At 40.5% G+C, this 57,671-nt stretch carries 46 protein-coding genes (2 of these 46 cut by a window edge); 36 read left to right on the top strand and 10 right to left on the bottom strand.

The window, feature by feature from the left end:
- Together BLV53_RS06265 and BLV53_RS06270 are read left to right on the top strand one after the other, a co-directional pair.
- Positions 1 to 185, top strand: the 3' end of a protein-coding gene (locus tag BLV53_RS06265; protein WP_090298703.1) for an MATE family efflux transporter. Its footprint begins 1,177 nt before the window's first position; the window shows 185 of its 1,362 coding nt (coding positions 1,178-1,362); the start codon falls outside the window, past its left edge; the stop codon is at positions 183 to 185.
- An 85-nt stretch (positions 186 to 270) separates the two neighbouring features.
- Entirely contained in the window at positions 271 to 2,028 is a 1,758-nt protein-coding gene (locus BLV53_RS06270) for a glycoside hydrolase family 2 protein (protein ID WP_090298706.1), read from the top strand.
- Here the strand turns inward: BLV53_RS06270 and BLV53_RS06275 are convergent.
- Both BLV53_RS06275 and BLV53_RS06280 read right to left on the bottom strand, forming a co-directional pair.
- Complete coding sequence (locus BLV53_RS06275) at positions 1,994 to 2,449, bottom strand: threonine/serine exporter family protein (RefSeq protein WP_090298709.1); 456 nt, start codon at positions 2,447 to 2,449, stop codon at positions 1,994 to 1,996. The genes BLV53_RS06270 and BLV53_RS06275 overlap by 35 nt on opposite strands.
- On the bottom strand, positions 2,449 to 3,225 hold the full coding sequence (locus BLV53_RS06280; RefSeq protein ID WP_090298712.1) for a threonine/serine exporter family protein: 777 nt from the start codon (positions 3,223 to 3,225) through the stop codon (positions 2,449 to 2,451). Before BLV53_RS06280 ends, BLV53_RS06275 begins: the two co-directional genes overlap by 1 nt.
- 357 nt (positions 3,226 to 3,582) lie before the next feature.
- Here BLV53_RS06280 and BLV53_RS06285 point away from each other — a divergent pair, with 357 nt between their 5' ends.
- The 3 genes from BLV53_RS06285 to BLV53_RS06295 all read left to right on the top strand — a co-directional run bounded on the left by BLV53_RS06285 (position 3,583) and on the right by BLV53_RS06295 (position 6,046).
- Positions 3,583 to 4,458 (top strand): Mrp/NBP35 family ATP-binding protein, encoded by an 876-nt coding sequence (locus tag BLV53_RS06285; protein ID WP_090298714.1) that lies wholly within the window; start codon positions 3,583 to 3,585, stop codon positions 4,456 to 4,458.
- Positions 4,459 to 4,630: 172 nt separating this feature from the next.
- Positions 4,631 to 5,152 (top strand): peptidylprolyl isomerase, encoded by a 522-nt coding sequence (locus BLV53_RS06290; protein ID WP_090298718.1) that lies wholly within the window; start codon positions 4,631 to 4,633, stop codon positions 5,150 to 5,152.
- Positions 5,153 to 5,257: 105 nt separating this feature from the next.
- Entirely contained in the window at positions 5,258 to 6,046 is a 789-nt protein-coding gene (locus BLV53_RS06295; protein WP_090298721.1) for a hypothetical protein, read from the top strand.
- Here the strand turns inward: BLV53_RS06295 and BLV53_RS06300 are convergent.
- Positions 6,006 to 7,283 (bottom strand): HlyC/CorC family transporter, encoded by a 1,278-nt coding sequence (locus tag BLV53_RS06300; RefSeq protein ID WP_090298724.1) that lies wholly within the window; start codon positions 7,281 to 7,283, stop codon positions 6,006 to 6,008. The two genes, BLV53_RS06295 and BLV53_RS06300, sit on opposite strands and share 41 nt — an antisense overlap.
- Positions 7,284 to 7,421: 138 nt before the next feature.
- Here BLV53_RS06300 and BLV53_RS06305 point away from each other — a divergent pair, with 138 nt between their 5' ends.
- From BLV53_RS06305 to BLV53_RS06395, 19 genes are all read left to right on the top strand, one after another.
- Entirely contained in the window at positions 7,422 to 8,351 is a 930-nt protein-coding gene (locus BLV53_RS06305) for a tetratricopeptide repeat protein (protein WP_170830768.1), read from the top strand.
- A 345-nt stretch (positions 8,352 to 8,696) separates the two neighbouring features.
- Positions 8,697 to 11,099 (top strand): ribonucleoside triphosphate reductase, encoded by a 2,403-nt coding sequence (locus tag BLV53_RS06310; protein WP_090298729.1) that lies wholly within the window; start codon positions 8,697 to 8,699, stop codon positions 11,097 to 11,099.
- Between the two features lie 270 nt (positions 11,100 to 11,369).
- Positions 11,370 to 12,422 (top strand): ABC transporter substrate-binding protein, encoded by a 1,053-nt coding sequence (locus tag BLV53_RS06315; RefSeq protein ID WP_090298732.1) that lies wholly within the window; start codon positions 11,370 to 11,372, stop codon positions 12,420 to 12,422.
- 17 nt (positions 12,423 to 12,439) lie between these two features.
- On the top strand, positions 12,440 to 13,393 hold the full coding sequence (locus BLV53_RS06320) for an ABC transporter permease (protein ID WP_090298735.1): 954 nt from the start codon (positions 12,440 to 12,442) through the stop codon (positions 13,391 to 13,393).
- Complete coding sequence (locus BLV53_RS06325; protein WP_090298738.1) at positions 13,386 to 14,186, top strand: ABC transporter ATP-binding protein; 801 nt, start codon at positions 13,386 to 13,388, stop codon at positions 14,184 to 14,186. Before BLV53_RS06320 ends, BLV53_RS06325 begins: the two co-directional genes overlap by 8 nt.
- Positions 14,187 to 14,269: 83 nt before the next feature.
- Entirely contained in the window at positions 14,270 to 15,592 is a 1,323-nt protein-coding gene (locus BLV53_RS06330; RefSeq protein ID WP_090298742.1) for an aspartate kinase, read from the top strand.
- A 120-nt stretch (positions 15,593 to 15,712) separates the two neighbouring features.
- Positions 15,713 to 16,171 (top strand): DUF4190 domain-containing protein, encoded by a 459-nt coding sequence (locus BLV53_RS06335; RefSeq protein ID WP_090298745.1) that lies wholly within the window; start codon positions 15,713 to 15,715, stop codon positions 16,169 to 16,171.
- Positions 16,172 to 16,281: 110 nt separating this feature from the next.
- Positions 16,282 to 19,440 (top strand): isoleucine--tRNA ligase, encoded by a 3,159-nt coding sequence (gene ileS, locus BLV53_RS06340; protein WP_090298747.1) that lies wholly within the window; start codon positions 16,282 to 16,284, stop codon positions 19,438 to 19,440.
- A 185-nt stretch (positions 19,441 to 19,625) separates the two neighbouring features.
- Positions 19,626 to 22,079, top strand: coding sequence for a glycogen/starch/alpha-glucan phosphorylase (locus tag BLV53_RS06345; RefSeq protein ID WP_090298750.1), 2,454 nt, complete (start codon positions 19,626 to 19,628; stop codon positions 22,077 to 22,079).
- 15 nt (positions 22,080 to 22,094) lie between these two features.
- Positions 22,095 to 22,982: a CPBP family intramembrane glutamic endopeptidase gene (locus BLV53_RS06350; RefSeq protein WP_090298752.1), complete on the top strand. Its 888-nt coding sequence runs from the start codon at positions 22,095 to 22,097 to the stop codon at positions 22,980 to 22,982.
- Between the two features lie 192 nt (positions 22,983 to 23,174).
- Positions 23,175 to 24,299 carry a hypothetical protein gene (locus BLV53_RS06355; RefSeq protein WP_090298754.1) on the top strand — a complete coding sequence of 375 codons (1,125 nt, stop codon included), beginning with the start codon at positions 23,175 to 23,177 and terminating at the stop codon, positions 24,297 to 24,299.
- A gap of 42 nt (positions 24,300 to 24,341) precedes the next feature.
- Positions 24,342 to 25,388 (top strand): sugar ABC transporter substrate-binding protein, encoded by a 1,047-nt coding sequence (locus tag BLV53_RS06360; RefSeq protein WP_090298756.1) that lies wholly within the window; start codon positions 24,342 to 24,344, stop codon positions 25,386 to 25,388.
- A complete protein-coding gene (locus BLV53_RS06365; protein ID WP_242879039.1) occupies positions 25,381 to 26,853 on the top strand; it encodes a histidine kinase in 1,473 nt (490 codons plus the stop codon). Before BLV53_RS06360 ends, BLV53_RS06365 begins: the two co-directional genes overlap by 8 nt.
- Positions 26,854 to 26,921: 68 nt before the next feature.
- The gene (locus BLV53_RS06370; protein WP_090298759.1) at positions 26,922 to 28,514 is read left to right on the top strand and encodes a response regulator; all 1,593 of its coding nucleotides are present in this window, start codon (positions 26,922 to 26,924) and stop codon (positions 28,512 to 28,514) included.
- A gap of 5 nt (positions 28,515 to 28,519) precedes the next feature.
- Positions 28,520 to 29,554: a sugar ABC transporter substrate-binding protein gene (locus BLV53_RS06375; RefSeq protein WP_090298764.1), complete on the top strand. Its 1,035-nt coding sequence runs from the start codon at positions 28,520 to 28,522 to the stop codon at positions 29,552 to 29,554.
- Between the two features lie 358 nt (positions 29,555 to 29,912).
- Positions 29,913 to 31,046 (top strand): multiple monosaccharide ABC transporter substrate-binding protein, encoded by a 1,134-nt coding sequence (gene chvE, locus BLV53_RS06380; RefSeq protein ID WP_090298766.1) that lies wholly within the window; start codon positions 29,913 to 29,915, stop codon positions 31,044 to 31,046.
- Positions 31,047 to 31,273: 227 nt separating this feature from the next.
- The gene (mmsA, locus tag BLV53_RS06385) at positions 31,274 to 32,779 is read left to right on the top strand and encodes a multiple monosaccharide ABC transporter ATP-binding protein (RefSeq protein WP_442960179.1); all 1,506 of its coding nucleotides are present in this window, start codon (positions 31,274 to 31,276) and stop codon (positions 32,777 to 32,779) included.
- Positions 32,780 to 32,793: 14 nt separating this feature from the next.
- Positions 32,794 to 33,963 (top strand): multiple monosaccharide ABC transporter permease, encoded by a 1,170-nt coding sequence (gene mmsB, locus BLV53_RS06390; protein WP_090298775.1) that lies wholly within the window; start codon positions 32,794 to 32,796, stop codon positions 33,961 to 33,963.
- Positions 33,964 to 33,980: 17 nt separating this feature from the next.
- The gene (locus tag BLV53_RS06395; RefSeq protein WP_278335379.1) at positions 33,981 to 35,162 is read left to right on the top strand and encodes an ABC transporter permease subunit; all 1,182 of its coding nucleotides are present in this window, start codon (positions 33,981 to 33,983) and stop codon (positions 35,160 to 35,162) included.
- Positions 35,163 to 35,236: 74 nt separating this feature from the next.
- Here the strand turns inward: BLV53_RS06395 and BLV53_RS06400 are convergent, their stop codons facing one another.
- The 5 genes from BLV53_RS06400 to BLV53_RS06425 form a co-directional block, all read right to left on the bottom strand.
- The gene (locus tag BLV53_RS06400) at positions 35,237 to 36,523 is read right to left on the bottom strand and encodes an ABC transporter permease (protein WP_090298778.1); all 1,287 of its coding nucleotides are present in this window, start codon (positions 36,521 to 36,523) and stop codon (positions 35,237 to 35,239) included.
- Positions 36,517 to 37,275 (bottom strand): ABC transporter ATP-binding protein, encoded by a 759-nt coding sequence (locus BLV53_RS06405; protein WP_090298781.1) that lies wholly within the window; start codon positions 37,273 to 37,275, stop codon positions 36,517 to 36,519. Before BLV53_RS06405 ends, BLV53_RS06400 begins: the two co-directional genes overlap by 7 nt.
- 12 nt (positions 37,276 to 37,287) lie before the next feature.
- On the bottom strand, positions 37,288 to 38,874 hold the full coding sequence (locus BLV53_RS06410; protein ID WP_090298784.1) for an efflux RND transporter periplasmic adaptor subunit: 1,587 nt from the start codon (positions 38,872 to 38,874) through the stop codon (positions 37,288 to 37,290).
- A 307-nt stretch (positions 38,875 to 39,181) separates the two neighbouring features.
- Positions 39,182 to 40,591, bottom strand: a complete 1,410-nt coding sequence (locus BLV53_RS06420; protein ID WP_090298791.1) for a glycosyltransferase family 39 protein — start codon at positions 40,589 to 40,591, stop codon at positions 39,182 to 39,184.
- Positions 40,592 to 40,832: 241 nt separating this feature from the next.
- Positions 40,833 to 42,050, bottom strand: coding sequence for a 6-phosphofructokinase (locus BLV53_RS06425; protein ID WP_090298794.1), 1,218 nt, complete (start codon positions 42,048 to 42,050; stop codon positions 40,833 to 40,835).
- 90 nt (positions 42,051 to 42,140) lie between these two features.
- Between BLV53_RS06425 and BLV53_RS06430 the strand changes: the two genes are divergently transcribed.
- Positions 42,141 to 42,545 carry a hypothetical protein gene (locus BLV53_RS06430; protein ID WP_090298797.1) on the top strand — a complete coding sequence of 135 codons (405 nt, stop codon included), beginning with the start codon at positions 42,141 to 42,143 and terminating at the stop codon, positions 42,543 to 42,545.
- Here BLV53_RS06430 and BLV53_RS06435 read toward each other — a convergent pair.
- The gene (locus BLV53_RS06435; protein WP_090298801.1) at positions 42,542 to 42,826 is read right to left on the bottom strand and encodes a hypothetical protein; all 285 of its coding nucleotides are present in this window, start codon (positions 42,824 to 42,826) and stop codon (positions 42,542 to 42,544) included. The genes BLV53_RS06430 and BLV53_RS06435 overlap by 4 nt on opposite strands.
- Before the next feature lie 229 nt (positions 42,827 to 43,055).
- Here BLV53_RS06435 and BLV53_RS06440 point away from each other — a divergent pair, with 229 nt between their 5' ends.
- The 11 genes from BLV53_RS06440 (at position 43,056) to BLV53_RS06490 (ending at position 57,481) form a co-directional block, all read left to right on the top strand.
- Entirely contained in the window at positions 43,056 to 44,543 is a 1,488-nt protein-coding gene (locus tag BLV53_RS06440) for a glycoside hydrolase family 5 protein (RefSeq protein ID WP_170830769.1), read from the top strand.
- A 12-nt stretch (positions 44,544 to 44,555) separates the two neighbouring features.
- Positions 44,556 to 46,349, top strand: coding sequence for an aminopeptidase P family protein (locus BLV53_RS06445; protein WP_090298806.1), 1,794 nt, complete (start codon positions 44,556 to 44,558; stop codon positions 46,347 to 46,349).
- 35 nt (positions 46,350 to 46,384) lie between these two features.
- The gene (gene polA, locus BLV53_RS06450) at positions 46,385 to 49,090 is read left to right on the top strand and encodes a DNA polymerase I (protein ID WP_090298808.1); all 2,706 of its coding nucleotides are present in this window, start codon (positions 46,385 to 46,387) and stop codon (positions 49,088 to 49,090) included.
- Between the two features lie 152 nt (positions 49,091 to 49,242).
- Complete coding sequence (locus BLV53_RS06455; protein WP_170830770.1) at positions 49,243 to 50,055, top strand: DUF975 family protein; 813 nt, start codon at positions 49,243 to 49,245, stop codon at positions 50,053 to 50,055.
- Between the two features lie 3 nt (positions 50,056 to 50,058).
- Positions 50,059 to 50,682, top strand: coding sequence for a dephospho-CoA kinase (coaE, locus tag BLV53_RS06460; RefSeq protein ID WP_090298812.1), 624 nt, complete (start codon positions 50,059 to 50,061; stop codon positions 50,680 to 50,682).
- 45 nt (positions 50,683 to 50,727) lie between these two features.
- Positions 50,728 to 52,821: a cell division FtsA domain-containing protein gene (locus tag BLV53_RS06465; RefSeq protein ID WP_090298814.1), complete on the top strand. Its 2,094-nt coding sequence runs from the start codon at positions 50,728 to 50,730 to the stop codon at positions 52,819 to 52,821.
- A 199-nt stretch (positions 52,822 to 53,020) separates the two neighbouring features.
- Positions 53,021 to 53,821 carry an MBL fold metallo-hydrolase gene (locus BLV53_RS06470; protein ID WP_090298816.1) on the top strand — a complete coding sequence of 267 codons (801 nt, stop codon included), beginning with the start codon at positions 53,021 to 53,023 and terminating at the stop codon, positions 53,819 to 53,821.
- A gap of 16 nt (positions 53,822 to 53,837) precedes the next feature.
- Positions 53,838 to 54,113 (top strand): ACT domain-containing protein, encoded by a 276-nt coding sequence (locus BLV53_RS06475; protein ID WP_090298817.1) that lies wholly within the window; start codon positions 53,838 to 53,840, stop codon positions 54,111 to 54,113.
- Between the two features lie 53 nt (positions 54,114 to 54,166).
- Complete coding sequence (locus BLV53_RS06480; RefSeq protein WP_090298818.1) at positions 54,167 to 55,531, top strand: PFL family protein; 1,365 nt, start codon at positions 54,167 to 54,169, stop codon at positions 55,529 to 55,531.
- Between the two features lie 105 nt (positions 55,532 to 55,636).
- Entirely contained in the window at positions 55,637 to 56,269 is a 633-nt protein-coding gene (locus BLV53_RS06485; RefSeq protein ID WP_090298819.1) for a precorrin-2 dehydrogenase/sirohydrochlorin ferrochelatase family protein, read from the top strand.
- Positions 56,270 to 56,446: 177 nt separating this feature from the next.
- Positions 56,447 to 57,481 carry a S66 family peptidase gene (locus BLV53_RS06490; RefSeq protein WP_090298820.1) on the top strand — a complete coding sequence of 345 codons (1,035 nt, stop codon included), beginning with the start codon at positions 56,447 to 56,449 and terminating at the stop codon, positions 57,479 to 57,481.
- A gap of 59 nt (positions 57,482 to 57,540) precedes the next feature.
- On the opposite strand, the gene BLV53_RS06495 is transcribed toward BLV53_RS06490, so the two are convergent.
- Positions 57,541 to 57,671 carry the 3' end of a hypothetical protein gene (locus BLV53_RS06495; RefSeq protein WP_090298821.1) on the bottom strand. It continues 226 nt past the right edge of the window, so only the last 131 of its 357 coding nucleotides appear in the window; its start codon lies off the right edge, out of view; it ends in the stop codon at positions 57,541 to 57,543.

Genomic DNA, 57,671 nt, shown 5'->3' on the forward strand with positions numbered 1-57,671 from the left:
TAATTGGAGCATGTGCTTCCAGATTGATTTGGATAGCTACATATTTTCATACACATCATACTCAGGATGTTTTATTCTTTTCATATCCGGGAAGCTGGTTGTTGACATTGTCTGTGCATAGCATATGCCTAATAATTATTTACCGTAAATGGGTTAAAAAGAAGGAAAGTGAAATAAGGATTTAATATAATTGGGGTTATTATGTAAGATTATTCGTGGACGACAGGCGACAAGAATGTCTGACTTATATATAGGCGGGGAGGTTTTTACATGTATTGGAAGGAAATGTTATCTGCTATTTCTAAACCAGATAAAAATGCAGCAAGGTACGAACTGTCTACAGATTTCAAGTATACAGGTCTGCTGGAATATCCTAGACCACAGTTGCAACGTGAATCTTATATAAATCTTAATGGTAAGTGGGATTATCGTATCATCAGCGGAAAAGGTCAGGTGGTATCTTCTGGACCTATTGAAGTTCCATTTTCTCCAGAGACTGCTCTTTCAGGAACAGACAGACATGTGCTGCTGTCTGATGAAACCTTGGAATATACAAAGCATTTTTCTATTGATAGCATCAAAAAATCGAAGCGCTTAATTATTCATTTTGGTGCTGTAGATCAGGTTGCTCATGTGTTTTTAAATGGAATTAATATTGGTATGCATGAAGGTGGCTATACCTCCTTTAGTTTTGACATTTCAGATTTCGTTGTTGAAGGTGACAATGAGCTTAAGGTAAAGGTTAGAGATTACACAGATAAAATTGGCTATGCCAGAGGCAAGCAATCAATAGAGCCTAGTGGAATGTGGTATAGTGCTCAAAGTGGAATTTGGCAGACTGTCTGGATGGAATGGGTTCCAAATGCCTATGTTATGAGCTTTCGAATGACACCAGACATTGATAAGAATTGTCTTAATATTATTTTTAAGGTTTCAGAGGTACGAGGACAGCTGAAAATTACTTCATCTAATCAGGATTTAATAAAAACTGTTAAAGTCGAACAAATCAAGGATGACAAGCTTTATGTCAATGTAAAGTTAAAAAAATATAAACTTTGGACTCCTGAAGAGCCTAATATATATTTTATCAATGTTGAATACGGCAAGGATACATTCTCGTCTTATTTTGCAATGAGGAAATTCGATGTAGAAATGGATGAAAATGGTATTCCAAGGCTTACCTTGAACCATGTGCCTACATTTATGCATGGAGTGCTAGATCAGGGATATTATCCAGAGAGCCTGATGACACCTCCTAGTGACGATGCAATGATTTTTGACATCGAAACCATAAAAAGCCTTGGTTTTAATACCATCAGAAAACACTGCAAGATAGAGCCGCTACGATGGTATTTCCACTGCGACAGACTTGGAATGATTGTATGGCAGGACATAGTAAATGGCGGTACAAAATATGACATGAACATGATATGTCATATACCAACGGTGGTTAGGCCATTTGGAAATGCTCACGATAAAAATAAGCTTTTCCTTAGATTTACAGGGCGCAATACTGATAAATCAAAAGAAATCTGGTACAAGGAATGCAAGGAGACCATAGAACAGCTTCAAAGTATTCCTTGCATAGGGCAATGGTGCCTTTTTAATGAAGGATGGGGGCAGTTTGATGCTAATACATGTCTGGAATATGCGAAAAAGATAGACAGTAGCAGACCTTATGATGCAGCGTCTGGTTGGTTTCACGAGGATTGTGGTGATGTATTCTCAGAGCACATTTATTTTGAGGATTTAAGGGTGAAAAAACATTTTTCTAGACCTTATGTTATTTCGGAATACGCAGGATTTTCGCTTAAAGTGGGAAATCATGTAAAAAGAGATGTGCTTTATGGATACAAGAAATATGAGCATGGCAAGGATTTGCAGGATGCTTTTGATGATGTAGTAGAAAAAATAAAGTCCCTGGAAGCTGAGGGGCTTTCAGGGGCTATATTTACTCAGGCTACTGATATTGAGGATGAGGTGAATGGCCTGATTACTTATGATCGTAAGGTGCAAAAGCTCTATTAAACCAGCTTTGTGGGAAGGCCATTCCAAGGATGATTCCCATTACAATTGCGCCAGCTGTTTTTATAGTTTCAAGACCATATTGGCTGAAGTGAGCCATATCATTCATAATTAAATAATATGATGTGTAGTAGATTCCCGCGCCGGGTACCAAAGGAAAGATTCCAGAAATCAGGTAAACGGTGACGGGATTCTTTCTTTTGGCAGCAAGCGTTCTGGAAAATACAGTCAAAACAAATGAGCCAACAACATTTCCAAGAGTAGGAGCTCCAAGGAGTGTACTTATTATTGAATAAAAAATCCAACCTAGAGCACCAGAAATACCGCAGTAGAACAGTTCTTTTCTAGGTGCTGAAAATACTATAGCGAAAGCCACCGTGGCAAGCATACTTACAATAAATTCTATAATAAAATTGATATACATTAGACTAACGCACCTCCACCTATGATTTGGACGATGGTAATGACAATACCAACACCAACAGCAATACAAAAAGCGGTAAGAAGTGCATCAATCAGGCGGATTGATCCAGAAAGATAATCACCGTTGATGAAATCTCTGATACTATTAGTGAGAGGAATACCAGGAACCAGTGGCATTATGCTTCCTATTATTATCTTGTCAGAATGAATAGGAATACCTATGCCGGCCATTGAAAAAGCTAAAATTGCAATAAAGATACTAGCCAAAACATTTGTAACTGTCTTAGAGTTGGCCATTTTAGCTTCAAAATATAAAAATACTCGAAGCAAGCATCCCACTACTGTGGCCATAATTCCATCTAAAGGAGTGCCTCCAAACAGATAAGCGAAGCCTCCACATCCGATTCCTGTTGCAAGAATCATAACTGGAAGATTGTAGCCTGGCAGTTTTTTGCATTTTTCTAGTTGTTTAGTCGCATCATCAATGGAGATATTTTTTGCACAAACCTCACGGCAGAGGCTGTTCAGTGCTGCTATGCGGCCTAGATGCATCGGATACATAGGTACATGTCTAATCATTGAACTGGCGTTGACTGTAGTTTCATCTGCACTGGCAAATATACCATTGCTTAACACATATACATCGCAATCGGTGATATCATATGCATTAAGAATTGCCAGGACAGAGTCCTCAACTCTATAGACTTCGGCACCGTTTCTTAAAAGAATATCTCCCAATTCAACGGCGAAAGATAAGATTTTTTTTGTGTCTGTCATAAATAATTCCTTACTTAATTTTTCTACAGAATGATTATGTAATAAATGAAAAGATTTTTCAACCATGGTGGATAAAGTGGATAAATGTGGATAACTTTGTGGGTATTTTTTTAAGTAGTCTGAATAATGTGGTAGTTATGTGAAAAAAGATGAAGTTATCCTCAACCTTATTAACATGCATGTTGATAATGTGGATAACTTGGTGGACAAGTTGATACTTCTAACAACTTGTTAATAATTTTCTTGATAACTTTTTCACAATAAAGCAAAATGCTTTGTTTTCGTAAATGTACCTAGGTATTTTTGAAAAGTGTGATATACTATTTAACTAGATGTAAAGTAATAGGAGGTCTAATAATGGCAGAAAATAGTTCTTGTGCTTCAGCAAGCAGCTGCTCAAGAGGCTCTTGTGAAGGATGTCCTTCTCATGAGGCTACTAAAGCAGGTGTAAGAAATACTTCATTTCTTGAAGCACCTAATCCTAATTCAAATATAAAGCACGTAATCGGCGTAGTTTCCGGAAAGGGTGGTGTTGGTAAATCAATGGTTACCTCATCTCTCGCTGGTGTTATGGCTAGAGCTGGTTATAAGGTGGGTATCCTTGATGCAGATATTACTGGCCCATCTATTCCAAAGATGTTTGGTGTACATGGACCTGCTGCAGCCAGTGCAGAGGGCATGATGCTCCCTGAGGTTGCAGAGGATGGCACAAAAATCATGTCAATCAACCTTATTCTTGATGATGAGGAATCTCCAGTTGTATGGAGAGGCCCAGTTATCGCAGGTGTTGTAAAGCAGTTCTGGACAGATGTAGTTTGGGGCGATATCGATTATCTTTTTGTTGATATGCCACCAGGAACTGGCGATGTTCCACTTACATGCTTCCAGTCTCTTCCTGTAGATGGTATTGTCATTGTTACAAGTCCACAGGAATTGGTTCAGATGATTGTAAAAAAAGCATACAACATGGCGGATATGATGCATATTCCAGTTGTTGGTCTTGTTGAAAACTATTCATATATTAAATGTCCTGATTGTGGTAAGAAAATCGAAATCTTCGGTGAGAGCCATATTGATGAAGTGGCTGCAGAGCTTAGCCTTCCAGTCTTAGGCAAAATGCCAATGGATAAAGCATTAGCATCGGCAGCTGACGCAGGACGTATCTTCGACCTTGAAAACGAATACTTGGCCGACGCCAAATCAATCTTAGAAAACGTAGAAAAGACAGTTTAAATCTTTGTAACGTGAATTATTGAACAGTTTAGAGCCCTTAAGTGAGCCTGTAGTTCACAATCTGTGTATCTCTTAAGCGAAGCATTCCAAGCTGAGCGTAGAGATACACAGATTGTGAACGTAACAGGCGGACTAAATTACTCACAAAAAACTAAAAAAAGGAGATTTAATTATGGCACAGAATCCTGTAGTTACAATTGAAATGGAAAATGGCGATATCATGAAAGCAGAGCTTTACCCTGAAATCGCTCCAAACACAGTTAACAACTTTATCAGCCTTATCAACCACAATTTCTATGATGGAGTAATCTTCCACAGAGTTATCAATGGATTTATGCTCCAGGGTGGAGATCCAGATGGGACAGGCATGGGTGGCCCAGGCTACTCTATCAAGGGTGAGTTCACAAGCAATGGCTTCAAGAACGACCTTAAGCATGAGCCAGGTGTACTTTCAATGGCACGTACAATGATGCCAAACTCAGCTGGTAGCCAGTTCTTCATCATGCACAAGACTAGCCCACACCTTGATGGTGATTATGCAGCTTTCGGTAAGGTTATCGAGGGAATGGATGTTGTTAACAAAATTGCTGAGGTTGACACAGACTGGTCTGACCGTCCAACAACTGAGCAGAAGATGAAGAAGGTAACTGTTGAGACTTTCGGAGTAGATTATCCAGAACCAGAGACAGTTTAATAATTGCATTTAAACAGGTTTTATGTTATTATAGCGGCACGCTTAGGCGTGTCGTTTTTTGTTTATTTATCATTTGTCACTTCGACTATTTCTCCCAGGAGAATTATGAAATTTAATACTATTATTTTATGCATTATATTATGGTGCTCTGTAGAGTTTATTGCTATAGTTGTGTCTATTTTACACAGAATCACTCTAAAGCAGGAACACATTGCTAAAAAGAAATATATGCAGCGTTTGCTAGAGCTGGCCTCACAGGAGCAGGAATCTGGGGATATTATCCGAGAACTATACTATAGTTTTATAAAAGACAGGAAGCTAAGGATTGTTTTATTGCAATCCATGAGATATTCTACAGAGAAATCATTCATGTATATCTATTCAAAAATTGGATGTGAGCCGATGAAAAAGATACATACACATCTTATGAAAAGAATGGAGTCTAATGAACCTGGTGGCGGTAAAACATTTATTGCTCCAATCATTTCTATAAGTACAAGAGACTACCTGTTAAATGATGTGGAAATCTGGGATCAAAACTGGAAGGATCAGCTTAAAAAGCTAAAAAAGAGAAGGAACCAGGCTTTTATCGAAATGCTTCTGTCGTTCATGATTAATCTATATATCTATTTTAGAATACAATCAGTATTGTGTCTTATGATATGCGTAGTTGTAAATACGATAGGGGTAATAATGTATATTATTATTGATTATGAATGCAGCGTGGAAGATAGTAGAACTGGACTCGGGAATGATATTTTTGAGAAATACGAGAAAAAAATATCCCAGACCTTTGCCAGAGGGATAGAAAATATCTATCAACTGGCTGCCAGTCTGGGACTTATAATCAATATTACGACTGTTGTGATGCAATGGCTTGGGCCGGTAGCTTAATGCGGAGCTTTTTAATACGTTTTTTTTCAACGGCCATTACTCTGATGATGGTGCCATCTTCTGAAACATAGGTTTCGCCAACACCAGGGAAGTGGTCGAAAGCTCCGACTATATATCCACCTATAGTATCATAGTCATCACTTTCAAAACCTAAAGGAATGAGTTCGCATAAATCTTCCAGATTCATAGAGCCAAGCACTTGATATTCACGCTCGCTAAGTCGAACAACAGGGTCTTCCTCATCATCGTCATATTCATCGCGGATTTCACCGACTATTTCTTCGAGCAAATCCTCAAGGGTAATCATACCCGAGAGTTCTCCATATTCATCCAAAACGATAGAAAGTGTTGCAGCTTCGCTCCTCATTTCATCGAAAAGGTCGGATACATTTTTCATTTCATAAGTGTAGTAGGCTTCTCTGAGAAAATTAATGACCGAAAAATCCTCTGACGGATTTATGCCAAGGAAGTCTTTCATATTGACTATACCTATTACTTTTTGAGTATCAGGTTCACAAACAGGAAGTCGCGTATACATGTTTTCCTTGAACACTGAAATCAGTTCATCATAGGAAATGTCTGAATCCACCATGGTCATATCGATTCGGGGGATCATGACTTCCTTTGCGCAGGCATCTGAAAAATCAAACACCTTGTGAATCATGGTGCGTTCATCACCTTCTATGGCACCGGACTCATGGCTTACATCAACCATGGTACGTATTTCTTCTTCGGTGATTGTTTCATCTTTGAAATCAGGATCTATGCCAAAAAGCCTGATACATATACCGGCAAGAAAATTAACAATTTCTATAGCAGGGGTCAAAATCCACATTAAACCACCAATGATAGGCGCATACCGCAAACTCAGTTTAGTGGAATCAATTGCCGCCAGCGATTTAGGGGTGATTTCACCAAATATCAATATTAGCAAGGTGAGAATACCTGTAGCTATACCTGCACCGACGCTACCAAAAATATCTATAGCAAGGGTAGTTGCAAGGGATGAAGCAGACAAGTTGACTATATTGTTTCCTATCAATATAGCAGAAAGCATTTTTTTAGGCCGGTCCACTACATTTAGAACTTTAGAAGCTTTTTTATCCCCGTCCTCAACCATGGTTTTTAGTTTTATTTTATTTACAGTGGTGAGAGCGGTTTCTGCCGATGAAAAAAATGCAGATAAGCATAAAAGAGTGATTAAAATGATTAGTTTAATTAGCAAGTGAACGTCCAAACTTAAAAAACCCCCTTTTGTTGCGTACTTTGAATATTAAACATTATAAATATACTGAAATCTTGTTGCAAGTAACCCTATTAAATTAGACATCAGTTTGCTAAAATAATGCCTATGAGAAAAAGGATTATAAAAATAATGTTAATGATGAGCGTAGCTTCATGCTTAATGGGATGCTCTAAATACAATGAAAAAGAAATTGCCCTCAGGGATCAGGGTATAGCTGCAATGGATGAAGGCAACTATGAGGAAGCCATAAAGCTATTTAATGATGCCTTGGGCAAATCTGTAGGAAAAGTTACAGATTTAGAGTTGGATATAGATTATTACAAGGGTGCTGCGCAGTATGTATCTGGTCAATTTGATGATGCGGTAAAGACCTATACTTACCTAATCGAATATGACGAAAAAAACTTTAAACCATATTTCCTCAGAGGCAGTATTTATGCCAAGGAAGGTAATATCGGTCAGGCTATAAAAGATTACAATGCTGCCGTTGCAATAGACAAAAAGAATTACCTACTATATATAGAAATCTATGAAAACCTTATGTCGTTAGGCTATTCCGAACAGGCAATGACTTATTTGAATGATGGATTGGCTGTAGCAGATAAATCTACTGACGCCGGGTACTATAAGGGCAGAATATATTATTTGCTGGGACAAAACGCAGAGGCTGAGAAGCTTCTAAAAGAAGCAGTAAAAAACGACGTTTTGGAAGCGAAACTGTATCTTGCAAAAATATATCAGGATGCAGGGAACTATGAAAAAGCACAGCCTCTGCTGGAAGAATACGCTGCTTCAGATGAGGTTACCAGTGAGGCCCTTGGTACATTAGGCGATATTGCTCTTTCTAGTGGTGATTATGAGAGTGCGCTGAATTATTACGAGGCCGGGTTGAAGCTTGATTCAATAGATAATCTTCCACAACTTATGAAAGGCAAGGCAGCTGCTCTTGAAAAGCTATATAGATTTAGCGAGGCGAGGGATATCTTGACACAATATATAGATAAGTATCCTAATGACGAAGATGTGGCAAAAGAGTTAATATTCTTACAAAGTAGATAGTTTTCAGAAAAGGCACACTACAATATATAGTGTGTTCTTTTTACATCCAAATACTAAATATTGTGTGCGTTGAAACGTAATTCTACCTAGAAATTATTCAAAGAATAAAAATAAATTTCAGTAATAATGACGAAAAGCACTACATCTAGTGATTAGCCGTTGACCCTCTACTACATATTTTGATAACATATAAACAAGTCAGAAGGGTTGAAATGACCGGTTGAAAATACATTTCAATCCACTAACGGACCTTAGAAGAACGCACTTTAGTTACTACAACAAAGAGGTCAACAGGGGAGTCCTTTTGGGGAGATTTTGTTGGAAAGGAAAAATAGGTGAGAAGAATTGTTTGATGTTGTAAAAAGGGATGGAGAAGTTGCTGAATTTAATTTAGGTAAAATTAACGATGCTATTGCTAAAGCATTCGAAGCTACTGGCAAAGAATACAATGATGATATTATCGGTTTATTATCATTAAGAGTTTCTGCAGATTTTCAGGCAAAGATCAAGGAGAGTAAGATTTCTGTTGAGGATATCCAGGACTCTGTAGAAAATGTTTTAGAGCAGACTGGTTATACAGATGTAGCAAAAGCATATATTTTATATAGAAAACAGCGTGAAAAGATGCGCAACATGAAGTCTACAGTCCTTGATTACAAGAATGTAGTAGACAGCTATGTAAAGGTAGAGGACTGGCGTGTAAAAGAAAATTCTACAGTTACATATTCTGTTGGCGGTCTTATTCTTTCAAACTCTGGAGCAATCACAGCAAATTATTGGTTATCAGAGATTTATGATGAGGAAATCGCACAGGCACACCGCAATGCGGATATCCACATTCATGATCTTTCTATGCTTACAGGATATTGTGCAGGATGGTCACTTAAGCAGCTTATTCAGGAGGGCTTAGGTGGTATCACAGGAAAAATCACATCTGCACCAGCAAAGCATTTATCTGTTCTTTGCAATCAGATGGTCAATTTCCTTGGAATTATGCAAAATGAATGGGCAGGTGCTCAGGCATTTTCATCATTTGATACTTATCTTGCACCATTTGTTAAAGCTGACAATTTATCGTACGAAGAGGTTAAAAAGTGCCTCGAAGCTTTCATATACGGGGTAAATACTCCTTCTCGTTGGGGTACACAAGCACCATTTTCAAACATCACATTAGACTGGACAGTACCAAACGATTTGGCTGAGCTTCCAGCTATTGTTGGTGGAAAAGAGCAGGATTTCAAATATAAGGACTGCAAAAAGGAAATGGATATGGTAAATAAGGCATTCCTTGAGATTATGATTGAGGGTGATGCTAATGGTCGTGGATTCCAGTATCCGATTCCTACATATTCTATTACTCGTGATTTTGATTGGTCTGATACAGAAAACAACAGATTATTATTCGAAATGACAGCTAAATATGGTACTCCATATTTCAGCAACTATATTAATTCAGATATGGAGCCAAGTGATGTACGTTCTATGTGCTGCCGCCTTCGTCTCGATCTTCGTGAGCTTCGCAAGAAGTCAGGTGGTTTCTTCGGTTCGGGCGAGAGCACAGGATCAGTAGGTGTTGTTACAATAAATCTTCCACGTATCGCTTATCAGGCAAAGGACGAGGCAGATTTCTATGCTCGTCTCGACAGATTAATGGATATCAGTGCTCGCTCACTCAAGATAAAACGTGGCGTTATCACAAAGCTATTAGACGAAGGCTTATATCCATACACCAAGAGATATCTTGGCACCTTTGATAACCACTTCTCTACCATCGGTCTTATCGGTATGAACGAAGTAGGTCTTAACGCTAACTGGCTTCGTGCAGATATGACCAGCAAGAAGACACAGGAATTTGCCAAGGATGTTCTTAATCACATGCGTGAGCGTCTTTCTGATTATCAGGAGATGTACGGTGACTTATACAACCTTGAGGCTACTCCAGCAGAGTCTACAACATACCGTTTTGCAAAGCATGATAGAGAGCAGTTCCCACATATCATCACAGCAGGTAAGGAGGGTGACACACCATTCTACACCAATAGCTCACATATGCCAGTAGAATACACATCAGATATTTTTGATGCTCTCGATGTACAGGATGAGCTTCAGACTCTTTATACATCAGGTACTGTATTCCATGCATTCATCGGTGAGAAGCTTCCTACATGGGAGTCAGCTGCAAATCTTGTTCGTAAGATAGCTGAAAACTATAGATTGCCATACTATACACTTTCTCCTACATACTCAGTATGTAAGGACCACGGCTATATCGCTGGTGAGCACTATACATGCCCACACTGCGGAAAGCCAGCTGAAGTATATAGCCGTATCACAGGCTACTATCGACCAGTACAGAACTGGAATGAAGGCAAGACACAGGAATTCAAGAATCGTAAGCTTTACGATATAGCAGGCAGTGTTTGCAGACGTGCAGGTGAAAATTATGCCAAGTCTTCCAAAGCTTCTAACACTGATGTCGATTTGCCAAAGGTAAATCTTGAAATAGTTTCTGAAGAGCCTTTAACTGGTGTTAAGTATCTATTTACTACAAAGACTTGTCCAAATTGCGCTCGTGCAAAGGAAATCCTTGAGGATGAGGATTACATCCTCGTTGATGCTGAAGAACAGGTGGATATGACTAAAAAATATGGTGTTATGCAGGCGCCTACACTTGTAGTTATAAATGGTGACGAGGTTAAACGCTATGCAAATGCTAGCAACATACAGCGTTACGTTGATGAAAATTAATATAAGTGTTATTTGATTTAACTATGAGTCCCATAAAAAGTGGGACTCATTTTTTGTAGGTAAATGATATAGCTATCTGTTGAAAACCTCTAATTAACTCAGGGGTTTGATTATAATTATAAAAGCAAGAATCAATAGTTATACTGTATAAGTTTACACTTTAACTTACTAAAGTGTTATGCTATTATTATGTTACTATTCTAAGCGGAATTCACAAAATGACTGCTTTTTCAGAGTAGTAACATTTTTGTTTTTTAGAGGAGGAAGACTATGAAAAAAAGAGTTTTATCCCTTTTTATGGGTTTAGCTATGATTGGGGCATGCTTCGTTGGTTGTGGAAATAATGAGCCAGCAGAGGATAGCACACCAGCTTCAGACAATGCTGAAACAAAGGAATTTAAGGTAGGCATTATTCAATATGTTGATGATGCGTCTTTAAATCAGATTGTTGATAATCTGGAAAAGCAGCTTGATACACTTGGAGAGGAGAAGGGTGTTACCTTCGATTACAAGGACTATTATTACAATGGCCAGGCTGACTCTACCACTATCAATCAGATTGTAACTGAGCTTATTAATGATAATGTGGACGTAATTGTTCCTATCGCAACACCTACTGCTATGATTTGCCAGTCTGCAACAGAGGACAATCAGATTCCAGTCATATTTGCAGCAGTATCTGACCCAGAGGGGGCAGGTCTTGTAGCTAGCAATGATGCGCCAGGTGCAAACGTTACAGGTACATCTGATGCCTTAAATACAGAGGCGATTCTTGATTTAATGCTTGAGCAGGACAGAGATATTTCAAAAGTTGGACTTCTCTATGACAAGTCGCAGGATGCATCAACAGCACCTATAAAGGATGCTAAAGCATACCTAAAGGACAAGGGCATTGAAGTAGTAGAAAAGACTGGAACAAAGAACGATGAAGTTATGCTTGCAGCAGATGCTCTTATTGCTGAAGAGGTAGATGCAGTATTCACTCCTACAGACAATACAATCATGACAGCAGAGCTTGGTATCTACGAGAAATTTATCGATGCTAAAATCCCACATTACTGTGGAGCAGATTCATTTGCACTTAATGGTGCTTACCTTGGCTATGGTGTTAACTATGCCACACTTGGTGTTGAGACAGCAAATATGGTTGCAGAGGTTTTAGTGGATGGCAAGGATCCTGCTACACTTGCTGTAAAGACACTTGATAATGGTACAGCTACTGTTAATACAGAGACTGCAGCAGCACTTGATTTGGATTATGAAAAGCTTCGCGATATGTGTGACGGCTTTGTTGAAATCCAGACATCAAAGGAGTTCGAATAATTTAGGGGTTTAATGTTATGTCGTCTATTTTTACAGTTTCGATTTTTCAAAGTGCTTTAGAGCTAGGGTGTATATACGCCCTAGTTGCTTTAGCACTTTTTATTTCTTTTACAATTCTAAACATTGCGGATTTGACTACTGATGGATGCTTTACACTTGGTTGTGCAGTGGGAGCCATGGTTACATTGGCAGGACATCCATTTTTAGCACTGATTGCTGCAATGGTTTCTGGCGCTTTGGCTGGCTTTGTCACAGCCTTTCTTCAGACCAAACTTGGGGTGGAATCAATCCTTGCAGGTATTATCGTAAATACGGGATTATACACTATCAATATTGCAGTCATGGGATTTTCATCTCTTACTAATCTATTTGGCTGTGACACTATTTTTTCACTTGGAAAAGACGGATTCGCATATGCGATATTTGGTGACTGGTACAAGGTGATTCTTGTGGCACTTATAGTGGCAGTGATTGCGCTTTTATTATGGTGGTTCCTTGGCACTACCCTTGGAATGTCAATCCGTGCCACTGGTGACAATGCAGAGATGGTTAAATCATCTTCAATCAATCCTACCTTTACTATTACAGTAGGACTTTGCATTGCAAACTCTCTTACAGGACTTTCAGGTTCACTTATCGCCCAGTATCAGAAGTCAGCTGATATCAATATCGGTACAGGTATGGTTACTATCGCCCTTGCATCTTTAATCATAGGTCAGACCTTGATTGGAAATAAGGGTACTACTATCCGCAGAATTATTGGCACCATTTTAGGTTCAGTATTATACAGATTTATCGTGGCAATTGCTCTTAGAATGTCAGTACCGGCAGAGGCACTTAAGCTTGTATCTGCAATCATCGTAGCAGTTGCTATTGCAACTCCATACGTTAAAAGAAAGACAGCTCTTAAAAAGCGCGAGTTTGCCAACTACAGAGGGAATCGTAACAGGGAGGTGAAGGAAAATGCTTAAGATAGACAACATTTCAAAGACCTTCAATCCTGGTACTGTCAATGAAAAAGCGGCTCTTACCCATCTTTCCTTGGAGTTGAAAGATGGAGATTTTGCCACCATAGTAGGCTCAAACGGAGCAGGCAAATCAACCATGTTTAATGCTATCGCAGGTACCTTCATAGTTGACGATGGTAATATTTATTTGGATGGAGATGACATTACCTTCAAAAAAGAGCATGTCAGAAGTAAGGTTATTGGTCACCTGTTTCAAGATCCACTTAAGGGCACAGCTCCAAACATGACCATAGAAGAAAATATGGCTCTTGCTTATCTAAGAGCGAGCCATGCATCAAGCCAGCTGTTTTCCAGAATTAGCAGTAAGGATAAAGCGCGATTTCGTGAACAATTATCCTTGCTTGGAATGGGGCTTGAGGATAGAATGAAGCAGCCTGTTGGTTTATTGTCAGGTGGACAGCGCCAGGCACTTACCCTTTTAATGGCTACATTTGTAACACCAAAGCTTTTGCTATTGGATGAACACACAGCTGCTCTTGATCCGGCTACCGCAGAAAAGGTACTAGAGCTGACAAAAAGCATAGTGGCAGAGCGTGGTATCACCTGTCTTATGGTAACACATAACATGCATCAGGCCCTTGAGGTTGGAAACAGAACCTTAATGATGAATGCAGGCAGAATCGTTTTTGATACCACAGGTGAGGAAAGAGCAGGTCTTACCGTAAATGACCTCCTTGAAAAGTTCAAGGTAGGTGCTGGAGAAGAATTAGATAATGACAGAGTGTTATTATCCTAGTTTTTAGTAGAATTTATCACTTTACACCACTAAAGTATTATGGTAAAGTGTATCGTATTAAATATATAGTTGAGGACAATGCAATGAAGAAAGTAGTTAAATTTGGAGGCAGCTCTTTAGCAGATGCTGGCCAGTTTAAAAAGGTTGGCGACATCATCAGAGCTGACGAAAATCGAGTTTTTGTAGTTCCATCTGCGCCAGGAAAGCGCAATAGTAAAGACACAAAGGTTACTGATATGCTTATTGGCACTTATAATGATGCACTTGCAGGCAAGGATGTAACAGAAAATCTCAAGGCTATCAAGGCCCGCTACGACGAAATCATTGAAGGGCTTGAACTTAAGGATTTCAGCCTTGATGAGGATTTTGAGACAATAGCCGCACAAATTAAAGAAGATTTATCTTTAGACTATCTTGCAAGCCGCGGAGAATATCTTAACGGCAAGATTATGGCTAAATACTTAGGCTATGATTTTATCGATGCCAAGGATGTTATTTTCTTCAACGAAGAGGGACATCTCAACTCATACAAAACAGAAAAGACCATGTCAAAGGTACTTGAGGAGCATCCAAAGGCTGTAATCCCTGGTTTCTATGGATGCGGCAAGGATGGCAAGGTTAAGACCTTCTCACGTGGTGGTTCAGATGTTACAGGTTCTATCGTAGCAGGGGCAGCAAAGGTAGATGTTTACGAGAACTGGACAGATGTTTCAGGCTTCCTTATCTGCGATCCACGCATAGTTAAGAATCCTGTTGGAATGCAGACTATCACTTATCGTGAGCTTAGAGAGCTTTCATACATGGGAGCTTCAGTTCTTCACGAGGATGCTATTTTCCCAGTTCGTTCAGCAGGCATTCCTATCAACATCAAAAACACAAACAAGCCAGATGATGATGGTACATGGATTGTAGAAAGCACAGGCCAGCGTAACGAATACGTTATCACAGGTATCGCAGGCAAGAAGGGCTTCTGTACAGTACTTATCACAAAATCCCTTATGAATTCAGAGGTTGGCTTCTGTAGAAAGGCACTTCAGGCCTTCGAGGACAATGGAATCAACATCGAGCACATGCCATCAGGTATCGACACCATGACAGTAGTGGTACATGAAGATGAGTTCATTAATAAGGAGCAGGCAGTAGTTTCAGCTATCCACCGTAATTGCTCGCCAGATTCTATTGAAATCGAGTCTGATTTAGCACTTATCGCAGTAGTAGGTCGCGGTATGAAGAGCACAAGAGGTACGGCAGGTCGTATCTTCTCAGCTTTAAGCCATGCACATGTCAATGTCCGTATGATTGACCAGGGTTCATCAGAGCTTAATATCATCATCGGAGTTCAGAACGAAGATTTTGAAGCTGCAGTAAAGGCTATCTATGATATTTTTGTGACAACCAAACTGTAATATTTAGGCCGGATGAGGTGTTCATCTGGCCTTTTATATTTTCACCAATGCTTGCCATTGCCCCTCTAAAAGGGTACAATGTTTAAGATTAGGTGAATTATTTTTATTTACGGAGGAACTATGAACGAAGAGTACTATTTTACTGAGGATATAGACAAAGAATTAAGACGCCCTCAGATGAATGAGAATGCACGCCCAGAGAATTATGGACTGGCGATAGCATCCATGATTTTGGGTATATTTTCGTTAGTGTTTTTCCTTTTTGGAATTAATTTTCTGACAGCCATAGCAGGTACGATTCTTGGTATCATTTTTCTTGTTACCAGCATGCAAACCCATAGCTCGAAGGGCAGAGGTATGGCTATAACAGGTATTATCACATCTGTATTATCAATTGCGCTTTTTATCGGAAGTATAGCATATATCATGCACAACTCTGATAATATTGTCCGTATGTTTGAATCAGAGTTTTTGTTTAATCCTGGAATTCAGGACGAATTCAACTTCGAATACAATTTTGACTACGATATTGATGATAATGACTTGGATTTTGATACAGATACTGACAATACACTTTAACAAATTTGGATGAAAGCAGTTGGCCCAACCAGCCAAAGGCTTTGATATATATAAAATATAAGGGATATGTGACGAGAAAGCATATCCTCATAGAAAGGAATTAGTTTTATATGTACAACAAAGTAGACGCAAGTTTAAACTTCGTTGAGCGCGAAAAGCAGGTGCTCAAATTCTGGGAGGAGAATGACATCTTCCAGAAGTCAATGGATTCAAGAAAAGAAGGAGAGACATATACATTCTATGATGGACCTCCTACAGCAAATGGTAAGCCTCACATTGGTCATGTTGAGACACGTGCCATTAAGGATATGATTCCTAGATACCAGACTATGAAAGGCAAATTTGTGCCTCGTAAAGCTGGTTGGGACACACACGGTCTTCCAGTTGAGCTTGAAGTAGAAAAGCTTCTTGGCCTCAATGGTAAGGAACAGATTGAAGAATACGGTATGGAGCCTTTCATTAAGCAATGTAAGGAATCTGTATGGAAATACAAAGGTATGTGGGAGGACTTCTCTGGCACAGTTGGTTTCTGGGCAGACATGGACAACCCATACATCACATACGATGACAACTTCATCGAGTCTGAGTGGTGGGCACTCAAGACTATCTGGGACAAAAAGCTCCTTTACAAGGGCTTTAAGATTGTTCCATATTGCCCTCGTTGTGGTACTCCTCTTTCAGCACAGGAGGTTGCTCAGGGCTACAAGACAGTTAAGGAACGTTCAGCAATCGCCCGCTTCAAAATCAAGGGTGAGGATGCATATTTCCTTGCTTGGACAACAACACCATGGACACTTCCTTCAAACCTTGCACTTTGCGTAAACCCAGATGAGACATACGTACGTGTTAAGGCAGCAGATGGTTATACATACATCCTTGCGGAAGCTCTTGCTGACAAGGTACTTGGCAAGCTCGCTACAGAAGAGGGCGCTAAGGCTTACGAGGTCCTTGAGACTTACAAGGGTACAGACCTTGAATACAAGGAATACGAGCCACTTTTCGAGTGCGCTGGCGTTGCAGCAGAAAAGCAGCACAAAAAGGCTCATTTCGTAGTTTGTGATACATACGTTACTATGTCAGATGGTACTGGTATCGTACATATCGCTCCTGCATTTGGTGAGGACGATGCCAAGGTTGGACGTAAATACGACCTTCCATTTGTTCAGTTTGTAAACGGCAAGGGTGAGCTTACAGAAGAGACTCCATATGCTGGTCAGTTCGTTAAGGATGCAGATCCAAACGTTCTCAAGGATTTGGATGCAAAGGGACAGCTTTTTGAGGCTCCAAAGTTCGAGCACGAATATCCACATTGCTGGAGATGCGACACTCCACTTATCTACTACGCTAGAGAATCATGGTTCATCAAGATGACAGAGGTTAAGGATGACCTGATTAAAAATAACAACACTGTAAATTGGATTCCAGATTCAATAGGTAAGGGACGTTTCGGCGATTGGCTTGAAAATGTTCAGGATTGGGGTATTTCACGTAACCGTTATTGGGGTACACCACTCAACATCTGGGAATGTGAAGACTGTGGTAAGCAGATTTCTATCGGAAGCCGCAAGGAATTAGCAGAGCTTTCAGGCAGACCAGATGCAGAAAAAATCGAGCTTCACCGTCCATATATCGACGAAGTTACCTGCGCATGTCCTGATTGTGGCAAGACAATGCGTCGTGTACCAGAGGTTATTGACTGCTGGTTTGATTCAGGTGCTATGCCATTTGCTCAGCATCACTATCCATTTGAAAATAAAGAAGTATTTGAGCAGCAGTTCCCTGCTAAGTTCATTTCAGAGGCTGTTGACCAGACAAGAGGTTGGTTCTACTCACTTATGGCAGAATCTACACTTCTTTTCAACAAGGCTCCTTACGAGAACGTAATCGTACTTGGTCACGTTCAGGATGAGAATGGACAGAAGATGTCTAAGTCAAAGGGTAACGCAGTAGACCCATTTGACGCACTTGAGAAGATGGGTGCAGATGCTATCAGATGGTATTTCTACACATCTTCAGCACCATGGATTCCAAAGAGATTTGGTGAGAATGCAGTTATGGAAGGCCAGAGAAAGTTCCTTGGAACACTTTGGAACACATACGCTTTCTATATTCTTTATGCAAATATTGATGAGTTTGACCCAACAAAGTATTCACTTGACTTTGACAAGCTTGCTGTCATGGATAAATGGATTCTTTCACGTCTTAACTCAGCAATAAAGGCTGTTGATGAAAACCTTGGCAGCTATAAGATTCCAGAGGCAGCACGTGCACTTGATGAGTTTGTAGATGATTTATCTAACTGGTATGTTCGTCGTTGCCGTGACAGATTCTGGGCAAAGGGAATGGAGCAGGATAAGATTAATGCTTACATGACTCTTTACACTTGCCTTAAGGATATCGCACTTGCATCAGCACCTATGATTCCTTTCATGACAGAGGAAATCTACCAGAACATGGTTCGTTCTGTAGACAAGACAGCACCAGAGTCAATCCATCTTTGTGACTTCCCAGTTTGCAATGAAGCATTCATTGACAAGAAGCTTGAGGAAGATATGGATGAGCTCTTAAAGATAGTTGTTCACGGTCGTGCATGCCGTAACACAGCAAATATTAAGAACCGTCAGCCAATCGGTCAGATGTATATCAAGGCTGAGCACGAGCTTGATGAAATGTATGTAAGTATCATTGAAGATGAGCTTAATGTTAAGAAAGCTACATTTACAGATGATGTTTCAGCATTCACATCTTATAGCTTCAAGCCACAGCTTCGTACAGTCGGACCAAAATACGGCAAGTTCCTCGGTGGCATTCAGAAGGCACTTGCAGGCTTAGACGGTAACGCAGCTTACGCACAGCTTAAGGCAGACGGGGTATTAAAATTGCCTGAGGTTGACGCATCTATCGAGCTTGCAGAGGAAGATTTACTTATCTCTATGGCTCAGACAGAAGGCTTCGTAGCAGATGGAGACAACTACGTAACAGTAGTTCTCGATACAAATCTTACAGAGGAGCTCCTTGAGGAAGGCTTCGTACGTGAAATCGTTTCAAAGATTCAGACAATGCGTAAGGAAGCAGATTTCGAGGTTATGGACCGCATCACAGTAGCATACTCAGGAACAGACAAGGCCAATGCAATCTTTGAAAAGAACAAAGACGTAATTGCCGGCGAAGTTCTTGCAGACGAAATCGCTGTAGGTACATCAGGCTCTCACGTAAAAGAATGGAATATCAACGGCGAAACCGTAACGTTAGCAGTATCTAAAAACTAATCACATGAAGTTTAAATAGCTCGTTCGGGCCGTTGTAAAGATAGCCTGTAGGCGACAAATACTTACGTCTCTTAAGCGAAGCATTCTAAGCTGAGCGTAGAGATGTAAGTGTTTGTCGGCGTAACAGGCGAGTCAAAGACTATATGGTATCGAGCGAGCCAAAAACTAGGAGGGGTTTTGAGATTATGAAGAGACAAATGCCAAGTACCAAAGAAATCGAACGCGAGATTAAAGGTCGTGTTAAGTCTATGTTCCGCAAGGACTTCGATGAAGCCACAGAGGAAGAGATTTATCGCGCCTGCGCTGAGGTTGTAAATGATGTGGTAATTGATAATTGGCTTACCACACAAAAGGAATTTACAAAGCAGGATCCAAAGTGTGTTTACTACATGTCCATGGAATTTCTTATTGGACGAATGCTAGGTAACAACATGATAAATATGCGAGGTTATACCGAAGTTATGGATGCCCTTGCAGATTTGAATATTGATATAAATGCGATTGAAGATCAGGAGCCAGATCCAGCGCTTGGAAATGGTGGCCTGGGACGATTAGCAGCCTGCTTCCTTGATTCCTTATCAACACTTAGATACCCAGCTTATGGTTGTGGTATCCGCTATCATTATGGCATGTTCAAACAAAAGATTAATGATGGCTTCCAGGAAGAGATTCCTGATGATTGGCTTCAGACTAGATATCCTTTTGAACTTCAGCGTACAGAGTATGAGTTTGAGGTTAAATTTGGCGGTTGGGTTCGTTATGAAAACCAGCCGGATGGCAGTACAAAATACATTCATGAGGGCTACAATTCTGTAATTGCCACTCCATATGATATGCCAATTACTGGTTTTGACAATGGTATGGTTAACACCCTTATGATATGGGATGCAAAGCCAAAGGAAGTATTCAGACTTGCTTCTTTTGAACGTGGTGACTATGACAAGGCCGTAGAGGATATGAACCTTGCACGAAACCTTACCGAAGTTCTCTATCCTAATGACAACCATGTTCAAGGTAAAGAGCTTCGTTTGAAGCAGCAGTACTTCTTTGTATCTGCATCACTTCAGCGTGCTTTGGATAAATACTTGCGCTATCACCATGACATTATGCGCCTTCCAGAGAAGGTTGTATTCCAGATGAATGATACACATCCTACTCTTACAGTTGCAGAGCTTATGCGTCTTCTTATGGATGAGCATGGACTTGGCTGGGATGATGCATGGAAGGTTACTACACAGTGCGTAGCCTACACAAACCACACTATCATGGCAGAGGCTTTGGAGAAGTGGCCTGAGGATATTTTCAAGTCATTACTTCCTCGTGTATACATGATTGTTGAGGAGATTAATCGTCGCTTCTGCGAAGATATCAGAAAAAAGTTCCCAGGCGATGAGCAGAGAGTTCAGCGCATGGCAATCCTTGCTGATGGTCAGGTTAAAATGGCTCACATGGCTATTGCTGCCAGTTTCTCAGTAAATGGTGTAGCAGCTCTTCATACAGAAATCCTGAAAAATGTTTCACTTCATGATTTCTATGAGATGTATCCTGAGAAATTCAACAACAAGACCAATGGCATTACCCAACGTCGTTTCCTGATGCATGGAAATTACAAGCTTTCCGATTGGGTTATCTCAAAGATTGGCCGTGGTTGGATTACAGATTTGTCTCAGATGCAGAAATTAAACAGATATATCGATGATGACAAGGCACTTAGAGAATTCATGGAAATCAAATATGAAAACAAAAAGCGTCTTGCTAAATACATTTGGGAGCATAATCATGTAAATGTTGATCCTACATCTATTTTTGATGTACAGGTTAAACGTCTCCATGAGTACAAGCGTCAGCTCCTTAACATTTTACATGTAATGGATTTATATAACCAGATAAAGGAAAATCCATACATGGAATTTTATCCAACTACCTTTATTTTTGGCGCAAAGGCATCGGCTGGATATGAAAATGCAAAGCTTATAATAAAGCTTATCAATAACGTTGCATCCGTTATCAACAATGATAAATCAATTGACAACAAGCTGAAGGTTGTATTTATTGAGGATTACAGAGTATCAAATGCCGAGTGGATATTTGCAGCAGCTGATGTTTCAGAGCAGATTTCCACAGCATCAAAGGAGGCATCTGGTACAGGAAATATGAAGTTCATGCTTAATGGTGCGGTTACTATAGGTACTATGGACGGTGCCAATGTTGAAATGTATCAGGAACTTGGTGGAGAAAATATCTTCATCTTTGGTATGAGCTCAGATGAGGTTATAGCTCATGAGCGAAATCGTGACTATAATCCAGTAGATGTTATGAACAGTAACCATCGCATCCAAAAGGTTTTAGGACAGCTTGTTAATGGATATTACAGCATTGAGAATCCAGAGTTGTTCCGTCCAATCTACAATTCACTTTTGAATACACAGTGTACTGACAGAGCAGATATGTATTTTGTTCTTAAGGACTTTGATTCATATAGTGAGGCTCACAAAAAGATTCAGGAGGCATACAAGGATCAGAAGAAATGGGCAAAAATGGCATTATCAAATGTGGCTCATGTGGGTAAATTCTCATCTGACAGAACTATCCAGGAATATGTTGATGACATTTGGCATTTGGATAAGCTTGAACTTTAGTTTGGAGATATATAAATGAATCAGAAATATGCAGATAGGAGTAAATACATCCCATGGATATTTATTCCTACCTTACTGGCAATCGTAATTCAGACTGCTATCTCAATCTTTGGCCTTGAACTATACATAGTCAAGGCTTTAGGTGAGGCAAAGGGAGGCAACTACACTGATTTTTATGTAGGAGTTATAAAGGAATTTACTCAGGGGGATGCCTCTGCGGCCATGATGCTTGGATATGCTGTGATTACAGCAATTTTAGGTGCATGGATATTCCTTACTCAATTCAGAAATCATAAGTTTTCATCACTACGGGGTAAATCAAATAATGTTTTATTTACCGTAGTGGGACTTATTATTTTTGTGATTGGTATGCAGTATGTTACTCTCTATTTATTGAATTCCCTTGCATCAGCTTTTCCATCATGGCTTGAGGAGTACAATCAACTGATGGAAACCGCAGGTATAGATTCTGAAATGACAGTTCTCATGACTTTGTACACCGTTGTTTTGGGACCTATATGTGAGGAGATTTTATTTAGAGGTATCACATTCTCAGCAGCTAAAAAGGTTATGCCAGTTTATTTTGCGATACTTGTGCAGGCGATTATGTTTGGTGCGTTTCACATGAACAAGCTTCAGGGCGCATATGCTTTAGTTATAGGCCTTGGACTTGGCTACATCATGTACTTATATGACAATCTGTTTATCACTATCATTGCTCACATGATGTACAATCTTTTAGGAACCATCGGCAGCGAATATATGCCAATGCAAGAGAGCGGATCCTTAATTGTATTTTTCGTAGCAACACTTGCCAGTCTTATTGCAGTATATCTTTCAGTAATTATTATGAGAAAAGCATCTGCAATTGTTAACAATGACAGGTTTTTTGACGATATATAATTACACGGACGATAATCATAGGGACCAGGAAGGCCACATAGGTTTTCCTGGTTTTTTATTATTCACGGATTTGTGGCATCTATAGTGGAAAACAAAGGTATTTCTAATTAATATATGTGAATAATAATTTCTATGAAGAAGAAAAGGGACTTTCTTCCAGTAGTAGTGTTTGTTTTTTAAGGAGGAAAGCGAATGGTAATTCAAAACTCTGAGGTTTCTATGACCTCAAAATCTAGTGTCACTAGAGCAGCGAAGATGACTGTCCAGTCAGAGTTCACACCAACAATTCATCTGGAGGGCATCAAGGTAATCGGGGATGCCGGTAAAACTGAAAAGACTGACGAAACAGAAGGCGAGAAAGGAGCGTCAAAAGCCACTATTGGCGAAGAGGGGTTTCTTTCTTCTCTTAATTACGCTCTGGAATCTAATGGAACTGTGCAGGAGGTTGCGCCGGAGAATCCACTTCTAAATGCTCCAGCTAACAGAAAGGTAAGGCTTCATACCATGGAGTATTTGATAAAGATGCTGCTTTTGGGCAGGATCTTTGAGGAGGACACTGAATTTGGTCGTATGTTAAAAGAAAACTTTTGCGAGGGTGATAATGGCAGTTATTTAGAAGGAATGGACTATATCGACAATACTCATCCAAATTTCGTTCAAATAACTAAGACCAGTTATTCCTACCATGAGGAGCAGAACCTGGCTTTTGCATCTCAGGGTACAGCAGTAACAGCAGATGGCAGGAAGTTAAGCTTTAACTATAACTTCGAGATGTCAAAAACATTCACACAGCAGTATGATTCCGTCATTCAGACTGCTGTCAGGCGCTGTATTGATCCACTGGTGATAAATCTGGATGATTGTCCTACCACTATTACCGACCAGACTTTTTATTTTGATTTAGATGGAGATGGCGAGGATGATGAGCTTCACAATTTAGGCGGTGGTTCAGGTTTCTTAGCCTTAGATAAAAATGGGGATGGCATCATAAACGATGGCTTGGAGCTGTTCGGGGCAAAATCAGGCAATGGTTTTGCAGAACTTGCAGCTTATGATGAGGATGGAAATGGCTGGATAGATGAAAATGACCCTATATTTTCAAAGCTTCGTATTATGACCATTACTGAATTAGGTGAGAAGGAACTATATGGTCTAAAGGAGTCAGATGTAGGGGCAATTTTCCTGGGACGACTCGATACAGATTTCACTCATAGAAATGGCAATCAGTCTTCTGCTTACACTCGTGAAAGTGGCATATTTTTGCACGAAAGTGATGGCAGAGCAGGAGGCGTGCAACACGTTGATTTTGCCACCTAGTTTTAATATAATTGAACCGAGAAAAAAGGGCGGTTTAATTAAATGAAAAAATTGGGGAATAAATTTAAATTAAAGAGCAGCAGCGCACTTGTTATTGCAGCAGGGTGTGCTGTTGCTTTTATGTTTTTAACCACCTGTATCAGCTTTTATTTTTATCATAAACGAATGGAAGATGCTCATGTTCTACTTGAGGAAGCCAAGTACAATCAATACGATTCCTATGTGGTTATGATTTCTTCCGATGATAGCTCCGACTTTTGGCAGCGTGTGTACAAATCGGCCTATGAATACGGCAAGGAAAATGGTGTGTATGTGGACCTGCTTTCCGATAATGTGGATATGAAATACAAAAAGTCAGAGCTGCTTGAAATGGCCATTGAATGTGACTGCGACGGCATATTGCTAGAGGGGGATGACAGCCCTGAAATAGCCAATCTTTTAAGTAAAGCCGCTTCTAAAAATATTCCTGTTATTACCCTTGAAAATGATGTGCCATCAGAGCTTAGAGTCAGCTTTGTTGGAGTTAATAACTATACTATCGCAAATCTGTATGCAGCCTCCCTGGAGGAAAATATCGTAAAGCAAAAGCATGCCATGATTATTGGGGACAACACCATAGGTGAAACGGCTATCAATAATTTTCTGAACAATATTCAGGAGGCCTTGGCTGACAAGGATATTGTAAATGCACCTCTTGATTTTGAAATCAGAACCATCGAAAGTGGAGAAGCCTTTGCCACAGAGGAATACATCCAAAATATATTCAAGAAAAACGAATTAAAGCCTATTGTTATCTGTCTTGATGCCGTATCTACAGAGAGTTTTTATCAGGCTATGATCGACTACAATAAGGTAGGCTCGGTTCTTTTGTTTGGAAACTACGAATCACCAGTTATTTACACTGGAATCAAGCAGGGGGTTATCAAAAGCACAGTTACCATGGATGCAGACAGCATGGGGCAGACTGCAGCAAAAGCATTTATAGAGTATAGAGATTCAGGCTATGTTTCTGATTACATCAATGTCGAACCACAGATGATTGATGCAAAAAATATAGATGAATATCTAAAGGAGGCAGAAGATGACTAAAAATGTATTTAAGTCAATGCCTCTTAGAAAAAAGATGATTTTGGTATTCTGTTTACCTACCATTTTGCTTTTCATGGTAAATATGACTCTTTACTTAGGAACAAACCGAATGCTAAATAGCCTGGATGCAGTTTATGCCAGCAACAATTCTTTAAATGATTTATCGGAGGCTTTAGACAACCTTCAAATTTCCACAAGCGGATATCTGGGCACCAAAACAAGCGATGCCTTGGAACAGTATTATATTGCAGAACAGGATTTTGCAAATTTATTAGATAAATTTGACGCAAATAAGGACGATAACGAGGGCAGGGTGTTAGAGAGAAACATCCGAATTATGTCCTCAAACTATATAACCCTTACCAGTCAGGCTGTGGAAAGCAAGCGTGGTGGTAATGTTGAAAAATATAAAAATTATTATGATACAGCCACCAGACTATACAATTATATAGATACAAATATTACCAGCCTAAACAATCAGCAGTTTGTAAACAATTCCAAGTCATACAGTGCCATGATGGGGACTCTTCAAACTATAGAAGAGCTAAATATATTGACTCTGATTTTAATAGGCATGGCAAATCTATCTTTTGTAGTTTTGATAGCATCGACTATCACTGAGCCACTTATCAAGCTGGCGGCTGCAGCAAATAGAGTTTCAAATGGAGATTTTGAAGTATCACTTCCACAGGTAAAAAATAACGACGAGATAGGTGTTGTGACCAGAGCCTTCAACAAGATGGTGGCCTCCATCAAGGCATATATCACCAAGCTTACAGAATCCATGGAGACAGAGCGTAGACTCAAGGAAAATGAGCTTATTATGGCAAATCACGTTAAAGATGCGGAGCTTAAATATCTCCAGTCTCAAATTAATCCCCATTTTCTGTTTAACACATTAAATGCAGGTGCCCAGCTGGCCATGATGGAGGGGGCAGACCGCACAAGCGAATACATGCACAATGTGGCAAATTTCTTCAGATACAACATCAAGAAAAACAAGGATGTTGTGACCTTAAAAGAGGAGATTGAGCTTGTAGATATCTATATTTACATTATCAACGTCCGTTTTGCCGGGGAAATCCAATTCGTAAAGACGGTAGACGAAAGTCTTTTAGATGTTAAAATCCCAAGCATGATACTACAGCCAATTGTTGAAAATAGTATTAACTACGGTATCAGAAACATAGACTGGAATAAGAAAATATCTCTTTCCGTTTATGAGTTGGGAGATTATACCTGTGTCAGCATAAAAGACAATGGAATTGGAATGAGCCAGGAGACCATCACAAAGATTTTAGAAGGCAGCTATGAGGGCAACCCGAAAAAATCTGACTCCAATGGAGTGGGGCTTTCTAATTGCATAGAACGTTTGAACATCTTCTATGAAAGAGACGATGTTTTAGATATCATATCAGAAGGAGAAAACCAGGGCACCGAAACCTTGCTATATTTACCGAGATAAATTTGCCTTCCCCCCATGGGAAAGGTGGCCCGAAGGGTCGGATGAGGGCGTGTCTAGGAGCTTAAACAATGTACAAAATAATGCTAGCCGATGACGAGGGCATCGTAATTGACTCCCTCAAATTTATAATTGAAAAACAGTTTGGCAGTCAGTGTGAAATCCGTGCAGCCAAAACAGGCCGTCAGGTTATAGAGCTTGCTGAGGAATTTCAGCCGGATATAGCTTTTATGGATATTCAGATGCCAGGTATCAATGGCATTGAGGCCATGCGGGAAATACGTCGCACCAACAACCATGTGGTGTTCATCGTCATGACAGCCTATGACAAATTTGATTATGCCAAGGAAGCCATATCTCTTGGGGTGCTTGATTATCTGAACAAACCTGTGAGCCGAGAGGACATACTTCGTATCCTAAACAAGGCCATGGCCAAAATAGACGGAGAACGTAGCAAGCGAAGTGATGATTTAAAGGTTCGTGAAAAGCTTGAGATAGTAGTTCCTATCATCGAAAATGGCTTGATTCAGGATTTGCTGTTCAAGGAATATTTCAAGGAGGACATAGACAACTACAAGACCCTTCTTGGTATCGACTGCGACTATGGCTACATGGCTTGCATGGTGTTTGGACGTGAGCTTGTAGGAAACTATATGACCAGTGCGGTTGCAGCATCTATTCAGGCTCAGAAATCCTACAAGGAAATCCACACTATTACAGATGACTATATAAAGGGAATCATGGGAAATGTCATGTCCAATAAAATTCCAATCCTGATTCCATGCGAAAATGATACATTATCCTACAACGAACGAAACAGAGTAGTGGAAAATGCCAGAGCCCTGTGTAGAAAGCTTGCAGACAGATTTGATATGGATTTTAGAATTGGTTTTGGTTCTGTGAAGCCACTAGAGCGCATGGGAGAGTCCTACGAGGAAGCCAATTCCGTACTGATTCAAAACACCAGCCATGTGGCGCATGCCGATGATATGCCAGTGGCCTGCCAGTACGAGTCCAACTATCCAAGCGATTTGGAGAAGCGTCTTTTTGATGAGATTACTCTTGGAAATATAAATGAAGCGGTTTCTATCTCTCAGAACTTTTTCGAGTGGATGGAGGACACCTATGGAAACGACATGGACAGTATCCGACTGAAATGTATGGAATTTGTCCTATGGGCAGAGCACCTGGCTTACGAAAAAACAGGACGAATGTATGAGTTTAAGAGCCGTGCAAATTATCTGTCAGAGCTTATGAATCTTGCCAATCTGCCTGAAATGAAGGCCTGGTTTGTGGAAAAGATAAAATCTGCAACCTTCTGGGTCTCAAACAAACAGGAAGAGCAGTCAATGAGTGCTGTGAACAAGGCTAAACAATACATCGATGAGCATTATATGAAGGAACTCACACTTGATGACGTATCGAGAGTGGTAAATATCAGTTCATATTATTTCTCGAAGGTTTTCAAGGAGGAGACCGGGGAGAATTTCATCGATTATCTTACAAGACTGCGTATAGATGCAGCCAAAAATCTTCTGAAGACTACAAACAAGTCCATGAAGGAGATTTCAGCAGATGTTGGCTACTCTGATCCAAACTATTTTTCCAGAAACTTTAAAAAGTACACTGGAAAGACACCGACAGAGTTCCAAAAGGGAGAATAAAATATATGTGGGGATTTTTAAAGAAAGCAGTAGCAGTGGGCACATCCATGCTTTTGTTGTGCGGCTGCAGCAGTGGGACTAGTATAGAATCCGTGGTGGGCCAGGAAAAGGATGACGAGCTTGAAATAGGAATGTGCTTTGATTCCTTTGTAATCGAAAGATGGGAGAAGGATAGAGACGTCTTTGCCGCCACAGCATCATCACTTGGTGCCACAGTAAATGTGCAAAATGCCAATGGGGACATTAACAAACAGATAGAACAAATCAGATATCTTATAGATAAAAAGGTGGATTGTCTGGTTATCATTCCAATTGATTCAGCCGAACTTAAGGAAGTTGTGCTTGAAGCGAAAAAGGCAGGCATACCAGTTGTGTGCTATGACAGATTAATTTCTAACGTAAATGCGGATTTATATATATCGTTTGATAACGAAATGGTAGGTCAGATGCTTGGAGATGCAATCGTCTCACAGGGCGCTAAAAACGTTATTATGATTTGCGGCCCCCTTACAGATAACAACGTTCCAATGGTCAACGAAGGCTTCCTTAAGGTCATGAACGAAAACGGTATTCAGGTTTTAGATACCTATAACTGTGAAGGCTGGAAAGCAGAATATGGCAGCGCCTACGTCTATGACCACATGGAACAGATAAGGGAAGCGGACGCTATAATGTGCGGAAACGATGATGTGGCATCATCAGTAATAAAAGCTCTCGCTGTAGGGCAGTTGGCCGGGAAAATTCCAGTAGTAGGACAGGATGCTGACCTTCCAGCCTGCCAGCACATCGTAGGCGGCACACAGCTGATGACAGTCTACAAACCAGTAGGCAAGCTAGCCGAAGAAGCAGCCCGCCTCACCGTAGACCTAGCCAAAGGAAACACCCTAACTGTATCCGGCACCATAAACGATGGCTCATACCAAATCCCCTACGTAGCCGTAGAACCCGTAGCCGTCACCAAAGAAAACCTAGACGAAGTAATAATAGACGGTGGCTTCCACTCCCGTGAAGACGTATACCTAAATTCCCCCGCCAATTAATCATTCGTATAACGAACGCGCAAATAATGACAACCTAAAGATAGCCAGTAGCTAACAAAGAACGGTGGCACTGATGGGTGAGTATAGCGAAAGCGATACCCAGCAGTGCCACCGTTCTTTGTTAGCGTAACTGGCGAGCCACAGCCTACATTATCCATCCATAGCATTAAATTGCCTAAACATATCTGGACTAGCACAAAAAAGTGCTAGTCCATTTTTTATTGGAAGTAAGTTTTAGACAATAATGTGCAGAAAGTGACAACCATGTTAAGACACATATTTGTTACATTATATACAGATACGGGGAGCGAACGAGTTCCCAAATTTCAAACCTAGATGAAAGGGAGGTTTTTCTAGAATGAAAAGGAAATTATTAAGCGTAGTTTTGACAGGTGCTCTTGCAGCTTCAATGTTTGTTGGCTGTGGAACAAGCACAGAAACAACAGATACTGGTGCAGGGGATGCAGCTTCTACAACAGAATCATCTGATAGCACAGGAGGCGGTGCAGCAGGTGGAACAAAGGTTGGTGTAGCAATGCCTACAAAGGACCTTCAGAGATGGAACCAGGATGGTGCCAACATGCAGAAGGAACTTGAGGCAGCTGGATACACAGTTGATCTTCAGTATGCTTCAAACGACGTTCAGACACAGGTTTCTCAGATTGAGAACATGATTAACTCAGGATGTAACGTTCTCGTAGTTGCAGCTATCGAAGGTTCTTCACTTGGTGAAGCAATGGATATGGCAAAGGCTCAGGACATTCCTGTTATCGCTTATGACCGTCTTATCATGAACTCAGATGCAGTTTCTTACTATGCTACATTTGATAACTACAAGGTAGGTCAGGTTCAGGGCCAGTACATTATCGATCAGCTTGATTTAGATAATGCAAAGGATACATTCACAATGGAAATTACAGCCGGTGACCCAGGCGACAATAACGCTGGCTTCTTCTATGATGGTGCTATGGACCTTCTTAAGCCATACATCGAAAAAGGCACAATCGAAGTTAAGTCTGGTCAGGTTGATTTCTCTGACGTAGCTACAGCAGCATGGGCAACAGAGACAGCACAGTCTCGTATGGAGAATATCCTTTCTTCTTACTATGCTGATGGCACAGACCTTGACATCTGCCTCTGCTCAAATGACTCTACAGCACTTGGTGTTGAGAACGCACTTGCAGCAAACTATAACGGCAAATATCCAATCGTAACTGGTCAGGATTGCGATATCGAGAATACAAAGAACATGATCGCTGGAAAGCAGTCTATGTCAGTATTCAAGGATACACGTACACTTGCTTCACAGGTTGTTAAGATGGTAGGTCAGATTCTTAGCGGCGAGACAGTTGATGTAAACGATACAGAGACATACGACAATGGTACAGGAATCATTCCTTCATACCTTTGCGAGCCTGTATTCGCTGACAAGGATAACTATGAGAAGCTCCTCATCGAGTCTGGTTACTATACAGAGGATCAGTTAAAGTAAATGCAAATGATTTCAAAGAAATCGTTTGCCACGAGCAGCCCACTTTGGGCGAAGCCCAATTACAATGGCTGCTCTTCCCGTACAATATAGGGCAATTTGATAGGGCAGGGAAACCTGCCCTATTTCTAAGAGAAAATAAAGAGAATTATTTGAAGAGAGTAAATCTTTTTTAGTTTATAAGTATTTTTTTAAGGGAGGAAAAACAAGTGGGAAATACAATACTTGAGATGAAAAACATCGTTAAAGAGTTCCCAGGAGTAAAGGCCCTTGATAACGTTAATCTAAAGGTAGAGGAAGGCGAAATTCATGCTCTTGTTGGTGAGAATGGTGCCGGCAAATCTACTTTGATGAATGTATTAAGTGGAATTTATCCATATGGATCTTACACAGGCGACATCGTATATAAAGGTGAGGTGTGTCAGTTCCAAAACATTAAGGACTCAGAGGGTAAGGGAATTGTTATTATCCATCAGGAGTTAGCTCTTATACCTTACATGTCAATCGGTGAGAACATGTTCCTTGGAAATGAGCAAGGCAAAAAGGCAGCCATTGACTGGGATAAGACATACGCAGAGGCTGATAAATACTTAAAGATGGTTGGTCTTTCAGAAAGCAGCCGTACACTTATTAAAGATATCGGTGTTGGTAAGCAGCAGCTTGTAGAAATTGCAAAGGCACTTGCAAAGCACGCTAAATTACTTATCCTTGATGAGCCTACTTCATCTCTTAACGAGACAGATTCAAAGGCACTTCTTGATTTACTTCTTAAGTTCAAAAAAGAGGGGATGACATCTATTATCATCTCCCATAAGCTTAATGAGGTATCTTATGTAGCAGATAAAATCACAGTTATCCGTGATGGTTCTACAATTGAAACACTTGATAAGAATGTTGATGAAATCACAGAAGACAGAATTATCAAGGGCATGGTTGGCCGTGAAATGACAGACCGTTTCCCTAAGCGTCAGGGTGTTAAAATCGGCGACATCGCTATGGAGGTTAAGGATTGGACAGTTTACCATCCACAGTTCTCCGAGAGAAAGGTTGTTGATGGAGTCTCCATGAATATCCGTAAAGGCGAAGTAGTTGGTATCGCAGGTCTTATGGGTGCAGGACGTACAGAGCTTGCAATGTCAATCTTTGGCAAATCCTATGGAACAAATATTTCCGGAACCCTTATTTTAAATGGCGAGGAAGTTCAGCTTAAGACTATAAAAGATGCCATCAAGCATAAGCTTGCCTATGTTACTGAGGATAGAAAGGGCAACGGACTTGTCCTTACCAATCCAATCAAAATCAATACAACTCTTGCAAATCTTTCAGAGCTTTGCTCAAAGCATGTTATTGATCAGGATAAGGAGTATCAGGTAGCAGAGGAGTACAGACAAAAGCTTAAGACAAAATGTCCATCAGTAGAACAAAATGTAGGTAACCTTTCAGGTGGAAATCAGCAGAAAGTTCTTCTTGCAAAATGGATGTTTGCAAACCCAGATGTTCTTATCCTTGATGAGCCAACAAGAGGTATCGACGTTGGTGCAAAATATGAAATCTACTGTATCATCAATGACCTTGTTGCAGCAGGCAAATCGGTAATTATGATTTCTTCCGAGCTTCCAGAGGTACTTGGTATGTCAGACAGAATTTATGTTATGAATGAAGGCAAGATGGTTGGTGAAATGGCTGGAGCAGAGGCTTCACAGGAAAGCATCATGTCTTGCATCTTAAAGAATTAGAAGGGAGAGGAATCATGGTTTCAAATAATATTGGAAACGTTTTAAAGAAGTACACCATGGTAATCGCCCTGGTGATCATTATCGGAATTTTCTACGTTGGAACAGGTGGAACAATTCTTTTATCACAGAATGTAAACAACCTTCTTTCACAGAACGCATACGTATTCGTTCTTGGAACAGGTATGTTACTTTGTATCCTGACCGGTGGTAACATCGATCTTTCAGTTGGTTCAGTAGTTTGCTTCGTAGGTGGCATCGGAGCAATGCTCATGAGCAAGAATGTAAATGTTTGGGTGGCAGTAATTGTAATGCTTCTTGCAGGTGTTGCAGTTGGTGCATGGCAGGCCTTCTGGGTTGCATATGTCAACGTTCCACCATTCATTGCAACACTTGCTGGTATGTACGCTTTCCGCGGATTATCTAACGTAGTTCTTAACGGATATGCGGTATCTATTTCAAACACAACATTCCTTAATGTTTTCGGTGGTGGTGCTGATTGTTATATCCCAGATTTCTTCCACGGAACTGGACTTAACATCACTTGTATGTTAGCAGGTGTTATCGCAGTAGCTGTATATGTTCTTTTGTCTGTAAAAAACAGAATCAGTGCAGCAAGAAAAGGCTATGAAACAACAAGCGCAGGTGGTTTCTATGCAAAGCTTGTAGTTATCTCAGCAGTTATTTTATATCTTGCATATAAGCTTGCAGGTTATAAGGGAATTCCTACATCACTTATCTGGATTGTTGTTATCATTCTTGCATACAACTACGTAACAACAAAGACTACAATTGGTCGTTATCTATATGCGGTTGGTGGTAACGAGAAGGCTACACAGCTTTCTGGTATCAACACAAAGAAGGTATACTTCTTCGCATATACGAATATGGGATTTTTAGCAGCCTTCGCTGGTATCCTTACAGTTGCCCGCGCAGCCAGCGCTCAGCCTACGTACGGACAGTTCTATGAGATGGACGCAATCGGTGCCTGCTTCATCGGCGGCGCTTCTGCATACGGCGGAACAGGTTCAGTATTCGGAGCAATCATTGGTGCTCTTTTAATGGGTGTCATCAACCAGGGTATGTTAATCATGGGTGTAGATGCCAACTATCAGAAGGTTGTAAAAGGCCTCGTACTTCTAGCAGCGGTTATCTTTGATGTAATGTCTAAGAGAGAAAAGAAGTAGGAAGGGAGGAGCGAAAAGTGAAAGACAAGATTTTTAAAATATTAAAAGAAAACACAATGCTCATTGTACTGGTCCTAGTTGTTATCTTCTTTAACATTACAACACATGGCACAATGCTTATGCCAAGTCAGTTCAATGCTCTTATCACACAGAATGCATATGTATATGTTTTAGCAACTGGTATGCTGATGTGTATGTTGACCGGTGGTAACATCGATCTTTCCTGCGGTTCATTCGTTTGCTTCGTTGGTGTACTTGGAGCAAAGGTTATGGTAGATTATGGAGCTTCAACTCCTGTGGGCATTATCGTAATGCTTCTCATTGGTGTGATTTATGGTTGCGTACTCGGATACGTAATTGCGTATCTCAACATTCCACCATGGATTGCTACCCTTGCTGGCTTCCTTGCTCTTAGAGGCTGGGGCGTTGCTTTAATGCACGGCGCTTCAAATATCAGCCCACTTCCACCAAGCTTCTGTGGACTTTTCACTGGCAAGATGAACGATTTATTCGGCGGCCCTAGAATCGGTGGTGTTCAGTACAATATGACAAGTATCGTAATCGGACTTATCGCTTCAATCATTGTTGTGTTCCTCCTAGTGAGAGAGCGCGCAACAAAACTTAAGAAGGGCTACGTGGCAGACAGTTTAGCAAAGGTTGTTATCAAATCAGTTCTTATCTGCTTTGTAATCATGCTCTTTGCATACAAGTTCTCACTTGCAGGTGGTCTTCCTTATGCACTTATCTGGGTTGCAGTAATCGTTCTTATTTACAGCTTTATCACATCAAAGACAGATATTGGACGTTACTTCTACACAATCGGTGGCAACAAGGAAGCAACAAGACTTTCTGGTATCGACACCAAGAAAATCATGTTCATAGCTTACCTTAACATGGCTGTTCTTACTGTTGTATCTGCATTCCTTACAATGTCTCGTTTCCAGGCTGCAAACTCTACAGCTGGAACAAACTACGAAATGGATGCAATCTCAGCCTGCGTAGTTGGTGGTGTATCAGCTTACGGCGGTTCAGGTACAGTATTTGGAATGATTGTCGGTGCTACACTTATCGGTGTTATCAACCTTGGTATGTCCCTTATGGGTATCGATGCCAACTGGCAGAAGGTTGTAAAGGGTGTAGTACTTCTTGGAGCAGTAGTATTTGAAATTCTTAACAACAAAAAGAAGGCTGGTAAATAAATTTTAATCATTTATCATCTTCATTTAATTCTCTAAAAAAGGCTCAGGTGTCAGTGACACTTGGGCCTTTATAACTATTCATATCTTAGTGCGTCAATTGGATTAAGCTTTGCTGCTTTATTGGCTGGATAATATCCAAAGAAAATACCAATGGCCATAGAGAATACAACGGCAACAATTATGGCTGTTACAGAAACAGATGCTTCATAGCCCATATATGTGGCGGCGATTGCACCAAGGCCAACTCCCAGCAGAATGCCAATGATACCTCCAATGATACAGATTACTACAGATTCAGTGATAAACTGTAATCTTACAGATGCATTTGTGGCGCCAAGAGCTTTTCGAGTGCCGATTTCTTTTGTACGCTCAGTGATGGATACAAGCATAATATTCATGACACCTATACTACCTACAACCAGTGAAATACCTGCAATAATAGCAAGTGCAATTTCTATATTTCCTATCATCGATGTCATGGATTCTATCATTGAAGACATACTTGTGACTGACACTTCATAGTCCTCATTATTAGAGTAATAAACAGTGTTAAAGTAAGCTTCCACTGTATCAGCAAAAGCTTCTGAATCAGTATCAATTGTGGTTACCAAAGTGATACTCTGATATCCATCATTTAATGTATGAAGCTGATTGCGTGCGGTATCAAAAGGAATATACATATCTGTCCTGGTGTCCTCTGTGGACGAACTTGAATAGGTACTGTCATCATATTCATAAACACCCACAATATAATAAGTATAATATTTGCCATTAATGCTAATTTCTACTGAAGAACCAAGGGCGGCATTTGTGTCGCCATCAAACATATTGTTTACAAAATAGTCAGATACGATAGCAACCTTCTGTGCATTATCATAATCCTTGTCGATAAAGGTTCTACCTGCTAAAAGCTCCAAATCAGTGTAATCCATGTAGTCTTGATTGTAACCAATAATATTTACATTGGCATATAAACTTCCATCTGTGGCAGTTCCATTTCCTACGGTGGTTGATAGCAGAGTGTATTTAATATTGTCACCGTATTCATCTAAAAATGAATCCACCATTTCATCTGTGAGATAATCATCTGTATCCATGGATCTTTGGCTGCCAGGACCGAAATGTAGGCCGGAGGATGTGGTTTCCTCTGAGGTGCTTTTAGCAGACACTCCAACAGTCAGATTGTTTGCACCCATTTCCTGCATGGATGTGTTTACCATGACAGTTATAGAATTTCCTACGGTCATAATAGCTATGACCGATGCGATACCGATGATAATACCTAGCATCGTCAATAGTGAACGCATGATGTTGGACTTTAGTCCGGCTAAAGCAAGGAGAATGTTTTCGATAACTAGCATGCCTTCTCCTCCTCATTTGTTTTTACAGACATATCAGCTTTTATCTGTTCCCATTTGCCGGCACTTTCCCCACGGATATCACCATCTCTTAGAGTAATGATTCTTTCAGTCTCAAGGGACAGCTCTGGTGAATGAGTGATTAATACGATGGTCTTTCCCTGTTTTTCATGAAGCTCGTGGAAAATGTCCATAATCAGGCGGCCAGTTGCTGAATCCAAAGCACCTGTTGGCTCGTCTGCAAGAATAATGGCTGGATCATTGGCCATAGCTCGGGCAATTGCCACACGTTGCTTTTGTCCACCTGATAGTTCGTCAGGATTGTGCATCATTCTGTTTGTCATACCCACCTGCTCTAATAGCATTTTGGCTCGTTCAGTTCTTTCGGTATGACCTACCCCTGCATACATCATGGGAAGCTCCACATTTTTGATGGCATTTGTTCTGGCAATCAGATTATAGGTTTGGAAAACAAATCCGATTTTTTTATTTCTTAAAATAGATAGCTCATGATCCTTGGCTTTTTCAATGTCCACCCCATCAAGGGTGTACTCACCAGTAGTAGGGCGGTCTAAGGCGCCAATAATATTCATCAAGGTTGACTTGCCCGATCCAGATTGACCTACGATGGAAACAAATTCTCCTTCACGTACTGTAAAATTTACTCCGTGAAGCACTTCGAATTCATTTGGTGTACCTATGAAAAAGCTTTTATGAATATCTTTCAGCTCAAGCATTACGTCTCCTGCTGCCATGCTGCTCACCTCCTACATTCCACCTGGGGTTCCGCCGCCAGGACCACCACCGTTGCCGCCAGGACCGCCACCGCTGTGCCCACCTTCACTGCCGCCACCTAAATTGAACAGTGAATTGTTATTTTGCTGCTGTTGCTTATCCTGAGAAGCATCTCCACTAGAGGCTGTAGCCTTGACCTTCATGCCTTCAGAAAGCTCATCACTGATAATCTGAACATAATAATCACTTTCAAGTCCTAGTGTGACTGAAATTTTTGTTTCGTTGCCCTCATCATCTACAGCAGTTACATAGCTGCTTCCATCTTTATCAGTTTCTACGCAATCATAAGCAACAGCAAATGCATCATCCACAGACTCCAACACAACAGAAGCCTTTGCTGTCATACCAACGCGAAGTCTTTCGTCAGTACCATCTAATGTAATCTTTACCTCATAGCTGGCAGAGCCAGATGAACTAGAGGTACTAGATGCGCCAGATGAATTTGATGAGCTTGAGGTTGTTGTGGAATCTGAAGTAACAGCCACATAGGTTACTGTTCCTGTAAACTCTTCATCATCAGTAGCATCAAATTTCACGACAGCAGAAAGTCCCTCTTTGATAGATGCAATGTCGTATTCATCAACCGATGCAGTCACTACAAAGGAATCTGTATTTGATATCGTAAATACGGTATTACCTTGAGTGTAGTTGTTGCCCTCTGAAACATTGATAGCTGTAATATATCCTGAAAATGGAGCCACAACAGTTGTACCTGACTGGCTTTCTGTTACTGAATCGTATTCCTCTGATTTAGTATAAGTATTTTCATAGTCCTGATTTAGCTGTGCCAATTCATATTTGTATTGAAGCTCAGTGATTTCCTCCTGAATACTTTCGATTTCCTCCTGTAAATCTTCAATAGAATCCTTTTTTGCTTCATATCCAGAAATAGTAACGCCATTCCCATCATCAAGCTGTTTTGCTGCACTTTGCTGAGATGTCCATCTATTGGCTACCGCTGAATCACTGCTTCCATAAAGTTGATACTGCTCGTAGGCATCCTTTAGGTTGTTGTAAACCGTTGCCCATGTATCCAGATATTCCTGTATCTCAGCTATCTCTTTGTTTACTTCTTCAATCTCTTTTTCTTTATCTTCAATTTGGTCCAAATAGTCCTGCAAATCATGTGCGTTTTCAACATCTGAGATGTTGTATTTAGCATTTAATTTTGCAAGCTTTTCAGCATAATCATCTGCGTCAAATTCAACAATGACGGTACCAGCCTCGACATAGTCACCACCCGCATAGTTGACAGCTTGTACTTTTGTACCAGATGCAACTGTAGAAGTGACGGACTGGGACTGACCTGCGGCAAGTGTTCCTGTCACGCTTACGGATGACTGCAAATCCATAACCTGTACATCGGTAGTTATTGTCTTTGCCTCAACCTGACTAACCTCTGATTTATTGAAATACTTATTTCCACAAAAGCCCCCGGCTGCTATCAGCACAATTAAAATTATGCATAGTAGCTTGCGCCCCTTAAAAAAAGAGCCTATCTTTTTCAATAAAGATTTGCCCTTTTGTTTTTGTGGTTCGTTCAATATGTCCTTTGACATTTTTATCCCTCCTGGTCTAACCAAACATTTTCTCGATGGCCAAATAATAGCGGGGAAAAAGTTCAAAGTAAACAGACTTCACTGGACTTTCAAAAAACTTCAGAAAGGCATCACAATCCTCATAAAAACTTCAGATTCAGGTAATTGTAATTTCCTGAGGAAAATTAAAAAATATGACTTCTTGTGGGCAACTTAAGGAAAAAGCCCACAAGAAGTCATAGATTCTTGTTGATAATTCTATTGTTTGGTCAGCAAGAAGTCATCAATTGCTGGAGTGATGTATCGCAGGGAAATGAAATTTGTATTGCTAGTTATTTAAAATATATGTATTTAATGGGTCCCAATGAATGTTATAGTTGCCTACATGCTCAGCTTCATCTAGTATGCCAGGTAATAGGGTATTAAGAGTTCCATCCTTATCCATTAATATATAGGTATTGTCTGGAGCCTCATTAATTGTGGCTAATACATCCTCGCTATTTTCCTCATCTACAACGATAAATTTGGCGTCTGTGTAGAAGTAATATAAAGCATCCTTTCCTGGACTGGAATTTGTTATAACATATCTTGCACTATCAATATTTTCGTCTAAAAAAGCTAATATTTTATTAGTGCCGTTTTGGTAGTATTCTTCTAAATCTAAAAATTCTTTTGTAATAAAAATAGAAAGCATAACTGTTGCTACTATGCAGCTCTTTTTTAGCCAATCCACATTAAGATTATTAATTGAAAAAGCTACTGCAAACCAAAAACACATTGCAGTTACCATAATATAACGTGACACAAAAATCGGTCTAATCATCAATGATAGGCTTATGCCCAAGAAGATTGTTCCAAACCAAACGCCGAATCCGCATATTGATACAATATTCTTTCTGCCTTTTATTTCTAATAGAATCCCAATAATTGCTATTACAAACAACATAAAACAGCATGTTCTGACGATTTTGTTGGTAGAATCAAATAGAAATATAAAATTTTTCATTATCGTATATGGAGTTATTGGTTCTATCCAATAATCAGCAGATACCATTGATAATTGTCTAATAAATACAAAAATCCAAGGTAAATAAAAAATGGCAACTCCTAGACCAGAAATAAAGGTTCTTTTAAATCCTTTTATATCCCTTTTAATGAAAAAGTATATAAATACCTCAATATAAATAATTATTGATGCAGCACATGCAAAATAATGACAATATGAAGCCAAAGCGCTAAAAAGGGTTAAGAGAATGTAATATTTTTTCTCGTTTTCAGCTTTATATATTTCTAGTGAACTCAAAAATCCAAGCGTCACAAAGAGCATCCCCCAGCTATACATACGTATTTCAGTGGAATAACCCATAAGTTGAGGCATGCCTATTGAGAACATATTAAAAAGAAAAGCTGTCATGAAACCATATTTATTTTTAATAATTGTGAATCCTAGAACTAGTAAAATAATGTGTGGAATTAGAGATACAAACTTAGCCGTCCAGATTGGATTTGGAACTATTACACTAAAAGTATCAACCAATGACTTTAAAATAATATAGTATAGAGGAGGATGTACATCACATGATGTACGATTAATTCCTTCTATGTATGAAAGCTTAATTAGTTGTAGTGAATAGTTCTCATCTCCCCAAATGTCATTGCTGAAAATAGTTGAAAAACTAACCAAAAGTAAAATGATAGGTAGGATATAGAACATCATATTTTTGACTGTTTTTACCATTGTTTACCTCTTTTCTAAAATATTTTTAAAGACTTGTCATCAACAACAAGCATAAACTGTTTCATAATACTATGTTATTATTATTAAGTCAATTAAATAACTCTGCTTAGACAGAGGCAAATAACTTTGAATATGTAACTACAGTAGATTTCGAAGCTAATACAAATCAAGAATAATACAAAAATCCCAAGCACGAAAAAGTGCTTGGGATTTTTTAGTGGTATTAGATTTGATAATAGTTTTAATTGTCTCTTGAAACGTATACAGGAAGACCATCCTTGTATTCTACATCTGGGAGTCCGATAACAAGTGGCTTTAAGTACATTACCATATCGCTTGTGACTCCGTTGTGCTCGGAATTAATCCAGCTTTGTGGAACCTCTTTTGCTTCGTTTGCGATGTCGTGGATTTTGGCGTAATCAAGCTTGATTTCGTAAGGAGCATTACTGATGCGTTCCATAGTAACCATGGCGCCAGTAACGCCTTCTTCAGCAAAATCTACTGCCTTTTTGCCGATAGCTTCTGATTCATTTATGTCTGTGAGGGAAGACATATGTGCAGCTGCTCTTTGAAGAACATTTACCTCAATGGAGCGTACCTTTACTCCAAGTTTATCTTTGACAAGATATTCTAAAGTCTTGCCGGCTCCGGAAAGCTGGGCATGGCCGAAATTATCAAGAGTACCTGTTGAAGCAGAAATGTAGTCGCCATTAGCATCTCTGATACCCTCAGATACAGCAACTACGATGTTTGTTTTCTCTTTGAGAAGAGTCTCTAAATCTGAAATAAATTTATCTTTATCGAAGGCAACCTCTGGTAAATATATGAGGTCAGGCCCATCACAACATTCATTTTTTGCAAGGGCTGTGGCGGCTGTGAGCCATCCTGCATCTCTACCCATTACTTCGATAATAGTAACTGATGGATTGTCATATATCTGTGCGTCGAAAATGACTTCCATGGTTGAGGTTGCAATATATTTAGCTGCAGAGCCAAAGCCAGGAGTGTGATCTGTTACACATAAATCATTATCAACGGTTTTTGGAACACCAACAAATTTGATGTTGGAACCATTCTTTTCAGCATAAGCGGAAAGCTTGTCAACTGTGTCCATTGAGTCATTTCCACCGATATAGAAGAAAGCTTCAATGTCATATTTTTTAAACTGGTCAAATAAGTGATGAAAAATAGGATCGTTCGAGTCTACGCTAGGAAGTTTGAAGCGACATGAGCCAAGATACATGGCAGGAGTGGTTTTTAGACGCTTTAGAAAACGTGGATCATTTGCTACAATAGAAGTCAGGTCAATGACATTGTCATTCTTGATTCCAAGGATGCCATTGATAGAACCATAAATCTTATCATAGGATGAACCGAGTGTACCCTCGATTACACCTGCAAGACTGGCGTTGATGGCCACGGTTGGCCCGCCTGATTGAGCCACTAATACATTACCCATTTAGTTATCCTCCCTATAAAGAATTCTTAACGAAATAAGGCTTGCTTATTTGTTCTACTAGGGATAATTTTAACACAGAGGAGATATTTTATGAAACAATTTTTATATGGCATTTTAGACATAATTTCAGGAGCTCATGAGTATTTTTTATCTTTGAATGATGCTTATGAAACAAATTTTACAGACAAAGATTTGCACTTTATTATAATTGGTGCAATCGGGATGCTTCTAGTGTTAATTGTGCATCCAATCTTTACAATTCTGGCTAAGACAAACCATGTTCTGACAATTACCTGGATATATGTATTCACCCTTATTCTGTTGCTTACATTTGCAATAGAAATCGGGCAGGGCTTTAGCCACAGCGGAACCATGGATTTTGCAGATATAGTATTTGGAATCTGGGGATTTATGCTGATGTTTTTAGTGTTTGCCTTAATTAGAGGTATTATTTTAGGTATAGTCCACCTGATTCAGGATAGGTTTGATCGTTAGATTACATTAAGATAAATTCTGTTGTAATCATAGTCCTCTAGAAGGGAAAGCACACGCTTTGCGTGACGATATTGATTTCGATTTATGGAAAAAACACAGACCATATTGGCGCCGTTGTAGCTGCTTCTTTGTAAGAAAGGCACACGGTGCCATTTTTTAGAAAATGGAACAGATTGTTCAAGTAACAATTCTGTTGTACGATTAGATACGAAGCGATTTGTAATTTCACACAAAACAACATCCTTACCGATGTTTTTGGATAATGTTGGTTTTCTCTTCATAACACATCTCCCATAAATTAATTCTCTATATATAAAATACCAGATATTGTGGTTTGAGGCAATACTTTGACTAAATATCCTAAAAAAGCCCTAGATTTATCTGAATTGTCTGAAGGTTTTATATTTGTTTAAGTGTGGTATAATAAGCCTTGACAGTCCGTTACTTAGGGCAATTTTTCAAAGTCTTTTTCTTGATGTTACATATACATTTATAAAACGGAGGATGGTTATGGTTAGTAAAAAACAGAGGGCGCTTACCGTATTTTTAATTTTTATTCTTGCAGCAGCTATTGTAGGCGGAGTTTTTGCAATCAGCTATTTTAAGGGTGGGGTCACTTTCCCATGGCAGTTGGCTCAAAGTGAGTCAGTTGCAGAGCAGGCTACAGAGGAACCTCCGGCTTCAGAGCCAAAGCTTGTAATTACGGAAAAAGAAAAGAAACTTGATGAGGCAAAAAAAAGCGTAGAGGCCAAGGTTGAAGATGAAGAGGCAGTCCAGCTTGAAACCACCGAAGAAGAAACATCTGATGAAGCTACAGAGGCGGTTTCTCTTACAAATAGTGTAAAGCTTAAATACTACGGAAAACTTTCAGTAGATGGTTCACAGCTTGTAGACGAAAAAGGAAATCCGGCTTTGCTTATGGGTGTCAGCACACATGGCATTAACTGGTTCCCAGAGTTTGCGTCTAAAGATACAATCAAATCTCTCAGAGATACCTGGGGCATAAATGTTATCCGTCTTGCCATGTACACAAGCGATTACAACGGCTACTGTGTGGGCGGTCAGGACAATCAGGACAAGCTTAAGGGCATAATTGATGAGGCAGTTGCCGCAGCCACTGAAAATGATATGTATGTTATCATTGACTGGCATATTTTAAATGACAATGACCCAAATGAATACAAGTCCGAAGCAATTCAGTTCTTTGGAGAGATGGTTCGTAAATACGAATCAAACGACAATGTAATCTATGAGATTTGCAATGAGCCAAATGGAGATACTACCTGGGCAGACATTCGCAAATACGCAAATGAGGTCATCCCTGTCATCAGAAATGTTGATGAGGATGCAGTGATTTTAGTAGGTACACCTGAGTGGTCAAGTGATTTGGAATCTCCGCTAAACAGACCACTTAACTTTGACAATATTATGTATACATATCATTTCTATGCAGGCACACATCACTCAGCAGAGCGATCAGAGTTGATGGATGCATTAGAGCAGGAGCTTCCAGTATTTATTTCAGAATACGGTCTTGTTAATGACGATGGAAATGGTGATGTAGATATAGACGAGGCAGATGAATGGCTTGGCCTTATTAGAGAGTATGGTCTTTCATCATGCATATGGAATCTTTCAAATAAGGATGAAGGCTCAGCCCTGATAGATGCAGATTGCTCTAAGACAGCAGATTTTTCAATTGATGATGTATCAGATGAAGGAATGCGCTTTTTGGAAGCAGTTGCAAATTATAAAAACACATCCGTTCAGGAAGGTGTTTCTGTAGAAAAGGAATCTATCAAAACAGATAGACAAAATGACACTGACAGTGAGGATGAAATTTCAATAGAGGAAACACAAGATATAGAGGAAGAAATCCTCGAAGAGTCAGAAAAAGAGGATGAGGCAAAGGCTTCAAAATCTAAAACAAGTAAAAAAGATAAGGAATCAACATCGAATTCCAAGTCAAAAAATAAAAGTAAGAATAGTAATAGATAGGAGTTTTTAGTAATGACAACAAATGAGAAAATCGCGGAATTGCGTAATTTAATGAAAGACAGAGGTATGGATATGTACCTCATTCCTACAGACGATTTTCACTCATCAGAATATGTGGGTGAGCACTTTAAGTCCCGCAGCTTTATGACAGGCTTCACAGGCTCTGCCGGAACAGCCGTAATCACACTGGACGAGGCTCATCTTTGGGCAGATGGACGTTATTTCGTACAGGCTGCCAAGCAGATTGCAGGCTCAGAGGTTATCCTAGAGCGCATTGGAGAGCCAGGCGTTCCAGAGGTAGAGGAATTCATCGAAAAGAATTTTAAAAAGGGTGGTTGCCTTGGTTTTGATGGTCGTTGCGTTTCAGCAAAAAATGCGGCTAAATATTTCGATATTGCAAGAGAAAATGATGGCCAGCTTGCTACTACAGAAGACTTAGTTGATCTCATCTGGAAGGATAGACCAGCTCTTCCAAAGGCTGCTACATGGGTACTTGAAGATGAATTCTCAGGTGAGAGCATGCAGGCTAAAATCTATCGCATCCGCGAAAAGATGAAGAAGAAAAAGGCTGACGCACATCTTGTTTCAAGCCTTTATGATATCGCTTATATCTTAAATATCCGTGGAAATGATATTGATTGTGTTCCTGTTTTCCTTTCATTTTTACTTATTACAGATGACAGCGTAATCCTCTTTACAGACACAACAAACTGGCCAGAAGAGGTTATGAGCTATCTCAACGAAAACAGCGTAAAGCTTTACCCATATGACATGATTTATCATTATCTTCAGAGCGCAGATATGGCAGGCAGAAGCGTACTTCTTGATCAGTCAATCATCAATTACAACATGTTTAAAGCATTAGAGGGTTCGGCTAAAATCATCGATGGCAAGAATCCATCAGAGCTCATGCGTGCTGTGAAAAATGAGACAGAGATTAAGAATACAAAGCTTGCCCACATCAAGGATGGCGTGGCTTGCACAAAGGCTATCAAATGGGTTAAGGAAAATGTAGGCAAAGAGCCAATGACAGAAATCACTGTTTCTGATTATTATGAGGCTCGCCGTAGAGAGCAGGAGAACTTCGTTGACCTTTCATTTGGTACTATCTCAGCTTACGGTCCAAATGCTGCAATGATGCATTACAGTGCAAAGCCAGGTTCAGAGGCTACACTTAAGCCAGAGGGATTTTTACTTGTAGATTCTGGTGCTCACTTCCTTGAGGGTACTACAGATATCACTCGTACTATCGCACTTGGCGAGCTTACACAGCAGATGAAGGAGTACTACACAGTAGTTCTTCGTTGCCACTTGAGACTTATGGCAGCCAATTTCCCTAAGGGAGTTACCGGTGCCAACCTTGACATTCTCTCTCGTGGTCCCGTATGGGATATGGGACTTGATTATCGCTGTGGTACAGGTCACGGTGTTGGTCACATTCTCAATGTTCACGAAGGTCCAAACCGTTTCCATTGGAGAGTTCTTAAGGGACAAAACTCGGCAGAAATCATGCCTGGTATGATTACTACAGACGAGCCAGGACTTTATATCGAGGATGGCTTTGGAATCCGTATTGAAAATGAGCTTCTTTGCGTTGCAGGCAAGACTACAGAGTATGGTGATTTCCGTCATTTTGAGTCACTTACAGTGTGCCCAATCGACCTTGATCCTGTTATCCCAGAGATGATGACTGAGGCAGAAAAGAAGACATTAAACGAATACCATGCAATGGTTCGTGAGACCCTTAAGCCATACCTTTCAGATGAAGAAAATGCATGGCTTGCTAAAGAAACTAGAGACATTTAATTACTGCCAGCACCGCTGACAGATGAGGGTGATTAATGAGCAAACTATTATTAATGGATGGTCACAGCATCCTAAATAGAGCCTTTTATGGCTTACCAGATTTAACAAATAGCGCCGGGGAACATACCGGCGCAATTTTTGGTTTCATAAACATGATGCTGAAATTTATAGATGACGAGCAGCCGGACTATTTTGCAGTGGCATTTGATGTCCATGCTCCTACATTCAGACACAAGATGTACGAAGCCTACAAGGGCACCAGAAAGCCTATGCTTCCAGAGCTTAAGGAACAGGTGCCACGCATGCAGGAAATGCTTAAGGCAATGGGCGTTCCTGTTATCACAATGGAGGGCTGGGAAGCTGATGATATCCTTGGCACACTTTCTAGAATTGGAGAAGAAAAGGGCCTTGATGTTACCATCGTTTCCGGTGACAGAGATCTGCTTCAGCTAGCCACTAAAAAGGTTAAAATTTCCATCCCTAAGACGAAAAAAACTGGTACTGAAATCGAGCAGTATTTTGCAGAGGATGTTCAGGCTCTTTATGGTGTAACACCAAAGCAGTTCATTGATGTAAAAGCGTTGATGGGTGATGCAAGTGACAATATCCCAGGTGTAGAAGGTATCGGAGAGAAGACAGCTTCAGCCTTGATTGCAAAATACGGTTCCATTGAGGAATGCCACGCTCATGTTGATGAGCTCAAGCCACCTAGGGCATCTAAAAATCTTGCTGCCCAGTGGGATATAGCGGTACTTTCAAAGGAGCTTGCCACTATCAATCTCAACGCTCCAGTAGAGCTTGATGAGGAAAGCACAAAGCTTACAAATCTGTTTACAGAAGAAGCATATTTACTTTGCAAGCAGTATGAGCTTAAAAAGCTTTTACCACGTTTTGAAGCAAAAGAAACTGCAAAGGTACAAGATACTACTTCAGAGACTTTTAAACGTATATACGAATTAACAGATGTGGAGGATTTCTTTGCTGAAATAGCAAAGTCAGGCAACTCTTTTGTGGGGGTAAACATCATGGCAGGAGAGGATAGAGTCATAAAAGGTGCTGCTCTTTCTGCAGGTGAGTCTACAATATACGTTGATTGCCAGGGCTTCATCACAGCTGAGTATCTGGTTCACAAGCTGATGGAAATCAGTAAGGCAGGGGTTAAGCTTTGCTTTTGGGATTTGAAGAATGCAATGCATTTGATTTTTGACATCCTAAGCGCCGAAGAAAAGGCTCTAGTTTTAGAAAAAGGCGGTAAGACAGAAATATTCCCTACAGCAGTTGATGTGGCTGTTGCGGCATATCTTTTAAATCCTACTAAAAATGAATACACTGCCGATGATGTGGCCAATGAAATGCTTGGAATATTAATTCCAGCCCAGGCTGATTTATTCGGAAAAACAAAGCTTAGTGTTGCTTTGTCAGATGACAGTTTTTCTGATGCTGTTACAACCTACGCTTGCTACAATGCCTACGTTGCTTATGCTTCATTTGAAAAGGTAATCGATGAAATCAAAAAAGAGGGCATGCTTGATATCTATGAAAAAATTGAAATGCCTTTAGTTTACACTCTTTTTGATATGGAGCTACAGGGCGTTGCCATGGATGCAGGGGCGCTTGCAGAATTTGGTGAAAAGCTTTCAGTTCGTATATGCGAATTAGAACAGAGCATCTACACTCAAGCAGGTGAAGAGTTCAACATCAATTCACCAAAGCAGCTAGGTGTTATTCTTTTTGAAAAGCTTGGAATACAGGGAGGCAAAAAGACAAAGACAGGATATTCTACGGCAGCAGACGTGTTGGAAGAACTTTCTGCCACAAATCCTATAATATGTGATATATTAGAGTACAGACAGTTAGCAAAGCTTAAGAGTACCTATGTTGAGGGGCTCGCAGGCTGCCTGGATGAAGACGGTAGAATCCGCTCTACATTTATGCAGACTGTTACAGCTACAGGAAGAATCAGCTCCACAGAGCCAAATCTTCAAAATATACCTATCAGAATGGAGCTTGGCCGCGAAATCAGAAAGGTATTCCATCCAAAGGAGGATTGCGTATTTTTAGATGCGGACTATTCTCAGATTGAGCTTAGAGTTTTGGCTCACATGTCAGGTGATGATAATCTTATAAATGCTTTCAAAGCAGGACAGGATATTCACCGTTCCACAGCATCGCTGGTATTCAACACACCTTTTGATGAGGTTACAGATTTACAGCGACGCAGTGCCAAGGCTGTAAACTTTGGAATAGTCTATGGTATCAGTGCTTTTGGACTTGCCAAGGATATTGGAGTTGGCAGAAAGGAAGCCCAAGAGTATATCGATAGCTATTTTGTAGCATATCCAAAGATGCATGAATTCCTTGAGGGCTTAAAAGCTTCAGCCAAGGAGACAGGCTATGCCACTACCATGTATGGTCGACGTCGCCCAGTGCCAGAGCTTGCCTCATCAAACTTCATGACACGCCAGTTTGGTGAGAGAATAGCTATGAATTCACCAATTCAGGGTACAGCCGCTGATATCATCAAAATCGCCATGGTAAATGTCCATGACAGACTTTTAAAAGAAGGACTTAAGTCAAAGCTTCTCCTTCAGGTGCATGATGAGCTCCTAGTTGAAACCTACGAGTCAGAGCGCCCACAGGTAGAAAAACTCATCGCCGAAGAAATGGAGAACGCAGCACAGCTATCTGTTAATCTTGAAATAGATATGAACGCTGGAAAAACCTGGGACGAGGCTCACTAATAGCCTTCCCCCTCAAGTAGGGGGAAGGTGTCAGCACCAGCTGACGGATGAGGGTATGAACTACCGCCCCCACACAACCTAAACCTCCCCCCACCACCAGCTACTCATATATCCGGGAGTATAATGCATAAACATTTAGGAGGATGAAAAAAATGGATTTTCCAAGAAAACAAATTAAGGCTAACGCTAGAGCAGCCCTTTCAGCCAACTATTGGCCAGTCGTAGGAATATTATTCTTAGGCTCAATACTGGCATCAGCTGTTACAACTGTTGCATATGTTCCTACATATGTTTCCACAGTTACAGCAGCTTTAAATGGCTATTATTCAGAGGCCGCAACAGCAACAAGTGGTGTTTCGTCAGTTGTTTCAATTTTGGGAATACTTATTTTTATCTTTTTTGAGGTAGGTATTGCATGGTTTGCATACACTGTTTACCGTGGAGAAACACCAGATGTAGGACATCTTTTTGTAGGTTTTAAGGATGGCAGATTTGGCAGAGTGCTTGGTGGTATGCTTTTAGTTACACTTTATACATTTCTCTGGTCACTTTTATTTATCATTCCAGGAATCATCAAGTCATATCAGTATGCTATGATGCCATATCTTCTTATCGACAGACCTGATTTATCTATCAAAGAATGCTTTGCCATGTCAAAAGAAATGACAGCAGGTCACAAATGGCATTTATTTGTACTTGATTTAAGCTTCATTGGATGGGCACTTCTTGCAGCTCTTACGCTTGGCATTCTTGACATTTTCTATGTGACACCTTACCTTACACTTGCACAGGCAGGCGCATATGATTACCTCAAGAGAACACGTATGCCTAAACAGGCTGTAGAGCGACCAGTGTTCCAGTCAGCAACATACGACGCAGACTACACAGGTGAGTCTGAAACAAGAAGCAGCGTTGATTCATGGGATAACACAACAACAGATAACAGTGATATTTTTGACGAGTAAAATATGGAATTTATAGGAATTACAGGGGGCATCGGAGCTGGCAAGAGCACGGTGCTCTCTTTGTTAAAAGAAAATTTTAATTGCAAAGTACTTCTTGCAGATGAGGTGGCAGCAGAATTAATGACACCAGGACACACGTGCTTTGCCCAGGTGGTGGCACTGCCATGGCCTTCTTCTATCCTAAATGAAAAAGGAGAAATCGATAGACCTCTTATGGCAAAATACATGTTTGCCGACGAGAAACTTCTCAAAGAGGTTAATTCCATAGTTCATCCTGCAGTGGAGAAAGAAGTACTAAATCAAGTGGAAATCGAAAGAGAGAGCCACAATATAGAGTATTTTTTCTTTGAAGCTGCATTGCTCATAGAATGTGGATATGGTAAACTTGTTGATAAGATGTGGTATATCTATGCAAGCCCTGAAGTCCGCACTAAAAGGCTTATGAGCTCCCGTGGATACACCAAAGAACGTATCGAAAATACCTTTAAAGTGCAGCGCTCTGACGCAAGCTTTAGAGAGCATTGTGATGTGGTAATCGACAATAGTGGCACAAAGGCGGATACTTTGAATCAGCTTAAGATTAACCTTTCACAGGAGAAGGTGGACGAAGGTCAAGCGAGGGAATAGTGAGTCGATAGCACATTATTAATTACAACAAAAGGGGAAATATTCATGGAAAAAAAGGACATAGTTTTCGGCTTGGATATTGGAACGCGTAATGTCATTGGTACAGTGGGTTATTTAGAGGGGAATGAGTTTCATGTCATAGCACAGGCTCTTAGAGAACACGACACAAGAGCTATGCTTGATGGACAGATTCACGATATAGGTCGAGTTGGAGCCACATGTAACGCTGTAAAGCAGGAGCTTGAAGAGCTTACAGGGTATACTCTCACTCAGGTGTGTATAGCTGCCGCTGGTCGTGTGCTTCGCACTGTTACTACTCACGTGGAGATGGAATATCCTGAGGAGTCAATTGTTACAGGTGAAGATTTGCACACTCTTGACATGCTTGGCATCGAGCAGGCCGGCAAGGAAATCAAGGGAGACGAGGATAAAAAATACAAGTTCTTCTGCGTAGGCTATACTACCATGAAGTACTATTTAAATGGAGATGTATTTACCTCCATCGAGGATCACAAGGCTGAAGTCATCGGTGAGGATATCATTGTTACCTTCCTTCCTGAGGATGTTGTAGATGGTCTTTATGCTGCTGTTGGAAAAGCCGGGCTTACTGTTGCAAACCTTACTTTGGAGCCTATTGCTGCCATCAATGTTGCTATCCCTCTTAATTTCAGAATGCTTAACATCGCTCTAATCGATGTAGGTGCAGGCACATCCGATATCTGTGTCACAAGAGATGGCAGTATCATCGCCTATGGTATGATTCCTATGGCGGGAGATGAGCTTACAGAGGTTTTGGTTCAGGAATATCTGGTAGATTTCGCTACTGCAGAGTATATCAAGCGTTCATCCACTGAAGGTGGCGAAATTACTTACGAGGATATTATGGGTATCAGCCACACAATCAAATCGGAGGATGTGTATAAGCTGACCGACCCTATTATGAAAAAAATTGCCAGTGAGGTAGCTACAAAAATTAAACAGCTCAATGGTGATAAAGCAGTCTCCGCAGCCTTTGTTGTAGGTGGTGGCGGTAAAATACACGGCTTTACAGAATCACTTGCAAAGGATTTAGGAATTGTCAGCGAGCGTGTTGCTCTCCGTGGTGAGGAAGTCATGAAGAACATCACCTTCGAGCAGAAGGATGTTAAAAAGGATTCTCTCCTTGTTACACCTATCGGTATCTGCTTGAATTATTATGAGACAAAGAACAACTTCATCATGATTCACTTCAATGGTGAGATGATGAAGCTTTATGATAATGGACAACTTACAATTGTCGATGCAGCTATGCAGGCAGGCTTTGCTGCTGAGCAGCTCTTCCCTCGTCGCGGACGTGAGATTAATTTCACAGTCAACGGCGTTGCCCGCATGATTCGAGGCACTGAAGGAGAGTCTGCCATCGTAAAGATGAACGGCAAAAATGTTGGCATCAACACACCACTTGAGTTCAACTGTGATATCGAACTCATTCCATCTACAGTTGGTGAAGGTGGAAATGGTACGATAGCAGATTTGGCAGAATTCACCACTGAATATCTGTATTTCACAGTCTGCGGCCATCGCGTAAAATGTCCAAAATTTGTAGAGGTTAATGGCTCCATGGAGCTACCTACCTATGCTGTCAAAGATGGAGATGTAATTGAGACTCGCCCATTCTACACAGTAGGACAATTAGCAGAGTTTATGGATGTTACCATAGATGACAGATATGAGATTTTAGTAAACAATCGTCCATCCACAAAGGACTCACTTGTATATGAGAATTTTGTTATTGATTGGACCACTACTACACCAGTGGCATATGCCGGAGATTATTTGGTAGAGGATGGGGAAGGGCTTCCAGAGGACTATGAGTCTATTGAGGTTGCCCCAGAGACAGTCAGTGATGTTCATACCAAAATGAAACCTGAGATTATGGATATGCCAATCACTATAAACGGTAAAAAGCGCATCCTCTCAGGCAAAAAGGATTACATCTTTGTAGATATTTACAACATTATTAATTTTGACCCAGCCGAAAGCAATGGACGTCCACTTGTCACCAAAATCAACGGACAAAAATGCGGCTACTCAGATGTTCTCCACCCAGACGACGAAGTCGAGGTTTATTGGGACAAGCAAATAGGGGGGACCCTTTAATGAAGCCTTCCCCTTTAGGGAAGAGATAATGCTTTAGCATTATCTGCCACCCGGCGAGGAAAGTTAGCCTTCCCCTTGAGGGGAAGGTGGCCGAAGGCCGGATGAGGTGTCCCACTACCGGCTGAAATCCACTACCGGCATAAGCCACCTCACCCCCCATACACCCCAAAAGCAATAAATTATTTAGGAAGTAACAAAAATGGATTTTTTTAGTATCACAAGCGGTAGCAGCGGCAACTGCATCTGTGCTGGCGATGATAGCACACATGTAATGATTGACGCAGGTATTTCAGGAAAGCGCATAGAGGCGGGGTTGAACACATACGATTACACCACCGCCGATATGGCTGGCCTTTTAGTCACTCATGAGCATTCAGATCATGTGGCGGGACTTGGAGTTATCGCCCGCAAATACCATACACCTATTTATGCTACAGCAGGTACAATCAGAGCAATTCGTTCAATGAAAAGCCTCGGGGCTATTGATGACACACTGTTTCATGTTATCAGGCCTGATGAGGATTTTGTCTTAGGTAGTCTTACGATTCATCCTTTTCGCATCAGTCATGACGCGGCAGACCCCGTTGCATATCGTATAGAAAATACTAAATCTAAGGTTGCAGTATGTACTGACTTAGGTTATTATGATGGCTATATTGTGGACAATTTAACAGGCTTGGATGCCATGCTTTTAGAGGCAAACCACGATATTCACATGCTTGAGGTTGGTTCTTATCCATACCCATTAAAGCAGCGAATTCTTGGCAATTATGGACATTTGTCCAACGAAACCAGCGGTAAGCTTCTAAGCTCAGTTCTCCACGATAATATAAAGCATGTATTTTTGGGACATCTCAGTCACGAAAATAACTATCCGGACTTGGCCTACGAAACTGTGCGTTTAGAGGTCACCATGGATAAAACGACCCCATACGACGCTAAAGATTTTAGCATTTCAGTAGCCCTTCGTAGCGAGGTTTCCGAAAGGATTGTAATTTAATAAAAAGGAGCATAACATGGAAAACAAAGTTATTATTACCGTTGTAGGCAAAGACACTGTTGGCATCATCGCACGTATCTGCACATATCTTGCAGAAAATGGAGTAAATGTTCTAGACATCACCCAGACAATTGTTCAGGGGTACTTCAACATGATGATGATAGTAGATATTAATGCGAGCACATGCTCCTTTGGAGATCTCCAGAAGAACTTAGAGACTCTTGGTGAGGAAATTGGAGTTCAGGTAAAGGCTCAAAAAGAAGAAATTTTCGAAAAGATGCATAGACTATAAATAGGGGGGCCGCCCCATTGCATAGAGCTAAACAAATATAGGAGACAATCTTCATGGTAAATATAAAAGAAGTAATCGAAACAAATAAAATGGTAGAGGAGCAGACACTTGACGTCCGCACTATCACCATTGGTATCAGCCTTTTAGAGTGTATTGATGCCGATTTAAAGCTTGTTAATGAAAAGGTTTACAATCGTATCACTACTGTTGCAAAGGATTTGGACAAGGTAGCAAAGGAAATCGAGCGTGACTATGGTATTCCTATTGTCAATCGCCGTATCTCAGTTACGCCAATAGCTCTTGTTGGTGGTGCAGCCTGCAAGTGCCCTGCTGACTTCGTTTCACTTGCACATACTCTTGATAAGGCAGCAGAAGCTGTCGGCGCAAATCTCATAGGTGGTTATTCAGCACTTGTTTCTAAAGGCATGACTACAGCAGATGAGATGCTTATACGTTCTATTCCACAGGCTCTTTGTGAGACTCAGAGGGTTTGTAGTTCTGTTAATTTAGCTTCCACAAAAACTGGTATTAATATGGATGCAGTGCGCCTTATGGGTGACATTCTTCTTCAGGTTGCAGACCGTTCAAAGGATCGTGATTCTGTAGATTGCATGAAGCTTGTAGTGTTCTGCAATGCTCCAGATGACAACCCATTCATGGCTGGTGCTTTCCACGGTGTTACAGAAGCTGATGCTATTATTAACGTTGGTGTTTCTGGTCCTGGTGTAGTAAAGAAAGCCCTTGAGCAGGTTAGAGGAGAGAGCTTTGAGGTGCTTTGCGAGACCATCAAAAAGACAGCCTTCAAGGTAACTCGTGTGGGACAGCTTGTAGCTCAGGAAGCTTCAAAGAGACTTAATATTCCATTTGGTATCATTGACCTTTCACTTGCACCTACTCCAGCTATCGGAGATTCTGTTGCAGATATTTTATGTGAAATTGGTCTTGAATATGCAGGTGCGCCAGGTACAACAGCAGCCCTTGCTATGCTAAACGACCAGGTTAAAAAGGGTGGCGTTATGGCAAGCTCATACGTAGGTGGTCTTTCAGGTGCATTCATTCCTGTATCAGAGGATCAGGGAATGATTAACTCTGTAGAGGCTGGCGCAATCACACTAGAAAAGCTTGAAGCAATGACCTGTGTTTGTTCAGTAGGTCTTGATATGATTGCAATCCCAGGCGACACTCCTGCAACAACCATTTCTGGTATGATTGCAGATGAAATGGCACTTGGTATGGTAAATCAAAAGACAACAGCTGCCCGCCTTATCCCAGTTATCGGCAAAGGTGTTGGCGATACTGTTGAATTTGGTGGATTATTCGGTTATGCACCTATCATGCCTGTGAATAAGTTCTCTTGCGCCGACTTCATCAACCGCCAGGGACGTATTCCAGCACCAATCCATTCATTTAAGAATTAAGAACATATAGGGGGTCCGTTTATGGGCCCCCTATTTACTTGCGTTAAGTAATAAAAGATTATACAATGTTCTTAAAAAGGGGATTATCTATCTAAGGAGGGGTGTATGGCATATTTTCCAATGTTTGTGGATTTGACAGATGCTAACTGCCTGGTTATAGGTGGTGGCGAGATAGCGCTTAGAAAGGTAAATGTACTCTTGGATTTTGGTGCAAGGGTACATGTTATTGCTAAGGAAATCGGTATGGAGCTTGCAGCGCTTTCAGAGGAGACAGACCATCTACTTTTAGAGCAAAGAGAATTTGCACCATTTGATTTGCAGGACAGAAAGCTTGTAGTTTCAGCCACCAATGACAGTGAGCTGAATAGTCAGGTTTATATGATGTGCAAAGAAGGCAATATTCCTGTAAATGTTGTTGATAAAAAGGAATTATGTACATTCATTTTCCCATCATACCTAAAGGAGCAAAATCTGGTAGGAGCATTTTCTAGTGGTGGCAACAGCCCAGCCCTTACTCAGTATTTGCGCAATAGGGAAAAAGAGGTACTTACACCAAAGCTTGGTGAATTAAACGAGATGCTCGGACGTTGGAGAGATCCCATTAAAGAACTTTTTCCTATGGAGAGTACCAGGAAAAGTGCATTTGAACAGCTTATCGATTATGCTCTTTGCTATGATGGGATTCCTACTGACGAAGAAGTTGAGGAGCTTCTACTCTCAATATCTATGACACTATAACACTATAACACTATAACACTGAATAATACTTTAGTCCGCTGGGTATGCCGAAACTACATTTTCCTTTTTCTCATCGTTTTCACTATACTCTCGAAAAAGAAAAATGTAATTCCGACATACCCAGCTCATTTAGAGTTTGTAAGTAAATCACGAGTACGTTACGAGGAGAACACGATTATGAAGTATCCTAAATTTATTACGAATAGTGGTACGATTGGGTTGGTGGCGCCTTCTTTTGGGTGTGCGGATGAGCCTTATAAGTCTTGTATGGATGCGGCTATAAAGAGATTTCAGGGGATGGGCTACAGGTTTGTGGAAGGTCCTAACTGCCGAAGAAATGATGGTATCGGCATCAGTTCTACACCTGAAAATTGTGGCAAGGAGCTGACGGAATACTATTGCAGTGATAATAACGATATGCTTATTGCCTGTGGTGGTGGTGAGCTTATGTGCGAGACCCTTGATTATGTGGATTTTGACGCGGTCAAAGCTGCAACACCAAAATGGTATATGGGTTATTCTGATAACACCAATTTTACTTTTCTACTAAATACTATCTGTGATACTGCCTCCATTTATGGGCCAAGTATAGGTGCTTTTGGGCAGGAAACCTTGCACGAAGCACTTATAGATACTATTGATATTTTTACAGGTAAAAAATCAGAGGTTAGTGGCTACGATATGTTTGAGGTGGAGTCCTTAAAGGATGAGGAACATCCATTTGTCAGCTACAACCTTACAGAAAAAAAGCAGCTTCGACTATTTATGGGAGAGTCAGAAGTAAATCGTGTGCCTGAGTTTTCTGGAATTCTCACAGGTGGATGTCTGGATTGTCTGGCCAATCTTGTTGGAACAAAATATGACGAGGTTGATAAATTTAATGACAGATATAAAGATCAAGGTGTGGTATGGTTCATTGAAGCATGTGATTTGAGTGTTATGTCTATTCGCAGAGCTTTATGGAATCTGGATAGAGCAGGTTGGTTCAAATGCGCCAAGGGCTTTATTATCGGTCGTCCTGCCGCAGCATGGAAGCAAGAGATGATGGGACTGGATCAGTATAGCGCTGCTACAGGAATACTAGGAAAATACAATGTCCCTATAGTTATGGATGCGGATGTGGGACACCTGGCTCCAGCATTTCCAGTCATTTCTGGCGCATACACAACAGTGACTGCTGATAGCAACATCAAATTAAAATACAAACTATAGCAATAAACAAGCCCTTCGACATTAACATCGAAGGGCTTTAAATTTCATAAGACATTCCACTATGCAAAGGCATCAAATTTACTGCCTATCATTTGATAGATTTGACCGTGTGCACTGGCTGTATATGATGGATTATCTTCCATAAATTTCATGGCAATCTCATTAAATCGACTGTCCACAGTCTGTCTCC

This window comes from Pseudobutyrivibrio sp. ACV-2 (assembly GCF_900107545.1).
Lineage (GTDB): Bacteria > Bacillota > Clostridia > Lachnospirales > Lachnospiraceae > Pseudobutyrivibrio.

Bases quoted from the DNA above. Each gene is read 5' to 3' on its own strand.
- BLV53_RS06420 (WP_090298791.1), bottom strand. From the start codon at position 40,591: ATGGTAAAAACAGTCAAAAATATGATGTTCTATATCCTACCTATCATT.
- BLV53_RS06270 (WP_090298706.1), top strand. From the start codon at position 271: ATGTATTGGAAGGAAATGTTATCTGCTATTTCTAAACCAGATAAAAAT.
- BLV53_RS06280 (WP_090298712.1), bottom strand. From the start codon at position 3,225: ATGACAGACACAAAAAAAATCTTATCTTTCGCCGTTGAATTGGGAGAT.
- BLV53_RS06490 (WP_090298820.1), top strand. From the start codon at position 56,447: ATGAAGTATCCTAAATTTATTACGAATAGTGGTACGATTGGGTTGGTG.
- BLV53_RS06365 (WP_242879039.1), top strand. From the start codon at position 25,381: ATGACTAAAAATGTATTTAAGTCAATGCCTCTTAGAAAAAAGATGATT.
- BLV53_RS06400 (WP_090298778.1), bottom strand. From the start codon at position 36,523: ATGCTAGTTATCGAAAACATTCTCCTTGCTTTAGCCGGACTAAAGTCC.
- BLV53_RS06455 (WP_170830770.1), top strand. From the start codon at position 49,243: ATGGATTTTCCAAGAAAACAAATTAAGGCTAACGCTAGAGCAGCCCTT.
- coaE (WP_090298812.1), top strand. From the start codon at position 50,059: ATGGAATTTATAGGAATTACAGGGGGCATCGGAGCTGGCAAGAGCACG.
- ileS (WP_090298747.1), top strand. From the start codon at position 16,282: ATGTACAACAAAGTAGACGCAAGTTTAAACTTCGTTGAGCGCGAAAAG.
- BLV53_RS06470 (WP_090298816.1), top strand. From the start codon at position 53,021: ATGGATTTTTTTAGTATCACAAGCGGTAGCAGCGGCAACTGCATCTGT.
- BLV53_RS06315 (WP_090298732.1), top strand. From the start codon at position 11,370: ATGAAAAAAAGAGTTTTATCCCTTTTTATGGGTTTAGCTATGATTGGG.
- BLV53_RS06430 (WP_090298797.1), top strand. From the start codon at position 42,141: ATGAAACAATTTTTATATGGCATTTTAGACATAATTTCAGGAGCTCAT.
- BLV53_RS06410 (WP_090298784.1), bottom strand. From the start codon at position 38,874: ATGTCAAAGGACATATTGAACGAACCACAAAAACAAAAGGGCAAATCT.
- BLV53_RS06320 (WP_090298735.1), top strand. From the start codon at position 12,440: ATGTCGTCTATTTTTACAGTTTCGATTTTTCAAAGTGCTTTAGAGCTA.
- BLV53_RS06285 (WP_090298714.1), top strand. From the start codon at position 3,583: ATGGCAGAAAATAGTTCTTGTGCTTCAGCAAGCAGCTGCTCAAGAGGC.
- mmsA (WP_442960179.1), top strand. From the start codon at position 31,274: ATGAAAAACATCGTTAAAGAGTTCCCAGGAGTAAAGGCCCTTGATAAC.
- BLV53_RS06335 (WP_090298745.1), top strand. From the start codon at position 15,713: ATGAACGAAGAGTACTATTTTACTGAGGATATAGACAAAGAATTAAGA.
- BLV53_RS06295 (WP_090298721.1), top strand. From the start codon at position 5,258: ATGAAATTTAATACTATTATTTTATGCATTATATTATGGTGCTCTGTA.
- BLV53_RS06290 (WP_090298718.1), top strand. From the start codon at position 4,631: ATGGCACAGAATCCTGTAGTTACAATTGAAATGGAAAATGGCGATATC.
- polA (WP_090298808.1), top strand. From the start codon at position 46,385: ATGAGCAAACTATTATTAATGGATGGTCACAGCATCCTAAATAGAGCC.
- BLV53_RS06345 (WP_090298750.1), top strand. From the start codon at position 19,626: ATGAAGAGACAAATGCCAAGTACCAAAGAAATCGAACGCGAGATTAAA.
- BLV53_RS06305 (WP_170830768.1), top strand. From the start codon at position 7,422: ATGTTAATGATGAGCGTAGCTTCATGCTTAATGGGATGCTCTAAATAC.
- BLV53_RS06445 (WP_090298806.1), top strand. From the start codon at position 44,556: ATGACAACAAATGAGAAAATCGCGGAATTGCGTAATTTAATGAAAGAC.
- BLV53_RS06480 (WP_090298818.1), top strand. From the start codon at position 54,167: ATGGTAAATATAAAAGAAGTAATCGAAACAAATAAAATGGTAGAGGAG.
- BLV53_RS06275 (WP_090298709.1), bottom strand. From the start codon at position 2,449: ATGTATATCAATTTTATTATAGAATTTATTGTAAGTATGCTTGCCACG.
- BLV53_RS06375 (WP_090298764.1), top strand. From the start codon at position 28,520: ATGTGGGGATTTTTAAAGAAAGCAGTAGCAGTGGGCACATCCATGCTT.
- BLV53_RS06465 (WP_090298814.1), top strand. From the start codon at position 50,728: ATGGAAAAAAAGGACATAGTTTTCGGCTTGGATATTGGAACGCGTAAT.
- BLV53_RS06350 (WP_090298752.1), top strand. From the start codon at position 22,095: ATGAATCAGAAATATGCAGATAGGAGTAAATACATCCCATGGATATTT.
- BLV53_RS06485 (WP_090298819.1), top strand. From the start codon at position 55,637: ATGGCATATTTTCCAATGTTTGTGGATTTGACAGATGCTAACTGCCTG.
- BLV53_RS06440 (WP_170830769.1), top strand. From the start codon at position 43,056: ATGGTTAGTAAAAAACAGAGGGCGCTTACCGTATTTTTAATTTTTATT.
- BLV53_RS06355 (WP_090298754.1), top strand. From the start codon at position 23,175: ATGGTAATTCAAAACTCTGAGGTTTCTATGACCTCAAAATCTAGTGTC.
- BLV53_RS06325 (WP_090298738.1), top strand. From the start codon at position 13,386: ATGCTTAAGATAGACAACATTTCAAAGACCTTCAATCCTGGTACTGTC.
- BLV53_RS06370 (WP_090298759.1), top strand. From the start codon at position 26,922: ATGTACAAAATAATGCTAGCCGATGACGAGGGCATCGTAATTGACTCC.
- BLV53_RS06435 (WP_090298801.1), bottom strand. From the start codon at position 42,826: ATGAAGAGAAAACCAACATTATCCAAAAACATCGGTAAGGATGTTGTT.
- BLV53_RS06405 (WP_090298781.1), bottom strand. From the start codon at position 37,275: ATGGCAGCAGGAGACGTAATGCTTGAGCTGAAAGATATTCATAAAAGC.
- BLV53_RS06475 (WP_090298817.1), top strand. From the start codon at position 53,838: ATGGAAAACAAAGTTATTATTACCGTTGTAGGCAAAGACACTGTTGGC.
- BLV53_RS06425 (WP_090298794.1), bottom strand. From the start codon at position 42,050: ATGGGTAATGTATTAGTGGCTCAATCAGGCGGGCCAACCGTGGCCATC.
- BLV53_RS06360 (WP_090298756.1), top strand. From the start codon at position 24,342: ATGAAAAAATTGGGGAATAAATTTAAATTAAAGAGCAGCAGCGCACTT.
- chvE (WP_090298766.1), top strand. From the start codon at position 29,913: ATGAAAAGGAAATTATTAAGCGTAGTTTTGACAGGTGCTCTTGCAGCT.
- mmsB (WP_090298775.1), top strand. From the start codon at position 32,794: ATGGTTTCAAATAATATTGGAAACGTTTTAAAGAAGTACACCATGGTA.
- BLV53_RS06330 (WP_090298742.1), top strand. From the start codon at position 14,270: ATGAAGAAAGTAGTTAAATTTGGAGGCAGCTCTTTAGCAGATGCTGGC.